The sequence below is a fragment of the Allomuricauda sp. F6463D genome (assembly GCF_023015965.1).
GTDB lineage: Bacteria > Bacteroidota > Bacteroidia > Flavobacteriales > Flavobacteriaceae > Flagellimonas.
Genome location: NZ_JALKAN010000001.1, coordinates 1,808,572 through 1,864,469, shown reverse-complemented (window position 1 = coordinate 1,864,469; position 55,898 = coordinate 1,808,572). Strand labels below are relative to the sequence as shown.

At 39.1% G+C, this 55,898-nt stretch carries 65 protein-coding genes (2 of these 65 only partly in view); 49 read left to right on the top strand and 16 right to left on the bottom strand.

Annotated elements, in window-relative coordinates; all coding sequences use genetic code 11:
* A protein-coding gene (locus tag MWU56_RS08300; protein ID WP_247043597.1) for a DUF1569 domain-containing protein crosses the window boundary here: on the bottom strand, positions 1–339 show its 5' portion. 114 nt of this gene lie to the left of the window's left edge; only the first 339 of its 453 coding nucleotides appear in the window; the start codon lies at positions 337–339; the stop codon falls past the left edge of the window.
* A gap of 53 nt (positions 340–392) precedes the next feature.
* On the opposite strand from MWU56_RS08300, the gene radC reads away from it, so the two are divergent.
* From radC to MWU56_RS08270, 6 genes are read left to right on the top strand one after another with little or no spacing between them, the layout of a single operon-like run.
* Positions 393–1,091, top strand: a complete 699-nt coding sequence (radC, locus tag MWU56_RS08295) for a RadC family protein (RefSeq protein WP_247043596.1) — start codon at positions 393–395, stop codon at positions 1,089–1,091.
* A 3-nt stretch (positions 1,092–1,094) separates the two neighbouring features.
* Positions 1,095–2,390: a polysaccharide deacetylase family protein gene (locus tag MWU56_RS08290; RefSeq protein WP_247043595.1), complete on the top strand. Its 1,296-nt coding sequence runs from the start codon at positions 1,095–1,097 to the stop codon at positions 2,388–2,390.
* Positions 2,383–3,072 carry a YjjG family noncanonical pyrimidine nucleotidase gene (locus MWU56_RS08285; protein WP_247043594.1) on the top strand — a complete coding sequence of 230 codons (690 nt, stop codon included), beginning with the start codon at positions 2,383–2,385 and terminating at the stop codon, positions 3,070–3,072. The genes MWU56_RS08290 and MWU56_RS08285 overlap by 8 nt, the downstream gene beginning before the upstream one ends.
* Before the next feature lie 54 nt (positions 3,073–3,126).
* Entirely contained in the window at positions 3,127–3,678 is a 552-nt protein-coding gene (locus tag MWU56_RS08280) for a hypothetical protein (protein WP_247043593.1), read from the top strand.
* Entirely contained in the window at positions 3,675–5,132 is a 1,458-nt protein-coding gene (locus tag MWU56_RS08275) for a DUF5723 family protein (RefSeq protein ID WP_247043592.1), read from the top strand. Before MWU56_RS08280 ends, MWU56_RS08275 begins: the two co-directional genes overlap by 4 nt.
* Positions 5,133–5,145: 13 nt before the next feature.
* Positions 5,146–5,994 (top strand): hypothetical protein, encoded by an 849-nt coding sequence (locus MWU56_RS08270; RefSeq protein WP_247043591.1) that lies wholly within the window; start codon positions 5,146–5,148, stop codon positions 5,992–5,994.
* Here MWU56_RS08270 and MWU56_RS08265 read toward each other — a convergent pair.
* Positions 5,991–7,268 carry a replication-associated recombination protein A gene (locus tag MWU56_RS08265; RefSeq protein ID WP_247043589.1) on the bottom strand — a complete coding sequence of 426 codons (1,278 nt, stop codon included), beginning with the start codon at positions 7,266–7,268 and terminating at the stop codon, positions 5,991–5,993. The genes MWU56_RS08270 and MWU56_RS08265 overlap by 4 nt on opposite strands.
* Positions 7,269–7,387: 119 nt before the next feature.
* Between MWU56_RS08265 and MWU56_RS08260 the strand changes: the two genes are divergently transcribed.
* Positions 7,388–8,113 carry a rhomboid family intramembrane serine protease gene (locus tag MWU56_RS08260; protein ID WP_247043587.1) on the top strand — a complete coding sequence of 242 codons (726 nt, stop codon included), beginning with the start codon at positions 7,388–7,390 and terminating at the stop codon, positions 8,111–8,113.
* 3 nt (positions 8,114–8,116) lie between these two features.
* Here MWU56_RS08260 and rlmB read toward each other — a convergent pair whose 3' ends face one another.
* From rlmB to MWU56_RS08230, 6 genes are all read right to left on the bottom strand, one after another.
* Positions 8,117–8,848, bottom strand: coding sequence for a 23S rRNA (guanosine(2251)-2'-O)-methyltransferase RlmB (gene rlmB / locus MWU56_RS08255; protein WP_247043586.1), 732 nt, complete (start codon positions 8,846–8,848; stop codon positions 8,117–8,119).
* A gap of 75 nt (positions 8,849–8,923) precedes the next feature.
* Positions 8,924–10,249: an aryl-sulfate sulfotransferase gene (locus tag MWU56_RS08250; RefSeq protein WP_247043585.1), complete on the bottom strand. Its 1,326-nt coding sequence runs from the start codon at positions 10,247–10,249 to the stop codon at positions 8,924–8,926.
* Positions 10,250–10,280: 31 nt separating this feature from the next.
* Positions 10,281–11,033 (bottom strand): hypothetical protein, encoded by a 753-nt coding sequence (locus MWU56_RS08245; RefSeq protein WP_247043584.1) that lies wholly within the window; start codon positions 11,031–11,033, stop codon positions 10,281–10,283.
* Between the two features lie 135 nt (positions 11,034–11,168).
* Complete coding sequence (locus MWU56_RS08240; protein WP_247043583.1) at positions 11,169–12,053, bottom strand: hypothetical protein; 885 nt, start codon at positions 12,051–12,053, stop codon at positions 11,169–11,171.
* A 19-nt stretch (positions 12,054–12,072) separates the two neighbouring features.
* Positions 12,073–13,797 (bottom strand): SusD/RagB family nutrient-binding outer membrane lipoprotein, encoded by a 1,725-nt coding sequence (locus tag MWU56_RS08235; protein ID WP_247043582.1) that lies wholly within the window; start codon positions 13,795–13,797, stop codon positions 12,073–12,075.
* A 22-nt stretch (positions 13,798–13,819) separates the two neighbouring features.
* Complete coding sequence (locus MWU56_RS08230; protein WP_247043581.1) at positions 13,820–17,044, bottom strand: SusC/RagA family TonB-linked outer membrane protein; 3,225 nt, start codon at positions 17,042–17,044, stop codon at positions 13,820–13,822.
* Positions 17,045–17,563: 519 nt separating this feature from the next.
* Here MWU56_RS08230 and rpsL point away from each other — a divergent pair.
* From rpsL to MWU56_RS08050, 36 genes are all read left to right on the top strand, one after another.
* Complete coding sequence (gene rpsL / locus MWU56_RS08225; RefSeq protein WP_247043579.1) at positions 17,564–17,938, top strand: 30S ribosomal protein S12; 375 nt, start codon at positions 17,564–17,566, stop codon at positions 17,936–17,938.
* Between the two features lie 19 nt (positions 17,939–17,957).
* Positions 17,958–18,434, top strand: coding sequence for a 30S ribosomal protein S7 (rpsG, locus tag MWU56_RS08220; RefSeq protein ID WP_247043578.1), 477 nt, complete (start codon positions 17,958–17,960; stop codon positions 18,432–18,434).
* An 8-nt stretch (positions 18,435–18,442) separates the two neighbouring features.
* Positions 18,443–20,569 carry an elongation factor G gene (gene fusA / locus MWU56_RS08215; protein ID WP_247043577.1) on the top strand — a complete coding sequence of 709 codons (2,127 nt, stop codon included), beginning with the start codon at positions 18,443–18,445 and terminating at the stop codon, positions 20,567–20,569.
* 11 nt (positions 20,570–20,580) lie between these two features.
* Positions 20,581–20,886 carry a 30S ribosomal protein S10 gene (gene rpsJ, locus MWU56_RS08210; protein ID WP_014032013.1) on the top strand — a complete coding sequence of 102 codons (306 nt, stop codon included), beginning with the start codon at positions 20,581–20,583 and terminating at the stop codon, positions 20,884–20,886.
* Between the two features lie 164 nt (positions 20,887–21,050).
* Positions 21,051–21,668 carry a 50S ribosomal protein L3 gene (gene rplC, locus MWU56_RS08205; RefSeq protein ID WP_247043576.1) on the top strand — a complete coding sequence of 206 codons (618 nt, stop codon included), beginning with the start codon at positions 21,051–21,053 and terminating at the stop codon, positions 21,666–21,668.
* Positions 21,668–22,297 (top strand): 50S ribosomal protein L4, encoded by a 630-nt coding sequence (rplD, locus tag MWU56_RS08200; protein ID WP_247043575.1) that lies wholly within the window; start codon positions 21,668–21,670, stop codon positions 22,295–22,297. The genes rplC and rplD overlap by 1 nt, the downstream gene beginning before the upstream one ends.
* 7 nt (positions 22,298–22,304) lie before the next feature.
* Positions 22,305–22,595: a 50S ribosomal protein L23 gene (rplW, locus tag MWU56_RS08195; RefSeq protein ID WP_247043574.1), complete on the top strand. Its 291-nt coding sequence runs from the start codon at positions 22,305–22,307 to the stop codon at positions 22,593–22,595.
* A gap of 9 nt (positions 22,596–22,604) precedes the next feature.
* On the top strand, positions 22,605–23,429 hold the full coding sequence (gene rplB, locus MWU56_RS08190; protein ID WP_247043573.1) for a 50S ribosomal protein L2: 825 nt from the start codon (positions 22,605–22,607) through the stop codon (positions 23,427–23,429).
* A gap of 11 nt (positions 23,430–23,440) precedes the next feature.
* Positions 23,441–23,719 (top strand): 30S ribosomal protein S19, encoded by a 279-nt coding sequence (rpsS, locus tag MWU56_RS08185; protein WP_247043571.1) that lies wholly within the window; start codon positions 23,441–23,443, stop codon positions 23,717–23,719.
* Positions 23,720–23,726: 7 nt separating this feature from the next.
* The gene (gene rplV, locus MWU56_RS08180; RefSeq protein WP_247043570.1) at positions 23,727–24,134 is read left to right on the top strand and encodes a 50S ribosomal protein L22; all 408 of its coding nucleotides are present in this window, start codon (positions 23,727–23,729) and stop codon (positions 24,132–24,134) included.
* Positions 24,135–24,143: 9 nt separating this feature from the next.
* The gene (gene rpsC, locus MWU56_RS08175; RefSeq protein WP_247043568.1) at positions 24,144–24,854 is read left to right on the top strand and encodes a 30S ribosomal protein S3; all 711 of its coding nucleotides are present in this window, start codon (positions 24,144–24,146) and stop codon (positions 24,852–24,854) included.
* Between the two features lie 19 nt (positions 24,855–24,873).
* Positions 24,874–25,293 (top strand): 50S ribosomal protein L16, encoded by a 420-nt coding sequence (rplP, locus tag MWU56_RS08170; protein WP_247043566.1) that lies wholly within the window; start codon positions 24,874–24,876, stop codon positions 25,291–25,293.
* A 19-nt stretch (positions 25,294–25,312) separates the two neighbouring features.
* Entirely contained in the window at positions 25,313–25,504 is a 192-nt protein-coding gene (rpmC, locus tag MWU56_RS08165; protein ID WP_014032004.1) for a 50S ribosomal protein L29, read from the top strand.
* Positions 25,505–25,517: 13 nt separating this feature from the next.
* On the top strand, positions 25,518–25,775 hold the full coding sequence (gene rpsQ / locus MWU56_RS08160) for a 30S ribosomal protein S17 (RefSeq protein ID WP_014032003.1): 258 nt from the start codon (positions 25,518–25,520) through the stop codon (positions 25,773–25,775).
* Between the two features lie 2 nt (positions 25,776–25,777).
* The gene (gene rplN, locus MWU56_RS08155) at positions 25,778–26,146 is read left to right on the top strand and encodes a 50S ribosomal protein L14 (protein WP_036379836.1); all 369 of its coding nucleotides are present in this window, start codon (positions 25,778–25,780) and stop codon (positions 26,144–26,146) included.
* Between the two features lie 16 nt (positions 26,147–26,162).
* Positions 26,163–26,474, top strand: a complete 312-nt coding sequence (gene rplX / locus MWU56_RS08150) for a 50S ribosomal protein L24 (RefSeq protein WP_247043564.1) — start codon at positions 26,163–26,165, stop codon at positions 26,472–26,474.
* A 2-nt stretch (positions 26,475–26,476) separates the two neighbouring features.
* Positions 26,477–27,028, top strand: a complete 552-nt coding sequence (gene rplE, locus MWU56_RS08145; protein ID WP_247043561.1) for a 50S ribosomal protein L5 — start codon at positions 26,477–26,479, stop codon at positions 27,026–27,028.
* A gap of 1 nt (position 27,029) precedes the next feature.
* Positions 27,030–27,299: a 30S ribosomal protein S14 gene (gene rpsN, locus MWU56_RS08140; protein ID WP_207096771.1), complete on the top strand. Its 270-nt coding sequence runs from the start codon at positions 27,030–27,032 to the stop codon at positions 27,297–27,299.
* Between the two features lie 18 nt (positions 27,300–27,317).
* A complete protein-coding gene (gene rpsH / locus MWU56_RS08135) occupies positions 27,318–27,716 on the top strand; it encodes a 30S ribosomal protein S8 (protein WP_247043559.1) in 399 nt (132 codons plus the stop codon).
* A 19-nt stretch (positions 27,717–27,735) separates the two neighbouring features.
* Positions 27,736–28,278 carry a 50S ribosomal protein L6 gene (rplF, locus tag MWU56_RS08130; RefSeq protein WP_247043557.1) on the top strand — a complete coding sequence of 181 codons (543 nt, stop codon included), beginning with the start codon at positions 27,736–27,738 and terminating at the stop codon, positions 28,276–28,278.
* An 11-nt stretch (positions 28,279–28,289) separates the two neighbouring features.
* A complete protein-coding gene (gene rplR / locus MWU56_RS08125) occupies positions 28,290–28,646 on the top strand; it encodes a 50S ribosomal protein L18 (protein ID WP_247043556.1) in 357 nt (118 codons plus the stop codon).
* Between the two features lie 7 nt (positions 28,647–28,653).
* Positions 28,654–29,178 carry a 30S ribosomal protein S5 gene (gene rpsE / locus MWU56_RS08120; RefSeq protein WP_119606789.1) on the top strand — a complete coding sequence of 175 codons (525 nt, stop codon included), beginning with the start codon at positions 28,654–28,656 and terminating at the stop codon, positions 29,176–29,178.
* Between the two features lie 12 nt (positions 29,179–29,190).
* Entirely contained in the window at positions 29,191–29,370 is a 180-nt protein-coding gene (rpmD, locus tag MWU56_RS08115) for a 50S ribosomal protein L30 (RefSeq protein ID WP_163626136.1), read from the top strand.
* A gap of 13 nt (positions 29,371–29,383) precedes the next feature.
* Positions 29,384–29,836 carry a 50S ribosomal protein L15 gene (gene rplO, locus MWU56_RS08110; RefSeq protein WP_247043555.1) on the top strand — a complete coding sequence of 151 codons (453 nt, stop codon included), beginning with the start codon at positions 29,384–29,386 and terminating at the stop codon, positions 29,834–29,836.
* 10 nt (positions 29,837–29,846) lie between these two features.
* Entirely contained in the window at positions 29,847–31,190 is a 1,344-nt protein-coding gene (gene secY / locus MWU56_RS08105) for a preprotein translocase subunit SecY (protein ID WP_247043554.1), read from the top strand.
* A gap of 77 nt (positions 31,191–31,267) precedes the next feature.
* Positions 31,268–31,483, top strand: coding sequence for a translation initiation factor IF-1 (gene infA / locus MWU56_RS08100; RefSeq protein WP_014031991.1), 216 nt, complete (start codon positions 31,268–31,270; stop codon positions 31,481–31,483).
* Between the two features lie 4 nt (positions 31,484–31,487).
* A complete protein-coding gene (gene ykgO, locus MWU56_RS08095) occupies positions 31,488–31,604 on the top strand; it encodes a type B 50S ribosomal protein L36 (protein WP_010519235.1) in 117 nt (38 codons plus the stop codon).
* 2 nt (positions 31,605–31,606) lie between these two features.
* Positions 31,607–31,981 (top strand): 30S ribosomal protein S13, encoded by a 375-nt coding sequence (rpsM, locus tag MWU56_RS08090; protein WP_247043553.1) that lies wholly within the window; start codon positions 31,607–31,609, stop codon positions 31,979–31,981.
* A 98-nt stretch (positions 31,982–32,079) separates the two neighbouring features.
* Positions 32,080–32,472, top strand: a complete 393-nt coding sequence (gene rpsK, locus MWU56_RS08085) for a 30S ribosomal protein S11 (RefSeq protein ID WP_247043552.1) — start codon at positions 32,080–32,082, stop codon at positions 32,470–32,472.
* A 107-nt stretch (positions 32,473–32,579) separates the two neighbouring features.
* Positions 32,580–33,185 (top strand): 30S ribosomal protein S4, encoded by a 606-nt coding sequence (gene rpsD, locus MWU56_RS08080; RefSeq protein ID WP_247043551.1) that lies wholly within the window; start codon positions 32,580–32,582, stop codon positions 33,183–33,185.
* Positions 33,186–33,206: 21 nt separating this feature from the next.
* Positions 33,207–34,199 (top strand): DNA-directed RNA polymerase subunit alpha, encoded by a 993-nt coding sequence (locus MWU56_RS08075; protein ID WP_247043550.1) that lies wholly within the window; start codon positions 33,207–33,209, stop codon positions 34,197–34,199.
* A 61-nt stretch (positions 34,200–34,260) separates the two neighbouring features.
* A complete protein-coding gene (gene rplQ / locus MWU56_RS08070; protein ID WP_247043549.1) occupies positions 34,261–34,764 on the top strand; it encodes a 50S ribosomal protein L17 in 504 nt (167 codons plus the stop codon).
* 97 nt (positions 34,765–34,861) lie between these two features.
* The gene (gene carA / locus MWU56_RS08065) at positions 34,862–35,974 is read left to right on the top strand and encodes a glutamine-hydrolyzing carbamoyl-phosphate synthase small subunit (protein WP_247043547.1); all 1,113 of its coding nucleotides are present in this window, start codon (positions 34,862–34,864) and stop codon (positions 35,972–35,974) included.
* A gap of 116 nt (positions 35,975–36,090) precedes the next feature.
* The gene (eno, locus tag MWU56_RS08060) at positions 36,091–37,383 is read left to right on the top strand and encodes a phosphopyruvate hydratase (protein ID WP_247043545.1); all 1,293 of its coding nucleotides are present in this window, start codon (positions 36,091–36,093) and stop codon (positions 37,381–37,383) included.
* Positions 37,384–37,502: 119 nt separating this feature from the next.
* Entirely contained in the window at positions 37,503–39,041 is a 1,539-nt protein-coding gene (locus tag MWU56_RS08055; RefSeq protein ID WP_247043542.1) for a glycogen synthase, read from the top strand.
* A 121-nt stretch (positions 39,042–39,162) separates the two neighbouring features.
* Positions 39,163–40,446, top strand: coding sequence for a citrate synthase (locus MWU56_RS08050; protein WP_247043540.1), 1,284 nt, complete (start codon positions 39,163–39,165; stop codon positions 40,444–40,446).
* Between the two features lie 75 nt (positions 40,447–40,521).
* Here MWU56_RS08050 and MWU56_RS08045 read toward each other — a convergent pair whose 3' ends face one another.
* Positions 40,522–40,983 (bottom strand): hypothetical protein, encoded by a 462-nt coding sequence (locus MWU56_RS08045; RefSeq protein ID WP_247043538.1) that lies wholly within the window; start codon positions 40,981–40,983, stop codon positions 40,522–40,524.
* A 284-nt stretch (positions 40,984–41,267) separates the two neighbouring features.
* On the opposite strand from MWU56_RS08045, the gene MWU56_RS08040 reads away from it, so the two are divergent.
* The 3 genes from MWU56_RS08040 to MWU56_RS08030 all read left to right on the top strand — a co-directional run bounded on the left by MWU56_RS08040 (position 41,268) and on the right by MWU56_RS08030 (position 43,845).
* Complete coding sequence (locus MWU56_RS08040) at positions 41,268–42,182, top strand: dimethylarginine dimethylaminohydrolase family protein (RefSeq protein WP_247043537.1); 915 nt, start codon at positions 41,268–41,270, stop codon at positions 42,180–42,182.
* 79 nt (positions 42,183–42,261) lie between these two features.
* On the top strand, positions 42,262–43,167 hold the full coding sequence (gene ctlX, locus MWU56_RS08035; protein WP_410548930.1) for a citrulline utilization hydrolase CtlX: 906 nt from the start codon (positions 42,262–42,264) through the stop codon (positions 43,165–43,167).
* A gap of 60 nt (positions 43,168–43,227) precedes the next feature.
* The gene (locus MWU56_RS08030; RefSeq protein ID WP_247043536.1) at positions 43,228–43,845 is read left to right on the top strand and encodes a Pr6Pr family membrane protein; all 618 of its coding nucleotides are present in this window, start codon (positions 43,228–43,230) and stop codon (positions 43,843–43,845) included.
* 240 nt (positions 43,846–44,085) lie between these two features.
* Here MWU56_RS08030 and MWU56_RS08025 read toward each other — a convergent pair whose 3' ends face one another.
* The 4 genes from MWU56_RS08025 to MWU56_RS08010 form a co-directional block, all read right to left on the bottom strand.
* Positions 44,086–44,271: a hypothetical protein gene (locus MWU56_RS08025; RefSeq protein WP_247043535.1), complete on the bottom strand. Its 186-nt coding sequence runs from the start codon at positions 44,269–44,271 to the stop codon at positions 44,086–44,088.
* A 134-nt stretch (positions 44,272–44,405) separates the two neighbouring features.
* The gene (locus tag MWU56_RS08020) at positions 44,406–45,920 is read right to left on the bottom strand and encodes a carboxypeptidase-like regulatory domain-containing protein (protein WP_247043533.1); all 1,515 of its coding nucleotides are present in this window, start codon (positions 45,918–45,920) and stop codon (positions 44,406–44,408) included.
* A gap of 188 nt (positions 45,921–46,108) precedes the next feature.
* Complete coding sequence (locus tag MWU56_RS08015; protein WP_247043531.1) at positions 46,109–47,530, bottom strand: SDR family oxidoreductase; 1,422 nt, start codon at positions 47,528–47,530, stop codon at positions 46,109–46,111.
* Positions 47,527–47,952, bottom strand: a complete 426-nt coding sequence (locus MWU56_RS08010) for a hypothetical protein (RefSeq protein ID WP_247043529.1) — start codon at positions 47,950–47,952, stop codon at positions 47,527–47,529. Before MWU56_RS08010 ends, MWU56_RS08015 begins: the two co-directional genes overlap by 4 nt.
* A gap of 93 nt (positions 47,953–48,045) precedes the next feature.
* On the opposite strand from MWU56_RS08010, the gene argS reads away from it, so the two are divergent.
* Entirely contained in the window at positions 48,046–49,824 is a 1,779-nt protein-coding gene (gene argS, locus MWU56_RS08005) for an arginine--tRNA ligase (protein ID WP_247043528.1), read from the top strand.
* On the opposite strand, the gene MWU56_RS08000 is transcribed toward argS, so the two are convergent.
* The 3 genes from MWU56_RS08000 to MWU56_RS07990 form a co-directional block, all read right to left on the bottom strand.
* Positions 49,825–52,392 carry a carboxypeptidase-like regulatory domain-containing protein gene (locus tag MWU56_RS08000; protein WP_247043527.1) on the bottom strand — a complete coding sequence of 856 codons (2,568 nt, stop codon included), beginning with the start codon at positions 52,390–52,392 and terminating at the stop codon, positions 49,825–49,827.
* Positions 52,370–53,284: a FecR family protein gene (locus MWU56_RS07995; RefSeq protein WP_247043526.1), complete on the bottom strand. Its 915-nt coding sequence runs from the start codon at positions 53,282–53,284 to the stop codon at positions 52,370–52,372. The genes MWU56_RS08000 and MWU56_RS07995 overlap by 23 nt, the downstream gene beginning before the upstream one ends.
* A 73-nt stretch (positions 53,285–53,357) precedes the next feature.
* Positions 53,358–53,858 (bottom strand): RNA polymerase sigma factor, encoded by a 501-nt coding sequence (locus tag MWU56_RS07990; RefSeq protein ID WP_247043525.1) that lies wholly within the window; start codon positions 53,856–53,858, stop codon positions 53,358–53,360.
* Positions 53,859–53,971: 113 nt separating this feature from the next.
* On the opposite strand from MWU56_RS07990, the gene MWU56_RS07985 reads away from it, so the two are divergent.
* Together MWU56_RS07985 and ffh are read left to right on the top strand one after the other, a co-directional pair.
* Positions 53,972–55,738: a hypothetical protein gene (locus MWU56_RS07985; RefSeq protein ID WP_247043524.1), complete on the top strand. Its 1,767-nt coding sequence runs from the start codon at positions 53,972–53,974 to the stop codon at positions 55,736–55,738.
* 106 nt (positions 55,739–55,844) lie between these two features.
* Positions 55,845–55,898, top strand: the 5' portion of a protein-coding gene (gene ffh / locus MWU56_RS07980; RefSeq protein ID WP_247043522.1) for a signal recognition particle protein. Its footprint extends 1,275 nt past the window's final position; 54 of the gene's 1,329 nt are visible here — the first part of the coding sequence; the start codon lies at positions 55,845–55,847; the stop codon falls past the right edge of the window.

Below are 55,898 nucleotides of genomic sequence, written 5' to 3'. Positions count from 1 at the left end.
TTCCAAATGAAAATCATTGGTCAAGTCAATCAAAACCTCTTTCTCTTCAGTAAATATTTTTTCATCCACAACTATTAAACCCTTGGCAGTTGGGAGGCCATGCCGCCATGGTTTATCGTTGTAAAGACTCTTCTTAAAAAATATACCCGCTAGTTTAAGCATTGGGTTTGGTTTGTTGTCGGGATTATACCTTCCCAACGAAATTTTCAAAGGATACTGGCAATGGTGAAGCATTTGTGCGACTTTCATTTTGCCCCACTGTCCTTCGGATGCATCTGAAAGTTTGTTGATCCTGGATATAATTTCTTCGTGGGCCTCGTTGTTGAAAAGGGATTTCATTTTGAATGAATTATCATGGAAATTACATAAAATTATTCTTCTATCTTTAGACCATGCAAGAAAAAGCAGCTTCCTTTTCCATTAAAAATTGGGCCGACGATGATAGGCCAAGGGAAAAATTGGTGCAAAAAGGCAGTTATGTACTGTCCGATGCCGAATTGATTGCTATTTTAATCGGGTCTGGAAGCAGGGAGGAGAGTGCTGTGGAACTTTCTAAAAGAATATTGGCCTCAGTTAACCATAATTTAAATGAACTTGGCAACCTGTCCGTAAATCAGTTGATGCGATTCAAGGGCATTGGAGAGGCAAAAGCGGTTACCATTGCTGCCGCTTTGGAAATGGGCAGGCGCAGAAGAATGGAGGATACCTCAAAAATCACCAAAATAAAGAGTAGCCACGATGTGTTCGAATTGCTTTATCCATTGATAGGTGAGTTGCAGCATGAAGAGTTCTGGATTGTTTACCTGAACAACTCCAACAAAGTTGTGCATAAGGCGCAATTAAGTAAAGGCGGGATTACGGGAACTTTGGTTGATGTCAGATTGGTGTTGAAGCAAGCATTGGAATTGGGTGCCGTGGGGATTATCCTAGCCCATAACCATCCATCCGGAACATTGAAACCAAGCACGGCAGATAGACAGATAACCAATAAATTGAAAATTGCTGCGGAAGCTTTGGATATAAAAATTCTGGACCATTTGATTTTGGCCCGACACCAATATATTAGTTTTGCAGATAAAGGAATACTGTAGGGCATGTTATTAATATTTACCCATAAAGTAACCAACCGGTTGAGCTATACTGCCAAGCAGATTTTTGTTAAGATCTTGGGAGTGGAAATCGGTTTTACCACCAAGGTGGAGGATTTCATAAAGCATAATGGACCAAAAATGACCTATTCCAAACAGCCGTTGCAGAACGAATTTTTTATTCGGAGCAACGACTTATTGTTTGAGCAGGGCATCAATGACTTGGAGGTCAAGGTTTCGGATTGGGAAGGTATTCCCTGTTTTTTTTCATCGGGAGAAAAAAGTACGGTTCCCTTTGATATATTCTCTGCAAGTTTTTTCCTTTTGAGCAGGTACGAAGAGTATTTGCCACATGTTAAGGACGCGGTTGGTAGGTTTCCGGTAAAGGAAAGTATTGCCTATCAAAACAATTTTTTGGAGCTGCCGATGGTAGATCTTTGGGCACAAAAATTATTAGAAGCACTCAAAGAACGCTTTCCCGATTTAGAGGCGAAGGAGCGCAACTATCGCTTTACTTCAATAATTAATGTTACCACCTCACATTCTTATGCAATGAGAGGGTTCTCTAGGACGATTGGTGGTTTCTTATTGGACTTGACCAACTTTAAATTCCGAAATGTTTGGGAACGCTTATCTGTTTTGTTGAGACTGAAAAAAGACCCGTATGATAATTTTTTGGAATTGGTGGAGATCCATAAAAAGTTTCCGATCCAAACGATGTTCTTTTTTCAATTTGCGAAACATTCCGCCCATGATAAAAATGTGTCCACCAATAATAACAAGTTCAGGTATTTAATAAAGTCCGTAGCGGATTACAGCATTGTTTCACTCAGTACATCATTTGTTTCGTCCTTGGATAAAAAGGTGCTACTTGAAGAGAAAAAGCAGTTAGGGAACTTAATCAACAGGCCTATTAACTATGCTAGGCTCAGATACAATAAAGTAAATGTTCCCGCCACCTATAGAAATTTGGTCGAAACCGAGTTTACAGATGATTTTTCCATGGGCTACACCCACGAAATAGGTTTTAGAGCAGGAACATGCACACCATTTTATTTTTACGACATTAATACCGAAGTAAGGCAGCCTATAAAAATACATCCCTTCGCCATGCACGATTATGCCCTGCTAAAGTATAGCTCCAAAGATGAGGTTTTCGATAAAATGGATCGGGTATATCGAATGGTAAAGCAGGTAAAAGGAGATTTTAATTTGGTTTTTTCCAATGAATTATTGGGAGGGAAAGAGCAATTGGACTGGATGGAACTTTATCAAACCATATTAAAACGTTATTATGTTTGATTATAAGGTAACCGATATCTTTTTTGATTTGGACCATACCCTTTGGGACTTCGAAAAAAACTCTTCACTTACTTTTGCCAAAATTTTGGAGCACCATAAAGTGCCAGTGGATTTAGATGGATTTTTGGAAGTATATTCCCCTATAAACTTTCAAATGTGGGCGTTGTACCGCAAAAATGGAATTAGTAAATCAGAATTGCGATATCAACGATTAAAACAAACTTTCGATGCCCTTCGTGCCCCTATCTCAGATGACGTAATCAATATGTTAGCTCATGATTATATAGCACAACTGTCCTCATTTAACCATTTATTGCCCAATACCGTTCCAACGTTGGAATACCTTTTTCCAAAATATAAATTGCATATCATAACCAATGGTTTTCAAGAAATACAGACAAAAAAGCTTAAAGGAAGTGGTATAGATCATTATTTTCAAAAGGTTATAGATTCTGAAATGGCCGGGGTAAAAAAGCCTGATCCATATATTTTTGAAATGGCTTTAGACTTAGCTCAGGTACGCCCACAAAACGCATTAATGATTGGAGATAATCTCGAGGCTGATATTCTGGGGGCCAAGACCATGGGAATGCAGGTACTGCACTATAATTTCCATAATGATTCTGAACATGGTATATGCAAAATGATTAACAATCTTATTGAAATAAAAAACATTTTGTAGAGTTATCATAAGAGTGGCATACCCCATTTTTGAACACTTGGAAATGTTTTGGCAATGAAAAAATTACGCTATCTCGGTCTCTTGGCCATGGGTCTACTGTTCTTTGTGACATCATGTTCCGATGAGCAGGATTTTTCTCAAATAGATGATTTGAATATTACTCCGACTATTAGTTCTGGTCTTTTTTATTTTGAATCGGATGAGGAGACCATAAATACTGCCGGTGCACTTAGCACATTTTATTCTCGGGAAGCAACCTTTAATGCTTTTAGTGAAAGATTCGTGGCCGAACATGTATTGGAAGGTTCCATTGGCTATGTAATAGAGAACACCACTAGCAAGGAAATTCAAATTGCCATTCAGTTTTTAAATGATGACGGCCGTGTATTGGACACCGAAATCTTTGATATAGAAGCAGACCCTTCCGGAATTTTGACCAGAGAAGTTTTTTATGGGACAGGAGGCAAAAGCCTGGATATACTTGTAAACACCACAGGTTTTAGGATTTTAGCAAGAAACCTTGGAGATGGCACCAGTGAATCTTCAACACAAGATTCAAAAATAATATTGCAATCTGGAGGCGAATTTCTATTCGAACTACAATGAAAGCCATACTTAAAATTAGCTTCATAGCCCTTTTTTTTGGTGTAAATGGTTTTGCCCAAAACAAGGAGCTGTTGTACGATTTTTACGAAATCCCACAGTCGTTATTGGTAAACCCTGGGGTGAAAACATCGCAAAAATGGCATGCTGGAATACCTGTAATATCAGGAGTTTCGGTTCAGGGAGCTACTAGTGGGGTTACTGTGAACAATCTTTTTGCCAACGATGGCATCGACTTTACCACAAAAGTTCAGGAACGACTTCTTGATGTGATGAAGGATAAGGATGACTTTAGTTCTACTAGTCAGATAGAGGGCTTCACAGTTGGATTTAGAGGAAAAAACAGGCCAGATGATTATTATTCCTTTGGAATGTACGGAGAAATGGACATTATCTCTTATTGGCCCAAGGATTTGGCTATTTTGGCTTTTGAAGGTAACGGTGGTAATAATATAGGCAGGACTTTTGACCTTGGCGATTTAAACCTTCGTGGCGAAATGGTCAATGTGTTTCACTTTGGCATCAATAGAAAGGTTAATTCAGTACTTACTTTAGGTGCGAGGGCCAAGATTTATTCCAGTATTTTTCAGTTTCAATCCATAAATAATTCCGGGTCATTTGCTACCACCCAAGGTGCGAACAATATGTACGAAAGTTCCATTAGTGCCGACATGCAATTGCAGACCGCTGGAATTAGAAGGTTTTACGATATTGTTGAGGAAGATACCGGTACAACACGTAAGGATGTAACAAATTTGTTCACAGAGCGCGTCTTGTTAGGGGGAAATCTTGGCCTTGGTCTGGACTTTGGGTTTAGCTATCAACTAAATCCACAAACCACCATTACAGGTAGTCTTTTGGACCTTGGGTTTATCAGTAATTCCAAAGATGTTTGGAACTATACCTTTAGTGGAAGTACTACAACCGATGGGATTTCTGTATTTCTTCCGGAGGATATAAATAATGTGGACAACGATCTATGGCAGGAACTGATCGACGAAATTGATCAAGCATTGCCCCATGGTGAAAACGAATCAAGCTATATTTCATGGAGGCCTGTAAAAGTTTATGGTTCCGTTAGATATGATTTTGGAGAAGGAGGAAGCTCGTTGTTTGAGAATTGTGGGTGCGCAATCAATGCGGAAAGTGGGAGTAACAGGGATTATTACAGAAACGGTGTGGGAGGACAATTGTTTATGATGAAAAGACCAAGAGGGGTACAGGCCGCATTGACCGCTTTTTATCAACGAAGATTTGGAAAGGCCTTTTCCTTGAAAACTACTTACACCATTGACAAGTATTCATATACAAATATTGGATTGGGAGCAAATTTTCAAATGGGTCCGGTAAATTTTTATGTGTTGGCCGATAACCTTTTAAGTTACAGCAATATTGCTGACAGTCACTATGCTTCTTTACAGTTCGGATTTAATATTATATCTTGGAACAATAATTGAATACTCTTACTATATGAAATCTAAAGTATTGTACATATTATTTTTTGCAATGATAATGAGCGGCGCGGTCAATGCACAACTGAACAATTATAAATATATTATTGTTCCGAAGAAATTTGATGCGTTCAACGCAGAGAATAAATATCAATCCAGCACTTTGTTGAAATATTATTTTGCTGAAAATGGGTTCGATGTTGTTTACGATGATGCCTTTCCGGTAGATTTAGCTGGCGATAGGTGCTTAGGTCTTGTAGCGGACATTATAGATGATTCATCCATGTTTACCACAAAAGTAAATATTGCCCTGAGGGATTGCAACAATGTTGAGGTTTTTAGGTCCGTAGAGGGTAGGAGCAAGATTAAAGAATATAATGAATCCTATAAACAAGCCCTTAAAAATGCATTTGTTTCCTATACAGGTATGAACCATGAGTATGAGCCTAGAAAGGAAGATGTCGCAAAGGAAACAGCTCCCGTCACCATTAGTTTTAAAGATGATGTGAAATCGGTTGAAAAAGAGTCCAAAGAACATGTAATAGAGCAAAAGGCCACTATGGAGGAACAAGTATATAAGGCGGTCGAACCAAAACGAACAACTATTGCGAAAACAGTTGGTGAAGACAAAATAGATGCTTCGAATCTTACGGGGGTTTTATATGCCCAGCCTATAGAGAACGGTTATCAACTTGTGGATAGCACTCCAAAAGTGGTGCTAAAATTGGAGGAAACCTCCATGGAAAATATTTATATTACCGATTTTCAAGGTAATAACGCCGTGGTTTTTCAGCAAAAAGGTACATGGATGTTGGAGTATTCCGAGAACGGTAACAAAGTACAGAAAGAATTGAACATCAAGTTCTAAAAATCATACTTGTTCTTCCATCGTTTCGTTAAAAAGTCTTTCATGGAATTTTCCCTTGGGTTGTTTCCTGGTTTATAGAATGTAGTTCCTTTAATTTCATCTGGAAGGAATTCAAAGTCCACAAAATTATTGTCGTGGTTATGGGCGTAATCGTATCCTTTGCCATATCCCAAATCATTCATCAATTTGGTTGGGGCATTTCTAAGGCCCATTGGAACGGATAGGTCTCCTGTTTGACGTACTTTTTGTTGTGCTTCGTTGATGGCCATATAGCTGGCATTACTTTTTGGCGAGCTAGCTAGATACGTAGCACATTGACTCAAAATAATCCGTGCTTCAGGGTACCCAATAATAGTGACCGATTGAAAAGTGGTATTGGCCAATACTAGTGCGGTTGGATTGGCATTTCCAATATCCTCAGAAGCCAATATGATCATTCTACGGGCAATAAACTTAACATCTTCGCCACCTTCGATCATACGGGCCAACCAATACACTGCGGCGTTGGGATCACTGCCGCGAATACTTTTAATAAAGGCCGAGATAATGTCGTAATGTTGTTCCCCAGTTTTGTCATACAAAACGGTGTTTTTTTGAACCTTACTTAGCACGAGGTCATTTGTGATTACAATGCTATTGTCTTCCTCTGAGCTGATGATCAGTTCAAAAATATTGAGCAATTTTCTTCCATCTCCTCCGGATAAACGTAATAGTGCTTCGGTTTCTTTTAACGCTATTTGTTTTTTGGACAGACTTGTATCTGTTTTTATGGCTCGCTCCAATAGCGCAATCAGATCATCTTTACCAAATGGGTTCAGGGTATATACCTGACATCTGGATAAAAGTGCCGGTATTACTTCAAAACTCGGGTTTTCGGTAGTTGCACCAATAAGGGTAACCCAACCTTTTTCTACGGCACCAAGAAGTGAATCTTGTTGTGATTTGCTAAAACGATGAATTTCATCAATAAAAAGAATGGGGTTTTTGGATGTGAACAATCCTCCACTTTGTTTGGCTTTATCAATAACTTCCCTTACATCCTTGACTCCGCTACTAATTGCGCTCAAAGTATAAAAAGGCCTTTGACTTTCTGATGCAATAATGTTGGCCAAGGTTGTTTTTCCTGTTCCTGGCGGCCCCCAAAAAATCAAAGAGGGAATAATACCATTTTTAATCTGGTTGGTCAAAGCACCTTGTTTTCCTACAAGATGTTGTTGACTTATATAATCCTCTAAAGTTTTCGGGCGTATCCGTTCTGCCAAAGGTTCGTTCATGGGGTAAAAATAAAATAAATTTGACGGTCTTGGGTTCTTACTTTAAGAAGGATTTGGTTTGTCGCCTGACAATTTGGTCATAATTGGATTTATGGCGGGATGTTTGATTTTATGAAAATATGGGTTCAGATACATTAAAATTTTCAAATACAGTACTGTTGGCGCCATTATTGGCTGTATTGTCCATTTGGACCGTGTTTTGGATAGAAATACAATTCAGTGTCAACCTGAACGATTATGGTATTTACCCTAGAAGACTGTCTGGGTTAAAAGGCGTATTGTTCAGTCCATTTATACATGGTTCCTTATCGCATTTGTACAATAATACCATTCCTTTGGCAGTTCTGATGGCGTTCTTGGTTTATTTTTATCGAAGTGCAGCACTCAAGGTATTGCTGTTAGGTACCCTGGTTTCAGGTTTACTCACATGGGCCATTGCGCGACCATCATACCATATTGGGGCGAGCGGGGTAATTTATTTATTGGCCAGTTTTATTTTCTTTAAAGGAGTGCTGGCAAAAAATTATCGGTTGGTGGCGCTTTCATTGGTGGTTGTATTTATTTATGGGAGCATGATCTGGTATATATTCCCGGTAAAGGATGGTATTTCTTGGGAGGGGCACCTCGCCGGATTCTTAACGGGTCTTGTGCTGGCATTTGTAACTAGGGTCCGAGTCCCTGAGGTTCGTAAATACGATTGGGAACTAGAGGATTATAATGAGGACAATGACCCTTTCCTAAAACACTTTGACGAAAATGGGAATTTTATAGAAATTTCCAGTGAGGAAAAAACTGAGGAACAAATCGAAATTAAATACCATTACAAAACATCCAAAAAAGACTAATGTCTATTTTTTTCGTTGCCGAACCACTTCGTATAGGAACACGCCACAGGCTACGGAAACATTCAAAGAACCAATTTTGCCCAATAGTGGCACCTTTGCCTGGTGATCAAGTGTGTTTAAGGTAGAAGGGGAGATGCCCTTATCCTCTGAGCCCATGATTATGGCAGTAGGTTGGTTAAAATCCACCCCATAAATATCATCATCCGCTTTTTCGGTAGCTCCAGTCACCGTTATACCAGAGGATTGTAGATAAAAAATAGCATCCTTTAAATGATCCACTTTGGTGATTGGGACATTGAATGCAGCTCCTGCAGAAGTTTTTACTGTGTCGTCGGTTATGGGAGCTGCGCCACTTTTTGGAATGATGATGGCATGAACCCCACAGCATTCTGCCGTACGGATAATAGCACCAAAATTTCGTACATCCGATACTCCGTCAAGCATTAAGAAAAGTGGTTTTTTTTCGTTGTTGAGGACTTGTTCCACCAATTCCTCAAAATTGTGAAACTGCACAGGTGATATTTGCGCTACTACTCCTTGGTGATTGTTCCTTGTAAGGCGATTTAGCTTTTCAATGGGTACATAGGATAGGCTAATACCATTTTTTCGAACAGAGGATTCCAATTCTTTGAAAAGTTCTCCTTTTAGCCCTTTTTGTACAAAGATCTTATTTATGGGCTGATTCGCGTTTATTGCTTCCATAACGGCCCTGATTCCATAGATTTGACTACTCATTGTTTCTACAATTGATTTGCAAAGATGCAACAAAGTGACAAACTCTCATTTTATTGGTCGAAGTATTTTTAGTAGTTATAATCCCAAAGCTTTGACACCGGGATGGTTTTTGGAATAATAGTAAGATCTCCAGAAAAAGCCTGTCCCGGAGAATTTCCAAACCACCTCTCCATCTTCAGTAACTTCCCAGATACCATAATCTCCCTCTGTGATTAATGTATTTCCATTGGGAAGACGAACTGCTCCAGAAACCCGATCACTATAAAGTTCTGTATCGGTGAAGCTCCAAAGTATTTCGGGAGCTGTATTGGGTGGAACGCTTTGTTGGTCTAATGCATGGGGTAATTGCATTTCATATACAGTGGATTGCTCCAAATCTCCACCATTGGAAAAAATCAGTAATTTTCCGGGTTCAAAAAGATTTGGGTGATGATTATTACGAAATATTCTTTCAGTTTCCTGGTCGTTGTAAGCCGAAGGATTTCCGAATCGATATACCAAATCCCCACCTCTATCAAAGTTTCCTCCTATATGCGATGCCGCTGATGTGGTTGTGGTGCTATGGTCTATTACCCAAACTTCACTATAATAATTGACACTGAGATAGATTAGATCATTTGACGCGTCATAATCAATTCCATTGATATGCATAAGGTTGCCTGTGTCATTACTGTTGAAATTAATATTAATTAATTGTGGGTTTTCTAAGATGGAACCAAAATTTAATTTGGTATCATCAACATCTTGGACAATGTGATCTATGGAGTGCCATTCCCATATAATATCATCGGTATTTGGATCTATCTCGATAATGGATTCCAAATAAAGATCCATATTGTGCGTAGATCCTTTTTCTGTTGCTTCAGTTTGAGGGATTTTTTCCCATACTATTGCCAAGACATTGCCATTGGGCAAACGCTCAAGATCATGATGGGTTCTATGTTCACTGGTGGCATAGGTGAAATCCCATAGTGCCGTACCTTCTTTGTCCATGATTTGAATTTGTCCTCCATAACCTCCAAAAAGTATATCTTCACTTGTATTGTATCGTAACGAAGCTAAAAGTGAACCATCATCTTGAAGTACGACATCGTTGCCAATTTTCCTATCCCCAAGATCCCACTCGAAAATTACATCGGCATTTTTATCCATAAGGTAAACCGCCACATTTTGAGGGTCGTTAACCAGTATGTAGCCATCCTGTACCAGATCTTTGTTGTAGTAGGTTACAGAGCCCTTATCGCCTTTAATGACTTCCTGTTCGGTATTATTTTCTTCAGGTTCTTCTACGTACTCCTCAGGGTCTTGCATTGAACCAGTGTTATCATCGTTAGAACAGGACAATAATAATGGTATGTAAACAAAGAAGATAAAGAATTTTCCGAATAAATGTTTTAACATTTGTATTTATGATAGTACTTGGGTGTTATTTTTAACCCTGCTTTTTCTCATTTAAAAATTCAAAGGTTTTTATGAGATCTGCTTCGTTTTTAAGGTCTAAATTATTGTCTTTTATGTAAGTTTTGATTGTTGACTTTAAGGGTTCTTTGAATAATTTGATCATTTTATTGGTTTTCAAAGGAACCTCATCGATTCTATTAACCCCTTTTTCCTGATAATAATATTCTATAAAATGTGTAAACCTGTTAGGCACGGCTTTAACAAAAGAGTTTTGGGCTTTTTGTCCTTCGGTAAATTTAACATTGACCCTTTTAAAGAGGTCATAATTTTCACCGTCGAAAACGGTGGTTAAGTAACCATTTAAGGTATTTCCTTTGCTATCTATAAAAGTGGCAAACCCCATAGGTTTACCTTGGGCCATCACTTTAATGGCCTTATCTTTTGTTAGCGCACTTACTTTTTCTTCAGGTAAAGCGGTCTTTTTAAGTTCAATTTCTTCGTTGTAAGCATTATATCTGTAATAGAAGTTGCCCATGCTTTCATCATTGTAAAAAACTGGAGCTTGTTTAAAACCGTCGTTGGTATAAGGAGATCCTGAGAACTGATCTATCCCGGTTTGCTTGGACAACCGATCATATTGATTGTCCATATCTCCAATTACGCTTGAGACCATAGCGGAGGATGCAGCGTTGTATGAACTGCCAGATGCAACTTGCCCAGCGTATTGTGCTGATAATGTATGTGCTGTAAAAAGAATTAGTAAGGGTGCAAAATTTTTTTTCATGTGATTGATGTTAAAGAGTAAACTAAAATAATAGGGTATAATATAAGAAAAAAGATAGGGTTTTGCCTAACTAAAAGTGAAAAAAAAAGCCTGGATTTTTCCAGGCTTTTTAATGTTATAATCTTCACTTGTCCATTATAAGTTGTCCAAGCAGTAGTTGAGTAATTCAACTTCAGCAGTTGGACTTGGACCTAGGTCCAATATGGTATCGCCATTAGCGGATGTAACTTGAAATGTCACTTCTGAATCCCAATCTCCTGATACAAATTTAATGGAAATTACCTCAGTTCCATCAGGAACGTCGAAAGTTGCTGAAACAGAAGCCCCATCGTCGATGGTATAGCTGGTTTCTTCACCATCAATGGTAATAGCTACTGAAGCTCCATTCCAACCATCTCCATAGGCATCTTGCATATCAATTGTCCATTCCCCAGCTGTTGGAGTAGTCGGTGGACAAACAACTGCTGCATTGTACTGAAACGGAGATGCAAAGAATGATCCTGTAGAGGTATCCGTATTTTGGCCATTTGAGAATGTTCTTCCATCAGTCATATTAGCTGCAAAACGGATAGAAAAATTATCGCCCCCATCTACATTGGTCTCTGATAAAGAAAGTGCACTCAACATTTCTGGTAACGTAATGGAATAGGTGGTTCTTGGAAACCCATATTGTCCAGTTGTAAATTCAGAACTTGAAATGGTAGCTACCTGAACTTCTGATGCGCTATAATCAGTTTCTCCTTCTTCAACTGTACGGTCACTGAAGGAAACAAACACATCTAAACTTTCTACCAAGGCGCCATCCTCTTCGTCCTGCATTTCCAATTCAACAGCAAAGTAGGAGTCAGATTGACCTATAGGCAATTCGTCTGATTCCACATTCACTGTTCTTAGCACAATACCACTGGTGGTATTTGCAAATACTTCATCAATCACAGTATCGCCATCATCACAGGAGTTGAATGTGAGTCCTAATAGCGCTAATGCTGCAACTGAAAGTGATTTATTTATTATTTTCATAATTTTCAATTTTTTAATGTTATTGAGCTGCTGGGAATGCTGGTGATGCTGGATTGGTATCCCAGAAAACCTGTCCTGTCATATCCGTTTTTTGTGTTAAATTCGGATTTGTGATCACCTCAGTTTGAGGGTAAAGGAAGGTTCTTGGGAACGGTCCTGGATTAGCTTCCCAGTTAGGAGCCAAGTTTGTTGGATATCCTGTTTTTCTGTAATAGTTGTACGCTTCAATAGAACCACCGTACAATGTCACAAAATACTGATCTGCAAAAATGTTCATTTGATCATCTCCAGTAGCTGCCAAGAAATCAGTTATAATCTCGTCAATCCAAGTGGTCACTTGTGCATCTGTTGGCGCAAAGCTCAAGTCAGCAGTTGGGTCCAAGGAAGCGTATGGACGTACTTTAGCCATGGATTTGATTAAAGCAGACTCGAATAAATCAGCCACTACAGCATCAGGTTCCCCTTTGGCTATGGCGTTGTCAGCTCTCCAAAAATCTACATACGAAGAAAGGATGATTGGTTGGAGTCCGGCTCCACCACCACCTTTGCCCAAACCAACTGTAGGATCATAGGCAGGATCTTCGTCATCCACAGCAAAATCACTATCGTCAAATTTACCACCTGCTGGGTAAACCCCAATTGCAGTTTTATTGAATCCATCTGGTGGGTTACCTTCGTTGTTACCGTGTTGTCTACCCCAATAACCGTTCGGTAGGCTGCAGTATGCCCAGTCACCTGTTTGATAGTGTAATGGTGGTACGGCCAATGAACAGGCCAAGGTTTCCTCATTCGGATCAACCCCAGGTGCTCCGGGAGTTTCACCAACCTGACGATAAAAATAGTAACGGATCCTAGGATCATCGACATTTTGCATATACTCCATCAACCAAAGGGAGCGGTAAAGGTCGGCACCACTTGGGGTATAATCATCGGCGTAATCAGGGTGACGTGTATCGGGTTGCAAATCACGGCTTCCGTAATTAAATTGGAAATCTTCCTCAGCTTCATCAATATAATTGTTCTCTGCAATTACAGCATCAAAAGCAGCTGTGTTGCCTGTAGTAATATACGCTTTCAGCCTAATGGAGTTTACTGCTTTAATCCATAAAGAAGTATCTCCATCGTAAAAGAAATCCGTAGCTCCAACCGTACCAGGGTTTGTAGCTAACAAACTTTCCGCTTCGTCCAATAAAGCCAATGCACTTGCATATACAGAAGCGCCATCGTCCATTAAAGGAGCAGGGAATTGGTCTGGGTCACCGGCTTCGGAATACACGGCCTCACCAATATAATCGGTAAGCAGCATAAGCATATGTGCCTGAATGGTTTTACCTACCGCAATATGGAATGAATAATCCACATCACTGGTAGCATTTACGTCCTCCAAACGTTGAACATTGGTGAAAATACCCAAATCATAATCCGAAGAATACACTTCATCAGCTCCCCAGCCACTACTGTATGTTCTTTCCCAGACATCGTCCAGGACGTTACCAGGGTAGTTGTTAAAGTAGTTTCTTCCGCTCATGTATTCAATCCTGGTTAATTCACCTCCCAAGATACTTAAATCGTACATGTTGCCGGCATATGCAAGCTGAATCGAGTTCAGTAGCAATGCAGGGTCTGCCTGGTCGGCAGCAAGGTCGTTGGGACTCACTAGGAGATCCAAATCGGTTGTCTCACAAGAATTTAATAATCCTGCTAGTAGAAAGACAACGGTTATATATTTACCTATTTTTTTCATAATATTTTAGCTATTTTTTTATTTAAAACGATGCTTTGACGCTCAAACCGTATTTCCTAGCACTTGGTCCGTTGATAAAATCGAACCCTTGAGCATTACCGATTCCTGCACCTTGAACGTTAGGGTCAAAGTTAGCTCCAGCGGGCATGTTATAAGCATCATACCAAAGGTTGAATCCTTGCGCAGTGATGGTCAAAGTTCCAAATGGAGTTTTGTCCAAGAACTTTTTTGGGAAGGAATAACCCAAAGAGACCTCTTGCAATCTAAGTACAGACGCATCATAAACCTTAAGCTCGGCAGGACCGAACAAAACGTTGTCGAAATAGTAAGACGCATTGTTTGTCTGCTTGTTGTTCACTTCACCTGTACTTTGCAATACACCTGGCAATATGTATGTGTTCTCCCTGTTCAAAGTCTCGGTAATCAAACCACGACCAAGAAGGGTTGCAACTGTACTTGACATAATGTCCCCACCTTTAGTGTGGCTCAATTGGAAACCAAAGTTCCAGTTTTTATAAGACATCGTGTTGATGATGTTCATTACATAATCTGGGTTTGGATCACCTATTACTGGAACGTTACCATCTAAATCTTGTTCAACAATTACGTAATCACCTGCATCGTTAACCAATAGATTGCCGTCTGCATCTCTACCAACAGCTGTACCTACCATAGATCCAAGAGGTTTGCCTTCGATAGCGGCGTTACCACCTACAAACAAAGTAGAACTACCTGCATAGATAATGATGTCTTGCTCTTGCTCAGTAACTACTGGCTTATACGTAGAGAAATTTGCTCTAGTGTTCCAGTTAAATCCATCTGGAGAATCACTTCTGAACCAATCCACGGAGGCATCAACTTCGATACCGTCACCTTCAATCTTACCAACATTACTCTGAGTGAATGTGAATCCTGTTGATGGCGATAGAGGCTCACGTACGATCAAGTCTGTTGTTGTACGGTCAAAATAGGTGAAATCCAAAGAAACTCTGCTATTGAAAAATCTTGATTCAAAACCTAATTCGAATTCAGATAATAGCTCAGGCTTCAAGTCTGGATTTGCCTTAAAGTTAGCAACTTGGTTTGTGGTAATTTCACCACCTTCACCAAAGACTTGTGTGTTCTGCTCAACAATACCTACTGTTGGGTAAGCTGTTGGGAATGTTGCGGAAGATCCAATACCAGCTCTTAACTTTAAAAAGTTTAGACCTCCTTGTGACTGCAATTCTGGAAAAGCGGCCGTTGGCAAGAAAGATATACTTCCACTGGGATATGTTTTACTGTTGTTCTCTGTGATCAAGTTAGAAACCCAGTCAGTCCTTGTAGAACCTGTTAAGAACAACATGTTGTCGTAATCTAAAGTTACCTGTCCTAAAACACCCGCGATATTTCTTCTTTCCGAGTATTGGATAGGTAATTGGTTGGAATAGTTAAAGTGACGTACCACTCCATAAACCAATTGTCCCGTACTGGCAACACCTTGCTGATCGAATGTGGTAGACCTTGTTGTTGCACCTGCAGTAAAGGTCATGCCTAATTTTTCAGAAAGGTCGTAGTTTCCATTAAGTGCCACATAATGATCCCAAATCGTATTATTGTTATCATAAGTGTTCAAGAAACCAAAAATTGCATCGTTGAAAGTAACACCACCTTTATTTGAATATTGAGTGTTTCTTTCAGTATAGAAATCCATACCGGCTCTATAGGTTAGATCCAAGTTGTCGTTTAATGCATAAGTAGCGGCAGCATTCCAGAAGAACCTATTGGTCAACTGGGAGTTTTGCGCATTCGCTACAGTCCATCTCGGGTTCAAAATATCATTACCATTTCTATAGTACACACTAGATCCATCTATGGGGTTTTCGAAAGGTAGCCCCATCAAATCCACGTTTCTAGGTGTAAAGAAAACGGCAGCAAATGTAGAAAAGCCTAGCGTTCCATTACCTCTACTCGCCGCAATGGGAGGTGTACGATAGTCGGTTCTTGAATAGTTCATAGCAGCGCTAATGGTAAATTTATTGGTAAGCTGCGTTCTACCTCCAACAGAGATGTTAAAACGCTGTAAATCGTTACCGGGAACAAAACTTTCATCGTTCAAGTAACCTAGGTTAACATTGAATGATGTTGTGCCATCCTGGGTTCCACCGTTAATGTTGATGGATGTGTTGCTTACACCGCCAGGGCTAAAGAAGTCTTCAACACTGTCATATGGCTTCCAGTCATATCTTGCACTTTGAAGTTCTGGAAAAGCATCCCTAGTTGCTGCAATTGCAGTAGTTGAATAAGGGTGTGCAAGGGTGCCGTTATCGTCGATAGCAGGCTGATTTCCCCAACCGGCAACTCCTTCTTTATTAAAGGAGGGTCCCCAGTTACTGTAGAACCATCCAAAAGACTGGTCAAAACCACCACCATACTCATCTTGGAAATCTGGTAAGGAGGCCATTTCATTAACAAAGTACGATTGGTTTACCGTAATCTCTGTTTTTTTGGCACCACCTCCACCGGAACCGGCTTTGGTAGTAATCAAGATTACACCATTCTTACCTTGTGTACCATATAGTGTGGCAGCTGCCAAACCTTTCAGTACTTCCACGCTGGCAATGTTGTTCGGATCCAAATCCAAGAATCTGGAAGAACCTGTATTACCATCCAAGAAGTTACCTTGGGCGTTGGTGTCGCTACTAAAAGGAACACCATCCACTACAAAAAGTGCTTGGTTACTTCCACTAAAGGAGCTTAAACCTCTAATTACGACGTTTGTACCAGAACCTGACATACCACCTGCAGCAGTAATGTTTACCCCTGAGGCTTTACCGGAAAGTACCCGGGCAACATCGCCATCGGCGCGCTGTTCCAAGTCCTCTTCACCAACAGATGAAACTGCGTATCCCAAGGCTTTCTTTTCACGTTTGATACCTTGTGCGGTAACAATCACCTCTTCAAGGGCTTGGGTGTCCGCCTCCATTTGAACATTAATTACGCTGGCAGCACCGACAATCCTTGTAGAAGGTTTTTGTCCAATATAAGTGAATAGCAATGTTTGCCCTTCACTTGCACTGATGGCATAATTTCCATCGAAATCTGTTTGGGTACCGGTCATGGTCCCTTCAACGACAATGTTGACTCCAGGTAACGGAAGCCCATCAGCATCCGAAACAGTACCTGTAATCGTCTTGTCTTGTGCATAGGATATATGCACAACAAACGCCAATAATAGCGTTAACAATCCATTAAGTTTTGTTCTCATTGTTAAATTATTTGAATTAGCTAGTTGCTAAAATCACAATTTCATGTTAATAATCCAAACTAATTTTATAAAATCTTTAAGAAATGTTACGAAAATGTTGGATTTGTAACATTGTGAAAATGCATTATCATATATGTAATTTTATGGGGGCGGAATTGTTTTTTATGCAACTTCCTATACGCTATCACTATTCACGGCGAGTTAATGGGTTTTATTTTTCCTTTTTATTTTGATTCAGATTCCAACTTTATCTAGATATTGTGGTGACTGCGGAAAAAAGATATTGTGGGGTCATTTTTGAGTTTGTATATATATTAAGGTATAATTTTGATGTTTTGTTCTGTTGTAATTAAATAAGGTGTGAATGATTTCTTGGTTGAGAAGGTTGTTTTATGGTGCGTGTTCAAACTTTTTTTGTTCTTCCTTTAAATTAAATTAATTAGGGTTTGAATTATTGGGAAATATCATTACATTTGCAGCCCTCAAAAAGAGGGTTATTTAGTTTTTAAAAGAAATTTAATGCCAACAATTTCACAATTAGTACGAAAAGGAAGGGCCACGATGACCAAGAAGAGTAAATCGGCTGCTTTGGATTCGTGTCCTCAAAGACGAGGGGTTTGTACACGTGTTTACACTACTACACCTAAAAAGCCAAACTCTGCAATGCGTAAAGTAGCAAGGGTAAGGTTGACCAATGGTAAAGAGGTGAATGCATACATCCCTGGTGAAGGACACAACCTCCAAGAACACTCGATAGTATTGGTTAGGGGCGGAAGAGTAAAGGATTTGCCTGGTGTGCGATATCACATCGTTCGTGGTGCATTGGATACCGCAGGTGTTGCGGGAAGAACGCAACGACGATCTAAGTATGGTGCAAAGCGTCCTAAAAATTAATCATTTTTAAGAAGAAGCGATGAGAAAAAAGCAGGCAAAAAAGAGACCTTTATTACCGGATCCAAAGTTTAACGATCAACTTGTTACACGTTTTGTAAACATGATGATGTGGGACGGTAAAAAATCAGTTGCGTTTAAGATTTTCTATGATGCAATTGAAATCGTTGATGAAAAAAACACCGACGAAGAAAAAACAGGATTGGAGTTATGGAAAGATGCTCTTTCCAATGTTATGCCACACGTGGAGGTTCGTAGTAGAAGAGTGGGTGGTGCAACATTTCAGATTCCAATGCAGATTCGTCCAGACAGGAAAATTTCCACTGCCATGAAATGGTTGATCAGCTTTTCAAGAAAGCGTAATGAGAAATCAATGGCGCAGAAATTGGCTGCGGAAGTCTTGGCGGCAGCAAAAGAAGAAGGTGCTGCAGTTAAGAAAAGAGTTGATACACATAAAATGGCTGAGGCCAATAAAGCATTCTCGCACTTTAGATTCTAATCAAGACAATGGGAAGAGATTTAAAATATACAAGGAATATAGGTATTGCAGCTCACATTGATGCTGGAAAGACAACTACTACAGAGCGTATTCTTTTCTATACTGGTGTGAGTCACAAATTAGGAGAGGTCCACGATGGGGCTGCTACTATGGATTGGATGGAGCAAGAGCAGGAGCGTGGTATTACAATTACCTCTGCGGCAACTACATGTACATGGAAGTTTCCGATGGAGAATGCGCAAACTTTGCCAGATACTAAAGATTACCATTTTAATATTATTGACACCCCCGGGCACGTTGACTTTACGGTTGAGGTAAACCGTTCCCTACGTGTATTGGATGGATTGGTGTTTTTGTTCAGTGCCGTTGATGGTGTTGAGCCACAGTCCGAAACCAACTGGAGGTTAGCTGATAATTACAAAGTACCGAGAATTGGATTCGTTAACAAAATGGATCGTCAAGGTTCTAATTTCTTGAACGTGTGTAAGCAGGTTCGTGAAATGTTGGGTTCCAATGCGGTGCCAATTGTATTGCCAATTGGTGATGAAGCTGATTTTAGGGGAATTGTTGACTTGGCCAAGAACAGAGCTGTTGTATGGCATGAAGATAATTTCGGTTCAACTTTCGATGTTGTGGATATTCCTGACGACATGAAAGATGAGGTTAGAGAGTATAGAGCTGCTTTGATTGAAGCAGTTGCCGAGTATGATGAGGAGTTGATGGAGAAATTCTTCGAAGATGAAGAGTCTATTACAGAGGATGAAGTACACGCTGCTTTGCGTGCGGCTGTAATGGATAGGGCTATTATACCGATGGTTTGCGGTTCTTCCTTTAAAAATAAAGGAGTTCAGTTTTTGTTGGATGCTGTTTGCCGTTACTTGCCATCTCCAATGGATAAGGATGACATTGTGGGTACTGATCCTAATACGGGAGAGTCCATTACAAGAAAACCTGACCCTAAGGAGCCATTTGCAGCGCTTGCTTTTAAAATTGCAACCGATCCTTTTGTAGGTCGTTTAGCATTTTTCAGAGTGTACTCTGGTCGTTTGGATGCTGGTTCATACATTTTGAATAATCGTTCCGGTAAAAAAGAACGTATCTCACGTATATATCAAATGCATTCCAATAAGCAAAATGCAATTGACTTCATAGAAGCTGGTGATATTGGTGCTGCGGTTGGGTTTAAGGATATCAAGACAGGTGATACCATGTCTGATGAAAAGGCTCCGATTGTATTGGAGAGTATGGACTTCCCTGATCCCGTTATAGGTATTGCGGTAGAGCCAAAAACAAAAGCTGATATTGATAAATTGGGTATGGCTTTGGCTAAGTTGGCTGAAGAAGATCCAACCTTTCAAGTGAAAACTGATGAAGCATCAGGTCAAACCATTATTTCTGGTATGGGAGAGCTTCATTTGGATATTATTTGTGATCGTCTTAAACGTGAGTTTAAGGTGGATGTTAACCAAGGACAGCCTCAGGTAGAGTATAAAGAGGCGATTACTGGAACAGCTGATCATAGAGAGACCTATAAGAAACAAACTGGTGGTCGTGGTAAATTTGCGGATATCGTATTTACTATGGAGCCGGCGGAAGAAGGTAAGTCTGGACTTGAATTTGTCAATTCGATAAAAGGTGGTAACATTCCTAAAGAATTTATTCCATCTGTAGAAAAAGGATTCAAAGAGGCTATGAAAAATGGTCCTTTAGCTGGGTTTGAAATGGATTCCATGAAAATCACGCTTAAAGATGGATCTTTCCATCCAGTGGATTCTGATCAATTGTCTTTTGAGCTTGCTGCAAAACTTGGTTACAGGGATGCTGCTAAAAAAGCGAAAGCTGTCGTGATGGAGCCAATTATGAAATTAGAAGTTCTTACCCCAGAAGAAAATATGGGGGATATTGTTGGAGATTTGAACCGTAGAAGAGGTCAGGTAAGCAGTATGTCTGATAGAGCTGGAGCTAAAGTCGTTAAGGCTGAAGTGCCATTATCAGAAATGTTTGGTTATGTAACTTCCTTGAGAACATTATCTTCAGGTAGAGCAACATCCACGATGGAATTTTCACACTATGCAGATACACCCTCTAATATTGCGGAGGAAGTAATTAAAGCAGCAAAAGGAGTAACCGCTTAATTTTCAGCAAGATGAGTCAAAAAATTAGAATAAAATTGAAATCTTACGATCACAATTTAGTGGACAAATCTGCTGAGAAGATCGTGAAGACAGTAAAAACAACAGGTGCTGTGGTGACTGGACCAATTCCATTGCCAACACGCAAAAAAATATTTACGGTTTTGCGTTCACCTCACGTGAACAAAAAATCTAGAGAGCAGTTCCAATTGAGTTCTTATAAGAGGTTGTTGGATATTTACAGTTCTTCATCAAAAACTATCGACGCCCTTATGAAGCTTGAGCTTCCTAGTGGAGTTGAGGTAGAGATAAAGGTCTGATGATGTTTCTGCCCTAGGTGGGAGCAACATGTCTCGAACGATGGTTCGGGAAAAACGGAGAAAGAAAAAAATCTGGGTCAGAACAGAATATTTTCTAGACCCACTTTTTTTGCCAAAAAATTGGCAGGAGTTTTAAAGAGTAACTAATAGTTAATTAATTAAATATGTCTGGGTTAATAGGTAAGAAAATCGGTATGACCAGCATTTTCGACGAGAATGGAAAGAATATTCCATGTACCGTGTTGGAAGCTGGGCCATGCGTGGTTACCCAAGTCAGAACCGAAGAGGTCGACGGGTACAGTGCCCTTCAGCTAGGTTTCGATGACAAGGCAGAAAAACGTGCTAATAAGGCCGAATCAGGTCATTACAAAAAAGCAGGTGCTTCTCCGAAGAAAAAAGTCATCGAGTTCCAAGGGTTTGAAGGAGATTTCAAATTAGGTGACACCGTAGGTGTTGACCTTTTTGTAGAAGGAGAATTTGTTGATGTCATTGGGACATCAAAAGGAAAGGGATTCCAGGGTGTTGTAAAGCGTCATGGATTCGCTGGAGTCGGACAAGCGACCCATGGTCAGCACAATAGATTGAGAGCCCCTGGTTCCATTGGTGCAGCATCTTACCCTTCAAAAGTTGTGAAAGGTATGCGTATGGCCGGTAGAATGGGCGGTGAAAGAGTGACAGTTCAAAACTTGAGAGTATTGAAAGTGGTTCCTGAGAAAAACCTTTTAGTAGTTAAAGGATGTGTTCCAGGTCATAAGAATGCTTACGTAACAATTGAGAAGTAATGAAGGTTGCAGTTTTAGATATCAAAGGAAAAGAAACGGGTAGAAAGGTAGACCTTTCTAGCGATGTTTTCGCCATAGAGCCTAATGAGCACGCTATTTATTTGGATGTTAAGCAGTACTTGGCCCATCAAAGACAGGGAACGCACAAAGCCAAAGAAAGAGCTGAGATAACTGGTAGTACCAGAAAAATTAAAAAACAAAAAGGTACAGGTACTGCAAGAGCAGGTAGTATAAAATCACCTGTATTTAGAGGAGGTGGTAGAATTTTTGGTCCTAGGCCAAAGGATTATACCCAGAAATTGAACAAGAATATGAAGCGATTGGCAAGAAAATCTGCCTTGAGCTTAAAGTCCAAAGAAAAAGCTTTGGTTGTTGTGGAAGACTTTAGTTTTGAAGCACCAAAGACAAAGGACTTTGTTAATTTCTTGTCTTCCTTGGGAATAGAAAATAAAAAGTCCCTTATTGTGTTGGGCGATTCAAATAATAACGTATATTTGTCGTCGCGTAATTTGGAACGCTCCGAAGTCATAACAGGCTCAGAATTAAACACTTACAAAATCGTTAATGCAACGAGTTTAGTCTTGACCGAAAGTGCTTTGGAAGGAATTGAATCGAACCTAAAGAAATAACAATATCATGAGTGTGTTGATAAAACCGATAATTACGGAAAAGATGACCGCTGACAGCGAGCTTTTCAATCGCTATGGTTTCTTTGTTGACCCTAGGGCTAACAAGTTGGAAATCAAAGAGGCGGTAGAGGCAACTTATGGTGTTTCTGTTGAAAAGGTAAGAACCATGAATTATGGTCCAACGCGTAAGAGTCGTTATACAAAAACCGGAATTCAGCATGGTAAGACAAATGTTACCAAAAAAGCAATTGTTGATGTGGCTGAAGGTGATATTATTGATTTTTACAGTAATCTATAAAGACAAGAGATGTCAGTTAGAAAATTAAAACCGATAACCCCTGGGCAGCGTTTTAGAGTAGTAAACGGATTTGACGCGATTACTACTGATAAGCCGGAGAAAAGCTTGCTTGCTCCGATAAAAAGAACAGGTGGTAGGAACAGTCAAGGAAAAATGACGATGCGTCACAGAGGTGGCGGTCATAAACGAAGATATCGAATAATCGATTTCAAAAGGGACAAGCAAGGTGTCGAGGCTACTGTGGTGTCGATTCAGTATGATCCCAATAGAACTGCGTTTATCGCCTTGGTAGAATACAAGGATGGAGAAAAAAGATATGTGGTTGCCCAAAACGGATTGCAGGTAGGTCAGACAATCAAGTCTGGTTCTGGTTCAGCTCCCGAGATTGGAAATGCACTTCCATTGAGTGAAATTCCATTGGGTACTATTGTATCTTGTATAGAATTGAGACCTGGTCAAGGTGCAATTATGGCGCGAAGTGCTGGAACTTTTGCTCAGTTAATGGCAAAGGACGGTAAGTTTGTGACAATGAAGTTGCCTTCAGGGGAAACTAGAATGGTTTTAGCTACTTGTTTGGCTACGATTGGGGCAGTTTCCAACTCTGATCATCAATTATTGGTATCCGGTAAAGCGGGTAGAAGTAGATGGTTAGGTAGAAGACCAAGAACTAGACCAGTAGCTATGAACCCTGTTGATCACCCAATGGGAGGTGGTGAAGGTAGAGCTTCAGGAGGTCATCCAAGATCTAAGAACGGTATTCCTGCAAAAGGATTTAGAACCCGTTCCAAGACTAAGGACACCAACAGATATATCATAGAACGTAGAAAGAAATAAAAGAAAAGTAAATGGCACGTTCGTTAAAAAAAGGACCATACGTTCATTTTAGTTTGGAGAAAAAAGTCCAGACCAATATAGAATCAGGTAAGAAATCAGTTATCAAAACGTGGTCTAGGGCCTCAATGATAACGCCAGACTTTGTTGGGCAAACCATCGCAGTACACAACGGTAGACAATTTGTTCCCGTATTTGTTACTGAGAATATGGTGGGTCACAAACTAGGGGAATTTTCACCTACAAGATCTTTTAGAGGTCATGCAGGAGCTAAAAACAAAGGTAAAAGGTAAGTAAGCTATGGGAGTTCGTAAAAGACAAATGGCCGAAAGGTTAAAGGAAGAAAGAAAGCAACTTGCTATTGCAAAGCTTAACAATTGTCCAACCTCTCCAAGAAAAATGCGTTTGGTCGCTGACTTGATAAGAGGGAAGCAAATTGAGATGGCATTGGCTACCCTAAGGTTCAATCCTAAAGAAGCATCCAGAAAACTAGAAAAGCTTTTGCTGTCTGCAATAGCTAACTGGGAAGCTAAAAATGAGGGTGCAGATATTGAGGCAGCTGATCTTTATATCAAGGAAATTCGTGTGGACGGGGGAACTATGTTGAAGAGATTGAGACCAGCTCCACAAGGTAGAGCACATAGAATTAGAAAGCGTTCCAATCATGTTACTATGATTTTGGAGGCCAATAACAACGTTGAAAGCTAGAAGAATAATATGGGACAGAAGACCAATCCAATAGGAAATCGCTTAGGAATTATCAGAGGATGGGAATCCAACTGGTATGGAGGAAATGATTACGGCGATAAACTGGCTGAAGACGATAAGATCAGAAAATACCTTTTTGCACGTTTGGCCAAAGCTAGCGTATCTAGGGTAATTATAGAAAGAACCTTAAAATTGATCACAATTACCATTACTACGGCAAGGCCTGGTATTATTATTGGTAAAGGTGGGCAAGAAGTTGATAAACTTAAGGAAGAGCTTAAGAAAATTACCAACAAGGAGGTTCAGATCAATATTCACGAAATCAAGAGACCTGAGGTTGATGCCAACTTGGTTGCAGCGAGTGTTGCAAGACAGATAGAAAGCAGGATTTCATACAGACGTGCCATTAAAATGGCGATTGCTGCGGCAATACGTATGAATGCAGAAGGTATCAAGATTCAGATTTCCGGACGTTTGAACGGTGCTGAAATGGCACGGTCCGAATCTTACAAAGAAGGAAGGATTCCATTATCCACTTTCCGTGCAGATGTTGACTATGCCTTGCATGAGGCCCATACTACTTACGGTAGATTAGGGATTAAGGTATGGATTATGAAAGGGGAAGTGTATGGAAAAAGAGATCTTTCTCCGTTGGTAGGATTGAGTAAGAGTCAAGGAAAAGGTGGTAAGGATAATAAGAAATCTCGCCGCAGAAAGTAATAAGATAAAGTAAGGTAAAATGTTACAGCCAAAAAGAACAAAATTTCGTAAGGCCCAGAAAGGGCGTATGAAGGGGAACTCGCAGAGAGGGCACCAGCTTTCCAATGGGATGTTTGGTATCAAATCTATGGATTCGCACTTTATTACATCCCGTCAAATAGAGGCTGCGCGTATCGCTGCGACAAGATACATGAAAAGACAAGGTCAATTGTGGATTAAAATATTTCCGGACAAACCTATAACCAAAAAACCTCTTGAAGTTCGTATGGGTAAAGGTAAAGGTGCTCCAGAATATTGGGTAGCCGTGGTAAAACCTGGTAGAATCATGTTCGAAGTCGGTGGTGTACCAATGGATGTTGCTAAGGAAGCCTTGAGGCTAGCAGCGCAAAAACTGCCGGTTAAAACCAAGTTTGTTGTAGCTAGGGATTATTCCGCCTAATTTTTAATTGAGAAGAAAGATGAGACAATCAGAAATAAAAGAACTTTCAATTGAAGAGCTAAAGGAGAGATTGGCCGAGTTCAAAAAACAACACGCTGATCTTAAAATGGCGCACGCTGTTACTCCTTTGGAAAATCCTTTACAGATCAGAAAGACAAGAAGGACGGTAGCAAGACTTGCAACTGAATTAACTAAAAGGGAATTACAATAATCGGTTCTGCCTTATGGAAAACAGAAATTTAAGAAAAGAAAGAATAGGCGTTGTTACCAGCAACAAAATGGAGAAATCGATAGTGGTTTCTGAGGTAAAAAGAGTGAAGCACCCCATGTATGGGAAGTTCGTTCTGAAGACCAAAAAATATGTTGCCCACGACGAGAAGAACGATTGCAACGAAGGTGATACCGTTAAAATAATGGAAACACGACCATTGAGCAAAACAAAATGCTGGAGGTTGGTAGAAATCCTAGAAAGAGCTAAATAATTATGGTACAGCAAGAATCAAGATTAAAAGTTGCGGATAATACAGGTGCAAAAGAGGTTTTGACCATCCGTGTACTGGGAGGAACAAAAAGGAGATACGCTTCCTTGGGTGACAAAATCGTTGTTACCGTTAAAGAAGCGACTCCAAATGGTACTGTAAAAAAAGGATCTGTTTCTACAGCGGTTGTTGTTAGAACTAAGAAGGAAGTAAGAAGGCCAGATGGTTCTTATATCCGATTCGATGACAATGCATGTGTGTTGTTGAACCCGACCGGGGAGATGAGGGGAACGCGTGTATTTGGTCCTGTTGCAAGGGAGTTGAGGGACAGACAATTCATGAAGATTGTTTCATTGGCGCCTGAAGTGCTATAAAAGAAATATCAGAGAGATGAAGTTGAAAATAAAAACAGGGGATACGGTAAGAGTCATTGCGGGAGACCACAAAGGCAGCGAAGGTAAAGTACTTCGTGTAGACCGTGAAAAGAACAAAGCTATCGTGGAGGGTATCAATGAGGTGTCCAAACACGAAAAGCCGAGCGCAAACAACCCTCAAGGAGGCATAACAAAAAAGGAGGCTCCAATGCATATTTCCAATCTTTCCTTGATCGATTCAAAATCGGGTGAAACTACTCGAGTTGGATACGAAGTAAGGGATGGAAATAAAGTAAGAGTTTCCAAAAAATCCAATGAAGTAATTTAGTCATGAGTTACATTCCAAGATTAAAGCAAGAATATAAGGAGCGCGTGATCAAGGCGCTAACAGAAGAATTTGGTTACAAAAATGTAATGCAAGTTCCTAAGTTGGAAAAAATAGTGGTCAGCCGAGGAGTCGGTGCTGCTGTTTCAGATAAAAAGCTAATTGATCATGCTCTAGATGAATTGACCAATATTACTGGTCAGAAAGCTGTCGCTACCCTTTCCAAAAAAGACGTTGCTACGTTCAAATTGAGAAAAGGAATGCCGATTGGTGCAAAAGTTACTCTTAGAGGAGAACGTATGTACGAGTTTTTAGATAGATTGATTACCAGTGCCCTTCCTAGGGTTCGTGATTTCTCTGGAGTTAGAGCTACAGGTTTTGACGGTAGAGGGAACTACAACTTAGGAGTTGCAGAACAAATCATCTTTCCAGAAATCAATATAGATAGAATAAACAGGATCAACGGTATGGACATTACGTTTGTGACATCTGCTGATACTGATAAAGAAGCAAAATCATTGTTAACCGAACTGGGAGTACCCTTTAAAAAGAACTAGTATGGCCAAGGAATCAATGAAAGCCCGTGAAAGAAAAAGGGCTAAAATGGTAGAAAAATACGCCGAAAAAAGAAAGGCTCTTAAAGAGGCGGGAGATTATGAGGCTTTGCAGAAATTGCCAAAGAACGCTTCTCCTGTTCGCATGAGGAACCGTTGTAAATTAACTGGTAGACCTCGTGGATACATGAGAACATTTGGTGTATCCAGGGTTATGTTCAGGGAAATGGCCAATAAGGGTTTGATTCCGGGAGTTAAAAAGGCAAGTTGGTAATTTAGATAAAGAAAAGAAATGCTTACAGATCCAATTTCAGATTATTTGACCAGATTGAGAAATGCCAGTAAGGCAGGTCATAGGGTTGTAGATATCCCCGGTTCCAATCTAAAGAGACAAATTACCAAAATATTGTTCGATCAAGGATATATTTTGAGCTATAAGTTCGAGGAAAATGAAGTACAGGGTAACATAAAAATAGCCCTTAAGTATGATAAATTTACCAAGGAACCTATTATTAAAAAATTGCAGAGGGTAAGTAAGCCCGGTCTGCGCAAGTATTCAGGCTCTAATGATTTGCCTAGGGTTTTGAATGGATTGGGAATTGCTATCGTTTCTACTTCTCACGGGGTAATGACAAGTAAGCAAGCCCAACAAGAGAACGTAGGTGGCGAGGTATTGTGCTACGTATATTAATTGAGAAAAGAGAATAGAAATGTCAAGAATAGGTAACAGTCCAGTTAAAATTCCTGATGGAGTCACTTTAGAGGTGAAAGACTCTGTTGTTACTGTAAAAGGTAAATTAGGAGAACTTACACAAGAGTTTTCAGGAATTGACATAAAGGTGGAAGATGGAAACGTTGTTTTGGAACGATCTTCGGATAACAAGGATATCAAAGCAAAGCATGGTTTGTACCGCGCTCTTATCAATAATATGGTAGAAGGAGTAACCAACGGATGGACCAAAGAATTGGAACTTGTAGGAGTTGGTTATAGAGCTAGCAACCAAGGACAAAAATTAGATTTGGCCCTTGGGTTTTCTCATAATATTGTTTTGGATATTGCTCCTGAAGTAAAGATTGAGACTATCTCGGAAAAAGGAAAGAATCCTATCATTAAATTAACATCGTACGACAAACAATTGGTAGGTCAGGTCGCTGCTAAAATCAGAGGCTTCCGTAAGCCAGAGCCTTACAAAGGAAAAGGTGTTAAGTTTGTCGGTGAACAATTAAGAAGAAAAGCAGGTAAATCAGCTTAATAATTAAGACTATGGGGTTATCTAAGACTGAAAGAAAATTACGTATCCGAAGAAGAATTCGAAAAGTATCCTTCGGAACTGAAGCAAGACCAAGGTTGTCTGTGTTCAGAAGCAATAAAGAAATATACGCACAGTTGATTGACGACGATAAAGGTGTAACTTTGGCGGCAGCTTCATCCAGAGACAAGGATGTTGAGGCAACTAAAGGGACCAAGTCCGAAATTGCAAGCAACGTGGGAAAGGCCATAGCTGAAAAGGCTCTTAAATTAGGAGTAGAAGCCGTAGCTTTTGATAGGGGAGGAAACCTATATCACGGGAGAATAAAATCATTGGCAGAAGGAGCTAGGGAAGCAGGACTAAAATTCTAATAAAACTATGTACCAGAAATACAAAAACGTAGAAACAGTAAAGCCAGGTGGACTTGAGTTGAAAGACCGATTGGTTGGAGTACAACGGGTTACCAAAGTAACAAAAGGTGGTAGAGCCTTTGGTTTTTCGGCTATAGTGGTTGTTGGTGATGAAAACGGAGTTGTTGGACATGGTTTGGGAAAATCCAAAGAAGTTGCCACAGCAATCGCCAAAGCTATTGAGGATGCCAAGAAAAACTTGGTACGTATTCCATTGAACAAAGGAACACTTCCTCATGAACAAAAAGGTAAATATGGTGGAGCAAGAGTTTATATCAAACCTGCATCACATGGTACCGGGGTAATTGCCGGTGGGGCCGTAAGAGCCGTATTGGAAGCTGTAGGTGTTCAGGATGTATTGTCTAAATCACAAGGATCTTCCAATCCGCATAATGTGGTAAAAGCTACTTTTGATGCATTATTGCAATTGAGAAGTGCTGACACCGTTGCTAAGCAAAGAGGAGTTTCTTTGGAAAAAGTCTTTAAAGGATAAATAGAGGGTATTATGTCAAAGATTAAAGTTAAACAAGTAAAGAGCGGTATTAAAAAACCACAGAACCAAAAAAGAACTTTGGAGGCTCTTGGATTGCATAAGATCGGACAGGTAGTTGAACATGAAGCAACTCCGAGTATCCTTGGAATGGTAAATAAGGTAAAACACTTGGTTTCCACAGAGGAAGCTTAAAATATAAAGGCACATGGATTTAAATAATCTAAAACCAGCGGATGGCGCTGTGCACAAAGAAGGAAAACGTGTAGGAAGAGGAGAAGGCTCAGGTAAAGGAGGAACTTCTACCCGTGGACACAAAGGAGCCAAGTCTAGATCTGGATATTCCAAAAAGATTGGTTTTGAAGGTGGACAGATGCCATTGCAAAGACGTGTACCCAAGTTCGGTTTCACTAACATAAACAGAAAAGAGTATACCGGCATCAATTTGGGCAAACTCCAAGAATTGGTGGATAAAGGAACAATCAAAAAAGAGGTCACCTTGGAACTGCTAATTGAAAATGGTGTGGTTCACAAAAACGATTTGGTAAAAATATTGGGAGATGGCGAATTGAAAGCTGCTCTAAAAATATCGGTACATAAATTTACTGCTTCCGCTAAAGCTGCCATAGAATCAGCAGGAGGTGAAGCAATAAGTTTATAAGAATTATAGCATGAAGAAATTTATTGAGACCATATCAAATATCTGGAAGATTGAGGAATTGAGACAACGGATCATCCTTACATTGGGACTGTTATTGGTTTACCGATTTGGAGCCCAAATAGTTCTTCCCGGTATTGATACCGCCCAATTGGCCCAATTATCATCGAATACCGAAAATGGTATCTTGGGTATTCTTAATGCTTTTACGGGTGGTGCCTTTGCGAATGCTTCGGTATTTGCTTTGGGTATTATGCCCTACATCTCCGCATCCATTGTGGTACAGTTGATGGGAATTGCTATTCCCTATCTTCAAAAACTACAAAAGGAAGGAGAAAGTGGCAGAAAGACCATTAACCAGATAACACGTTGGTTAACAATAGGTATCTGTATAGTTCAAGCTCCTGCATATTTGTACGGTTTAAGTGCCTTAGGTGTACCGGATAGTGCATTTGTTTTGGGTAAAGGATTGGATTTTATAGCTCCAGCTGTTATTATATTGGTAACAGGATGTGTATTTGCAATGTGGTTAGGTGAGAAAATCACCGATAAGGGAATCGGAAACGGAATCTCTTTATTGATCATGGTGGGTATTATCGCAACATTACCCCAAGCATTTGCCCAGGAATTTGTTTCCAGAACCACCAATAATACAGGTGGTATCATGTTCATGCTGATTGAGGTTATAGTTTGGTTCTTGGTTATCTTGGCATGTGTTTACTTAACAATGGCTATCAGACAAATCCCAGTTCAGTACGCAAGAAGAACTGCTTCTGGTGGATATGAGAAGAACGTTATGGGAGCACGTCAGTATATCCCCTTAAAGTTGAACGCATCTGGTGTAATGCCCATTATTTTTGCACAAGCGATTATGTTTGCACCAAGTTTGATTGGTAGAACATTTAACGATACGGCTGCAGGCCAATGGATGGAAGTTCAGTTTGCAGATATTTTTGGTTTAGCATACAATATACTATTTGCAGTATTGATCATAATATTTACTTATTTCTATACGGCGATTACCGTGCCTACCAATAAGATGGCGGATGACCTTAAGAGAAGTGGTGGTTTCATCCCGGGTATACGTCCAGGTAAGGAAACAGGGAATTATTTAGATAAAATAATGTCTTTGATCACATTTCCTGGTTCTGTCTTTTTGGCGCTATTAGCTGTATTACCAGCGGTAGTTGTAAAATTGATGGATGTACAGGCTGGATGGGCATTGTTTTATGGTGGTACATCACTGTTAATTATGGTTGGTGTGGCAATTGATACTGTACAACAAGTAAATTCTTATTTGTTGAACAGGCATTACGATGGCTTAATGAAGACAGGTAAAAATAGAAAAGTAGCATAAATAATAAAGGTTGGAAGCTAGCGGAATTTTTGCTAGACTAACCTACTACTTTAAAAACGTAAAACGAATAACTGAATATGGCAAAGCAGCCAGCAATAGAACAAGACGGGACTATTATTGAAGCATTGTCCAATGCAATGTTCAGGGTAGAATTGGAAAATGGACATGTGGTAACAGCTCATATTTCGGGGAAAATGCGCATGCACTACATTAAGTTACTTCCTGGAGATAAAGTAAAGTTGGAAATGAGTCCATACGATTTAACAAAAGCAAGAATTACTTATAGATACTAGTTACATGAAAGTAAGAGCATCAATAAAAAAGAGAAGTGCCGACTGCAAAATTGTTCGCAGAAAGGGCAGATTGTACGTAATCAACAAAAAGAATCCTAGATTTAAACAAAGACAAGGGTAATTATGGCAAGAATTGCAGGGGTAGATATACCTAAACAAAAGCGTGGCGTTATCGCGCTTACCTACATCTTCGGAATAGGTAATAGCAGAGCGCAAAAAATTTTGGAAGCAGCCCAAGTAAGTGAAGATACAAAGGTTTCTGATTGGACCGATGATGAAATCGGAAAGATTAGGGAAGCAGTATCCGCTTATACAATAGAAGGTGAGCTTCGCTCAGAAACCTCAATGAACATCAAGCGATTGATGGATATTGGGTGTTACCGTGGAATTCGTCATAGATCTGGATTGCCATTAAGAGGTCAACGTACAAAGAACAACTCTAGGACCAGAAAAGGAAAAAGAAAAACAGTTGCCAACAAGAAAAAAGCAACTAAATAATCAGTAGTCATTAGTATTTAGACGTTAGAAGAATCTGTTTGAAATGTAAAAGTCTAGGATTCCAATAACTAAGAGCTAACAACTAGAAACTAAAAAATATGGCAAAGGCAAGTACCAAAACAGCTAAAAAGCGTAAAGTAGTAGTAGAATCTACTGGAGAGGCACATATTGTTGCTTCTTTCAACAACATCATTATTTCCCTTACCAATAAGAAAGGTGATGTTATATCATGGTCTTCCGCTGGGAAAATGGGATTCCGTGGCTCAAAAAAGAATACTCCTTACGCAGCACAGATTGCAGCTGAGGATTGTGCCAAGGTAGCTAACGAAGCAGGGCTAAGAAAAGTAAAAGTTTACGTAAAAGGACCAGGTAACGGTAGAGAATCTGCTATCCGTTCAATTCACAATTCAGGAATTGAGGTGACAGAAATCATAGACGTTACTCCACTACCTCACAACGGTTGTAGACCACCAAAGAGAAGAAGAGTTTAATAATCATTAATAGATAAATGGCCCCAAAAGGGTCTTCACTAGAAGGTGCAGTTAGATTATCGAAGGATAAGCCTTAATTCATAATCGCACTTTCAAACTAAAAGAAGATGGCAAGATATACAGGACCAAAATCAAAAATCGCTAGAAAGTTTGGAGAAGCGATTTTCGGAGACGACAAAGCTTTCGAAAAGAAAAATTATCCTCCAGGACAACACGGTAACAACAGACGTCGTGGTAAAAAGTCTGAATATGCAATCCAGTTGATGGAGAAGCAAAAAGCAAAATATACCTATGGTATATTAGAAAAGCAATTCCGTAATCTTTTTGCTCAAGCCAAAAGAAAAGAAGGTGTTGCTGGTGAAATCTTACTTCAATTGTGTGAATCCCGCTTGGACAATGTCGTTTATAGAATGGGAATTTCCCCTTCAAGAAGAGGAGCGCGCCAATTGGTTTCGCACCGTCACATTACCGTAAACGGAGAAGTAGTTAATATTCCATCCTATTCACTAAAAGCAGGTGATGTAGTTGGTGTTAGGGAAAAATCTAAATCCGTACAATCCATTGAGGACTCTTTAGCTAACAATAGCAGTGTTTACGAATGGATTACATGGAACTCTGAAAAGAAAGAAGGTACATTTGTTGCCGTTCCAGAAAGACTTCAGATCCCTGAGAATATCAAGGAGCAACTGATTGTCGAATTATACTCTAAATAAGAATTCAACATTAATCCAATTATGGCATTACTTAATTTTCAGAAGCCCGATAAAGTTATAATGATCGATTCAACAGATTTCGAAGGGAAATTCGAATTTCGTCCTTTGGAACCTGGTTATGGATTAACAGTTGGGAATGCGCTGAGAAGGGTATTACTTTCCTCTTTGGAAGGTTTTGCCATCACTTCTGTGCGCATAGATGGAGTTGAACATGAATTTTCTGTTATTCCTGGCGTTGTTGAAGACGTTACAGAAATAATCCTGAACCTTAAACAGGTTAGGTTTAAAAGACAGATTGATGATGTTGAGAGTGAAACTGTATCTATTTCCGTAAGTGGAAAAGAGCAAATGACTGCTGGTGACTTCCAAAAGTTTATTTCAGGATATCAAGTACTGAATCCAGACTTGGTAATCTGCAATATGGATCCTAAGGTAAGTATTAACCTTGAGGTTGTTATCGAAAAAGGTCGTGGATATGTTCCCGCTGAGGAAAACAAAAAGGCCAATGCACCTTTGGGCAGCATAGCGGTAGACTCTGTTTATACTCCTGTAAAGAACGTAAAATACAGTATCGAAAACTTTAGGGTAGAACAAAAGACCGATTACGAAAAATTGGTTTTTGAAATCATCACAGATGGTTCTATCCATCCAAAAGATGCCTTGACCGAGGCAGCCAAGGTTTTGATTCACCACTTTATGTTGTTCTCCGATGAGCGCATTACGTTGGAAGCCGACGAAATTGCACAAACAGAGACCTACGATGAGGAATCATTGCACATGCGTCAGTTATTAAAGACCAAATTAGTAGATATGGACTTGTCCGTAAGGGCATTGAACTGTCTCAAAGCTGCTGAAGTTGATTCTTTGGGAGATTTGGTTTCCTTTAATAAAAATGATTTGATGAAGTTCAGAAACTTCGGTAAAAAATCATTGACCGAGTTGGAAGAATTGGTCATCAACAAAGGCCTACAGTTTGGTATGGACCTTTCCAAATACAAATTAGATAAAGATTAATAATCATATTTTGCTCTCTCAATTAATTTGGGATTTGGTAGCAAGATGATAATATAGAACAATGAGACACGGAAAAAAGTTTAATCACTTAGGTAGAACAGCTGCCCACAGAAAGGCCATGTTGGCCAATATGGGAAGTTCCCTTATAGAACACAAAAGAATCAACACTACGGTTGCTAAAGCCAAGGCGTTGAAGAAGTTCATTGAGCCTTTGATTACTAAAGCAAAAACAGAGAACAACCAAACTACCGAAAAAGGTACACATAATAGAAGGGTTGTTTTTAGTAACTTGAGAAGTAAGGAGGCAGTAACTGAATTGTTCAGCACAGTTGCCGAGAAAGTAGGTGACAGACCAGGAGGTTATACAAGAATTATTAAATTGGGTAACCGTTTGGGAGATAACGCCGATATGGCGATGATCGAGTTGGTGGATTTTAATGAGCTATACAATGCTGGTAAGCCCAAAAAGAAATCAACAAGAAGAAGTAGAAGAGGAGGAAGCACCAAAAAAGCTGAAACTCCGGCTCCAGCGGCCGAAACCAAAACTGACGATTCTGAAGAATAAGAAGAATGTTATTAATTATTATATTTTAGGAAAAAGGATAAGTGAAAACTTATCCTTTTTTTATGTTTTTTTGTCTTAACTGAAACTAGAACACGAAATGAAGTATCACACAAAGAAGAAAGCGTTGATTTTGTTAGCGGACGGAACCATATTTTATGGAAAGGCCGTAGGAGGTAAAGAAGGTACCGCGGTTGGAGAAGTTTGTTTCAATACTGGGATGACCGGATATCAGGAAATATTCACCGACCCATCATATTACGGACAGTTAATGGTAACCACCAATGCACATATTGGGAATTATGGTACCCACAAGGAAGAAGTTGAATCAGATTCAATTAAAATTTCGGGGCTTATCTGTAAAAATTTCAGTTATGAATACTCAAGACCCAGTGCAGAGATGAGCCTATTGGAATTCTTGGACAAGAACAATCTATTAGCTATTTCCGATGTGGATACACGTGCTTTGGTGAGCTATATTAGGGATAATGGTGCAATGAATGCGTTGATCTCCACCAAAGTGGATGATATAAATGCCTTAAAAGAAGAATTGAAACAAGTGCCAAGTATGGAAGGGTTGGAGCTTTCGTCCAAAGTTTCCACGAAAGAACCCTATTACTACGGAGATGAAAATGCCGAAATTAAAATATCTGCATTAGATATCGGAATCAAGAAGAATATTCTAAGAAACTTGGCTAAGAGAGGAGCGCATATCAAAGTATTCCCTTATAATTCATCTTATGATGAAATGAAGGCCTGGAACCCGGATGGATATTTCATTTCCAATGGACCCGGAGATCCAGAACCATTAACGGATGCTATTGCAGCTACCAAAGAAATCATCGACTCAAATAAGCCCTTGTTTGGAATTTGTTTGGGACACCAAGTATTGGCACTTGCCAACGGAGTTTCTACCTATAAAATGCACAATGGACATAGGGGAATCAATCATCCTATCTTAAATTTAATGACGGGAAAAGGGGAGATTACTTCCCAAAACCACGGGTTCGCTGTTAACAGGGAAGAAACCGAAGCAAATGCTGAGCTTGAGATTACCCATACACATTTGAACGATCAAACGGTGGCCGGTATTAAAATGAAGAATAAAGACGTTTTCTCGGTGCAATATCACCCAGAAGCAAGTCCAGGCCCACACGATGCAGATTATCTGTTCGACCAGTTCTTTGATTTGATCAAGGCAAGTAAAAACTAAAACGTTATAGTTTTGTTTTTAAGGAATTATGTATGTTTTGTGGGCAATATCATGAAGTTAACAACGTCACCTTTTGTATCTTAGCCCAATAATCACAACTAAAATATTGAATTAAAATGAGCATCATTATCAACATTCATGCAAGACAGATATTGGATTCTAGAGGAAATCCAACAGTAGAAGTAGATGTAGTAACGGAAAATGGAATAATGGGAAGGGCAGCAGTGCCCTCTGGAGCCTCTACTGGAGAACATGAAGCAGTTGAGTTACGAGATGGTGGTGATACCTTTATGGGTAAAGGCGTTGGGAAAGCCGTGAATAATGTAAACACCATTATCGCTGAAGAATTGCTCGGTACTTCTGTTTTTGAACAGAATCACATCGATAATACCATGATTGAGTTGGATGGCACCCCAAACAAATCAAAATTGGGGGCAAATGCCATTTTGGGAGTATCCTTGGCAGTAGCCAAGGCAGCAGCCAACGAACTGGGGATTCCATTGTACCGTTATGTAGGTGGAGTTAGCGCTAATACGCTTCCAGTACCAATGATGAACATTATCAACGGAGGTTCACATTCCGATGCGCCTATAGCATTTCAAGAGTTTATGGTAATGCCCGTAAAGGCAAAAGACTTTAGCCATGCCATGCAAATGGGAACTGAAATCTTCCATAATCTAAAAAAAGTATTGCATGACCGTAATTTGAGCACGGCGGTAGGTGATGAAGGTGGTTTTGCACCAACTTTGGAAGGTGGTACTGAAGATGCCTTGGATACCATTGCAAAAGCTGTTGAAAAAGCAGGTTACAAATTGGGTGATGATGTTATGATAGCATTGGATTGTGCCGCTGCAGAATTTTTTGTGAACGGCGCTTACGATTATACCAAATTTGAAGGTAGTAAGGGTGTAGTTCGGACTTCTGAAGAACAAGCTCAATACCTTGCCGACCTTTGTGATAAATACCCAATTATTTCAATTGAAGATGGTATGGACGAAAACGATTGGGACGGATGGAAAATGCTGACTGAAAAAATTGGAGACAAAGTTCAGTTAGTAGGAGATGATTTGTTCGTAACCAATGTGGAACGTTTGTCCCGTGGTATTGAAAATGGTATTGCCAATTCAATTTTGATCAAGGTAAACCAAATTGGAACATTAACAGAGACCATAGCTGCTGTGAATATGGCGAAGAACGCAGGATATACTTCTGTAATGTCGCACAGATCAGGTGAAACAGAGGATAATACCATTGCCGATTTGGCCGTTGCATTGAACACAGGTCAGATTAAAACAGGTTCTGCTTCAAGGAGTGATCGTATGGCCAAGTACAATCAATTGTTAAGAATTGAAGAAGCCTTGGGAGATATTGCATACTACCCTCAAGAAAAAGCATTTAAGATAAAATAAGCATAATAATTATTTAGCATATTAAAAGCCTTTTCCAATTGGAAAAGGCTTTTTTTTGTTTCAATAACAAAGTTTGGTTAACTTAAGGGGTCACTAAACTACCTTTTAAATTCTCCCGCATGAATAACTTTCTTTTTGTTGCCGCCGAAAATGATGCTATAGAAAATTGTAAAGCAGGTGGTATGGGAGATGTGGTTAGAGACGTGCCCAGGCAGATTTCGGAAAGGGGTGATAAGGTTCATGTTGTGGTTCCTTCCTATTCTAGATTACACCAAGGAGGATTGCCCCGGGCCACCTTAAATTTTTCGTTACGTGGTATTGGTTACACGGCTGAATTATACGAGGTAAAGCCAAAAAAAGAGTTTTCGAATATATTTCACTATGTATTGCATCACCCTGAGATAGAAGCTGGGGATATTGCACATATTTACCACAACGATCCTGAAGAACCCTTCTTTACCGATGCCATTAAATACTTCATATTTTGTACGGCTGTGGCCGAGGCAATCAAACAGGGAGCGTTTGGCGATTTAAATATTATCCATTTACATGATTGGCATTCAAGTTTGCTATTGTTCCTAAGGGAATATCATCAAGATTATACCAATCTAAAGGATATTCGAATTATATATAGCATCCATAATTTAGCTATTCAAGGCATACGTCCGTTCGATGGAAACTACTCGTCCGTTAAACACTGGTTCCCTAATGTATCTTTAGATTATCAAAAATTGATGGATTATAGATACCAAGATTGTATCAACTTAATGGCCGTGGGTATTCGTTTTGCCGACGCTGTGCACACTGTTTCACCATCGTATAAAGAAGATGTGCTCAAACCAAGTTCGCCACCAGAATTCATTGGAGGAGAAAGTTTGGAAAAGGATTTACAAATCGCCGATCAAGAAGGACGGTTGTTTGGTATTTTGAATGGGTGCAACTACAAGAATATCAACAATGAGAAAAAAGGAAATATCTACCGGAACACGGTAAAAGCTCTTTTTAGGTGGCTGCAAGAAGAATCAAAAAAGTACAAAGCTGATTTTTTGGCCCACACGGGTGAAAAAATCATGACTTATGTAGATCAAAGACCCAAGTTTATAGCGTCCAGTGTCGCACGGCTAACCGAACAAAAATTTTATTTTTTTATGCGTTCACCAGAAGCATTTGTGGAAATATTGCACAAACTGGAGAAGATTGACGGCATTTTTATGCTGTTGGGAACAGGCGCTCCTGAGTACGAAGAACTATTTAGAAAATTAAGCTACGAACACAAGAATTTTATCTTTACCAATGGTCAATCCGAAAAATTGATAGACTCCATATACCTAGAGTCCGATCTCTATGTAATGCCAAGTCTATTTGAACCCTGTGGAATCAGTCAAATGTTGGCCATGAGAAATGGGAACCCTTGTTTGGTTCATTATACAGGGGGATTAAAGGATACGGTAGAACACAGGAAAACAGGTTTTACGTTTGACGGAGACAGTTATGATGAAAAAATAAAAAACATGTTAGAAGCGTTTGATATGGCTTTGGATGTGTTCGAAAACGATAAGCCCAACTGGAAAAAAATACAAGTGGCTGCAAGGAAAAAACGCTTTACCTGGAAGAAATCTGTAGACCAATATTATAAGTTGCTTTACAAACAGGACTAAAGGACTGTTTCCCCCTATATTTTATCGTAAATAGCGGCAGAAATAGCGATTGGGAATTGTTAATGGCTGTGCTTTTTCGTATTTTTCGCTTTCTATTTTTACTAATCTATTAAAATATAAGATGTCGGATAAAGCTATACTCGAATATGGGGGTGAAAGATTTGAATTCCCCGTTATCAAAGGTACTGAAGATGAATTGGCCATAGATATTAAAACCTTAAGGGCCGCAACTGGAATGGTAACTTTAGATCCCGGTTATAAGAACACTGGATCTTGCGAAAGTGAAATTACCTTTCTAGATGGCGAAAAAGGGATTTTGAGATATCGCGGATATTCGATTGAGGATTTAGCGGAGAAGGCCGACTTTTTGGAAGTGGCCTATCTTTTGATTTTTGGTGAATTACCAAATAAAGAAGAACTGGAAAAATTCCATAATGATATTAAGGAAGAGTCCCAAGTAGATGAGGAAATGAAGAAAATCTTGGATGGTTTCCCTAAATCAGCACACCCAATGGGCGTGTTATCTTCTTTAACGAGTGCTTTAGTGGCTTTTAACCCATCTTGTGTGGATGTGTCATCCGAATCTGCAATGTACGGTTCCATAGTACGTATTTTGGCCAAATTCCCTGTTTTGGTGGCGTGGGCTATGCGTAAGAAGAAAGGGCTACCCTTGGATTATGGAGATGATAGTCTTGGTTATGTAGAGAACATTCATAAAATGATGTTTAAAAGACCTAATCAAGAATATAAGAGAGACCCGATTGCCATAGATGCTCTGGATAAACTATTAATTTTACACGCAGATCACGAGCAAAACTGTTCAACTTCTACTGTACGTATCGTTGGATCTTCCCATGCAGGGTTGTTTGCTTCTCTATCAGCCGGAATCTCTGCGTTATGGGGTCCCATGCACGGAGGGGCTAACCAAGCTGTTTTGGAAATGCTGGAAGCAATAGAAGCAGATGGTGGCGACACCAAAAAGTATATGGCCAAAGCAAAGGACAAAAGTGATCCTTTCCGTTTAATGGGCTTTGGACACAGGGTATACAAAAACTTTGACCCTAGAGCAAAAATCATTAAAAAATCGGCAGACGAAGTACTTGGCAACCTTGGTATTCAAGATCCTATTTTAGATATAGCCAAAGGATTGGAAAAAGAAGCCTTGGAGGACAAGTATTTTGTAGATAGAAAACTTTATCCCAATGTAGATTTCTATTCAGGAATCATTTATCGTTCATTGGGTATACCAACCGAGATGTTCACTGTAATGTTTGCTTTGGGCAGATTGCCAGGATGGATTGCACAATGGAGAGAAATGAGATTGAGAAAAGAGCCGATAGGAAGGCCTAGACAAGTTTATATAGGAGAAAACCTTAGGAACTTTGTTTCATTGGAAAAAAGGTAGAAGGTAAGATTTGGGACGAAAAGGAAAAAAAGGGAGCGGTATAGCTCCTTTTTTTTATTGCTATCTTTCTTTGAGCTAAAGTCTTCCTACGGCATTTTGATTCAAATACTTGTCACTATCATAGCAAATTTGCATAATTCCAAAGTAGTAATGTTTTTGAATGTCAGAGATATTTTTGTTGGCAATGGCTATTCGGGTCTTTTTAAAAGTTTGATGGATAAAATCATGGGCATCCACAACGCTCAAGTTTTTTATAGTTGAATCCAATGATTTTTTATATTTTTTTAAGGACGCGTCCACCTTTACAAAACTCTCCGCAACATCGGCACTGGTTTCATTGGAGAATAAAGCATCGTTATCTGGAAACCCACTTTTATGAATACAGTCCTCATATTTAACAGTGTAAATCGATTTCTTTAATTCTGAATTCGATGTAGAAACGATTTTTATTTCTTCTATTTTTTGGAAAGCATCTATGTCTTTTAAAACGATAAATACGGTCGCCAATAAAATCGATGTAAATACTATTTTTTTCATTGTAAGAAAAATCTGATTGCAAATGTAATCATTAAATTCTATTGGTAACTTTACATCTGTCAATTTTTTAAGTTTTAACGTTAATTTTATCTATTTGACATACAAGTTTTTGACTAATTATTAAATGTTTTATTTTAAAAGTTCTTTCCCGATACTTTGTAGGTGATTTTATCATTTTCATTGACAGATAAAATGAACTAAAACACTAGATTTGCCACAGAATTTTCAGGGTTTTCCCGTATTGATTCCTGTGATATATATTTTTGGTACCTAATAAACCTTTTATGATGGAATTGAACATTATTGATGAGACCAGTAGATTAAAAGCTGTTATATTGGGAACTGCCCAAAATAGCGGTCCGGTTCCTACAATTGACGAAGCTTACGATCCTAAGTCCATAGAACACATAAAAGCTGGAACCTATCCCAAAGAAACAGATATGGTCAAAGAAATTGAAGCCTTTGCCGCAGTCTTTGAAAAATATGGAGTTGATGTGTACCGACCAGAAGTGTTGGAGGGTTGTAATCAAATATTTACGCGCGATATAGCTTTTGTTATTGAAGATAAACTGTTTCATGCCAATATTTTGCCCAACCGAGAACGTGAATTTGTTGCAATACATGAAGTTCTCGATAAAATTGATCCCATAAAGATTGTTCGTCCGCCTGAAGAAGTACATATAGAAGGAGGGGATGTAATGCCCTGGAACGATCATATTTTCATTGGAACCTATTCAGGGGTAGATTATGCTGATTATATTACAGCTCGAACCAACTTGGAAGCAGTGGAATATATTCGTGCAATGTTCCCTCATAAAACCGTAAAATCTTTCGAGTTGAGAAAATCGAACACCAATCCAAAAGAAAATGCACTGCATTTGGATTGTTGTTTCCAACCTATTGGAAAGGACAAAGCAATTTTACATAAAAATGGATTTTTGGTCGAGGAGGAATACCAGTACTTAGTGGATTTCTTCGGTGCGGAAAATATTTTTGAGATTGATAAAGAGGAAATGTATCAAATGTTCAGTAATGTATTTTCCATATCACCTGAGGTAGTGGTGTCGGAAAGGAGTTTTACCCGATTGAACAATTGGCTTCGGGACCAGGGATTTACCGTTGAGGAAATTCCGTATTCCGAAATTGCAAAACAAGAAGGCCTGTTACGTTGTAGTACGATGCCTTTGATCAGAGTTTAATTTTAACCCAACTTCCTGCTGCCACAGGTATATTAAAATAATCAAAGTATTGAGAAAACAGATTACCAACACCATTCTTATGGTACGTCCTGTAAACTTTAGGATGAACGAGCAAACTGCTGTAAACAATTATTTTCAAGAAGACCCGGATATTAAAAATGCGGAGATCAATAAAAAAGCACAGCAAGAGTTCGATCAATTTGTAAAGATGCTAAGGGAGCACGGTGTTAATGTGATAACCATTAGCGATAATATGGAGCAAGACACACCGGATTCCATATTCCCGAACAATTGGGTCTCTTTTCATACCAGCGGTACCGTTTCCGTATATCCTATGTTCGCCGAAAACCGTAGAAAAGAACGTAGGGAAGATATTTTGGAGCTATTGGAGGAAAATGGTTTTGTAATTAACAACATCATGGACTATACAGTAGCCGAAGATGATGGCGTTTTTTTGGAAGGTACCGGCAGTATCCTAAAGGATAGAGTAAACCAAAAAGCATACTGCGCTCTTTCCGAACGAGCGGACGAAGAGCTTTTTATTGAATTCTGCGAGGATTTCGATTGCTTTCCAGTAATTTTTCATGCCAACCAAACTGTAGAGGGTAAACGACTGCCAATTTATCACACGAACGTGATGATGGCTATGGCAGAAACCTTTGTCGTAATCTGTTTGGATTCCATAGATGATAAAAAGGAAAGAAAAAATGTGGTAGAACACATAAAAATGGATGGTAGGGAAGTTATCCGAATTACCGAAGAACAGATGTATCACTTTGCAGGTAATATGCTTCAGGTAATTGGAGCGGATGATCAGCGTTATATGGTAATGAGTACTCAAGCCTATGATAGTTTGACGCAAGCTCAGATCAAAGCAATAGAAAAACATTGTGCCATTATTCATAGTTCGTTGGACACCATAGAAACTTGTGGGGGCGGAAGTGCCCGTTGTATGATGGCCGAAGTATTTTTGCCAAAGGCATAACACATGATCGATTAGACATATAATTGACCATTATAAACCGTGAATTAATTAAATTCGGCCATGCGCAGAAATTTTGAAATCTTGGGACTTTGTATGGCATGGTTTGCCGTCCTGGCCCAACTTTACCTTATGTTACAAAACCGCGAAGCTGGTATTGTAGAGAGTTTGGTTCGATTTGTAAGTTACTTTACCATACTCACCAATACGTTGGTGGCGTTTTTCTTTACAACCCGGGTATTTGGAGCTGACCAAAAACGATTGGCACTTTTTCATAAAAAAACAACTGCTATTGCATTAACAACATTTAGTGTAGTGGTTGGTCTTGTGTATCAATTTGTACTACGTGAAATTTGGAATCCAACTGGTTTGCAAATGGTAGTCGACGAACTGTTGCATACCATTATACCTGTGTTTATGTACGTGTATTGGCTTATGTTTTGTGCCAAGACGGCTATTGCTTGGAAACAACTCTCCAAGTGGTTGTTATTTCCTATAGTGTATCTGGTTTTTATAATCGTGCGCGGGCATTTTTCAGGGTTTTATCCTTATGCGTTTTTAAATAAGGACGAACTTGGGTTTGGGCCAACAATGTTGAATGTCAGTTTTGTGTGTCTATTGATGTTTTTGATTATGGCAGGACTTTATTTTTTGGGCAAATTACTGCAGCCGAGAAAATAGGTGTTAATTCGTAAACTCTACTTAATTCAATATAGATAGCCATTACTGCATTTCGAACGAAAGTGAGAAAGATGAGAATTGCGAGATTTTTTCAATCGTTACATCGCGACTCATTTTGAAATTATTTAATTCGCCATGCAGGACTTGTTTCAGCATAATACCTGGGATGATGAGATTTCGTCAGGTATCTAATGGATTTGACACATAAAATCGGATGCTTAAATACCAAGTAAAATCATATTATTCCCTCAACCCAACCACAATCCCTCTAAGCGCAATCACTACCTGTTGTACTGCTTTTTGGTCAAACGTATCTTCCTCCAAATAAAATAGCATTTCTACTGCCAAATCTAAAACCTTGGCAAGTTCTTCAGGAGAGCCGTACCAGTCTTCAATCCATTGTGGTAAATATTCTTCTATGTTCATTCTTACCTTTAAGTAAGCAAGAAACAATTTTTAGGTAAACGATTTAATGCCATAAATGACAAGTTGCCACCAAACCTTGGAAGTCCCCTTATCTCAAATTTGCGACTTGGAAATATAAAACTTTTAACTCATAACTAGTCCACCTCTTCAGCCGTAAACCCACGAATAGCCTGGTTGGGTTCCATAATGGTGTATCCTTTCCAAAATTCTGGATTGTAGCGGGGCATATAGGTGGCACGGACAGTTTTATCTTCTGTATAGGTTTTGAACTCTTCTTCGGCAATTTCGTTTTGGTTGAACACCACGAGTTCATATTTGGTGGTCATGTTCATACGAAAATCAATGTTCAACTTTAATTCGTTTTGCTTACGACGGCCTTTTACATGTTTGTTCTTTTCCACCACTTTTAGCGGTCGGTCGACACCAAAATATCTGCCATCTGAAAAATCCATAAACTGGAGATCGTATTTGCCATTAGGCAATTTGGCAAAATGCATGGTGCCTTTGTGCACTGTTTTGCGGTATGTAATGCCCAATAGTCTAAAATTTCGGAGGCGTTTAGTGTTCTCAAAATCCAATCGCAATACAGCATAATCTTCGATATTTATATAAAGGCGTCCTTTAAAATCTGCACTGCTTCTTTTTGGCCAAAAATCCACAACATAAACACCCGTATCACCAATATCTGCATAGCCTGACAGTTTAAATTCATATCGTCCGGTTTTATCTACAAAGTCTAATTTGGCATCGTCTTTATAATACAACTGACCGAGTATTTCCTTAAACTGTCGATGTTGACTATCCACCAACCCAGAAACACTATCTTTTTTAACTTGGGCTTTAATTTTTTTTACTTGGTCCATGCGTTCGTCGTCCATAGTGTCCAAAATAGAATCCACCTGTATTTTTTCACTAAAAATACCAGACTTGATCTTAAGGTATGAGCCAGGTTTTACGTTCTGTTTAAAAATTTTCTCCATGTGCTCTGCCAAATCTTCAAAAGAGGTTACATCTCTTTTGTCATAAAGATCGGCTGCTTTTATGATATCGAGTTTGTAATCTGTATCGTTTTTATAGAAGTCACCAAAACTTTCGATGTAGTGGGATGCATTTTTAGGAATTGATTTGGAAATACTGTCCATGAGTTCCTTGTTCAGTTCTTTGATTGAAGATTTTTCGAAACCAAAATCTACCTTTTGCATGTTTGCCAATTCCGCTTTACGAAAGAAGAAACGTTGCTTTACAGGACCCTTATTTATATTTTTTGGAATATTTTCTATCATTTTTTCGATAATGTCATCCACTTCCAGTTCCTTGTCGAACACATAAACCCCACTAAGTTCAATGGCTTTGGACTGCAAGGTTACCATACTGTCCTGCATCTGTTCCAGAGTGAAGCCTTTTTTCTGGTATCCCATTGAGGTGACATAAATAGAATCCATAAGCGTTGTTCCCTCATTCAAAACAAAACTGAATTGGCCTTCTTGGTTGGTTATCACTCCTTGGCTCTCTCCATACTGAATTGTAGCGTAGGGAATTCCTTTCTGGGTCTTGGCATCCACTAAACGAGACGTAATGGTCTGGGCAATAAGCGGAAATCCCATCAAAATGGCAAGACAGGTAAGTAACAAACTCTTTTTAGAGAACATAGTTGAATTTATGGTTGTAATAGTAAGACGCTTTTTTTAGGGTAAAGGTTGTCTATGTTTTAGACGAACGCTAGGGGAATTTGTAACAATGTGCAAAGAAAAATATAATTGCCAGTAGGGCTTAATATTATTTTAACAGGAGCGTTGTGTGTTGGAATGCAATTGAGTAATAAAAGTCAACCAATGGTTTACGTTTTTGCAATGTTTTTGATCATATTCCCAAAAATAAAAAGATGAAAGGGGAGCACGGAATACCAGTACAATCGACCCAATAACCCTTTTGGCCGAAATGTGGCGGTTTGGTACAGTACCCCATCCTCAATTTTGAACTCTAACCAAGCTTCGCCGGGAGTACGCATCTCAGCATAGAGGAGCAGACGTTTTCCCTTTTTGTCCGCCAAGAGTACTCTCCAAAAATCCAGTGCATCACCCGGAAAAATTTTATCAGGATGGGTGCGTCCGCGACGCAATCCGGGTCCACCTACCAACTTATCCAATAATCCACGGATTTTCCACAACCAATTGCCATAGTACCAGCCTGTTTCTCCACCAATGCGCCAAATGTTCTCTAAAACATCATCTTCATCTTCAATGCGAATGGATTTTTTGTCCTGGAGCACTCCATATTTTGGCACCTGGATATAATTCTCAAGGTCTTCTTTGATTTGTCCGCTGGCAATACTGTCTTTCCAACTACTGATTACTAAGTTTTGTTCTATTTTTTTGAATGCTAAATCAATAGCCTCTTCATAGGTGTGTGTTTCAATTCCCAACATTGTCTGTAAGCGATTGTCCTCAGCAACCACTTCCATCTTCATGCTGTCAACTAAGTTCATTGCCAATTTATAAGAAGTCGAGGTTACAAAATACAACCAATAGGAGGATAGTTTGGGAGTCATTATGGGAACGGTAAAAATCCAGTTTTTAAACCCGCGGACCTTTGCATAACGCTGTAGCATGTCTTTATAAGTGAGAATGTCGGGTCCACCAATGTCGAACGATTGATCGTAGGTGTCATGGTTGCCCAAAACTTTGGTAAGAAATTGTATCACGTCTCGAATAGCTATGGGCTGTGTTTTGGTAAGCACCCATTTTGGGGTGATCATAATGGGGAGTTTTTCGCAGAGGTCACGGATGATTTCAAAAGAAGAACTACCAGACCCTACAATTATTCCAGCACGGAGCACGGTAAGGTCAAAAGGACCTTTATAGAGGATTTCTTCCACATTTTTTCTGGAACTGAGATGTTTTGACAGTTCTTTATCGTTCACAATACCACTGAGGTAAATTACCTGTTTGCATTCGGTATGTTGTAAAATGCTGTTGAAGTTTTTTGCTGCTTGCGCCTCCTTCTCATCAAAATCTGTAATCGAAGAAGTCATGGAATGTATCAAGTAGTAGGCGGCATCAATATCAGTGGGAACTTTTTGATTTTCTGGATTCTCCAAAAAATCAATTTCCACCACCTCAATTTTTGAACGAAGCTTATCATCGACCGATAATCGTTTTTCATCACGAACGGAGCAAACTACATGGTGCCCCATATCCAAAAGTTTGGGCAACAATCGCATCCCAATATAACCATTGGCCCCTGTAAGTAATATTTTCATAAGTCTTCAAGATTAGTGGGGAGGTTATCAGCACGGTAATCCAGTAATTTCCTGAAGAATTTTTGAATGGCTTTGGTATCCGAACGTATTTTAATAAAGTAATGGTCCATGTAAATTGAATAAATGCCAATGTTCCCTTTGTAAATATTCAGTTTATAGTATGGGATGATAAGACCAAAGGTTTCCAAGCGAGACCGGAACCTGACAATAACGCCATTGGGGCGGATTTCAACATTACAAGTGTTGGTGCTGTTGTCCAATACCAGAAGATTGTAAATATCCAAGCTAGCCTCTGTAATGTGCAATTTTGGTGAGCCAATGCCTCCAATTGCAAAGCGCTCTTTTATGGACATTGGTTTACCAACGGCTTCGTCAATTTTTTTTGTGATTTTTTTATCGTTGTAGGAGACGTTCAATAGCATTTATAAATTTAATCAAATTACAGCGGACCATTTGGTCATGGTGTGGGAAAAGCCTAAAAAATGCGTAGTTTTGCGCCCTGAAAAGCCTTTTAGATGAGTTTGCAAAACGATTTGACCCAAAAAGTTATCGAAGCGGTAAAACAACTGTACCAAGTTGAATTGCCAACGGTGGAATTTCAACCTACCCGAAAGGATTTTGAGGGCGACATTACTGTAGTTGTGTTTCCAATGTTGCGCCATGTAAAAGAGAATCCGGTGCAGATTGGAACCAAAATTGGTGATTATTTGGTTGAAAATGTAGATGAGGTGTCCAAATGCAATGTGGTTCAGGGTTTTTTAAATATTGTTATTGAAGATGGGTACTACATTAATTTCTTCAATAATATTTTTGAGGCAAAGAATTTCGGTTATGTAAAATCCCAATCGGACGATGCCGTGATGGTGGAATACTCATCACCCAATACCAATAAACCTTTGCACTTGGGACATATCCGAAACAATCTTTTGGGATATTCCGTATCAGAAATTTTGAAGGCTTCGGGCAAAAAAGTGTACAAAACACAGATTATCAATGACCGAGGCATTCATATTTGCAAAAGCATGTTGGCTTGGCGGAAGTTTGGTGAGGGTGAAACTCCAGAATCTTCTGGCTTTAAAGGCGATCACTTAGTTGGGAAATATTATGTGGCTTTTGATAAGGCGTACAAAGGACAAATTGCTGAATTGATAGAAGCGGGCACACAAAAAGAAAAAGCAGAAAAAGAGGCGCCAATCTTATTGGAGGCCCAAGAAATGCTTCGTAAATGGGAGGCTGGTGATGAAGAGGTTGTGGCACTGTGGAAAAAAATGAACGGTTGGGTGTACGATGGTTTTGACATTACCTACAAGAACCTTGGTGTTGATTTTGATACCTTATATTATGAAAGCGACACCTATTTGTTGGGCCGTGATGTGGTGAAGGATGGTCTGGAACGCGGGGTTTTCTTTAAAAAAGAGGACGGTAGTGTGTGGATAGACCTTACCGAGGAGGGATTGGATGAAAAAATAGTGCTACGTTCCGATGGTACCGCTGTATATATGACACAAGATATTGGAACAGCGATTCAACGGGTAACCGATTATCCCGATATTAATGGTATGGTGTACACGGTAGGGAACGAGCAGGATTATCATTTTAAAGTGCTGTTTCTTATTCTGAAAAAATTGGGATACTCATGGGCGGACCAATTGTATCATTTAAGTTATGGTATGGTAGATTTGCCCAGTGGTAAAATGAAGAGTAGGGAAGGTACCGTAGTGGATGCGGATGACCTTATCAAAAATATGGAAGGTACTGCTGCAGCCATTTCACAAGAATTGGGCAAGTTGGACGGCTATTCCGAAGAAGAGAAAAACCAATTATACCGCACCATAGGTTTGGGTGCTCTTAAATATTACATTCTTAAGGTAGATCCAAAAAAACGCATCCTTTTCAATCCTGAAGAGTCGGTGGATTTCCAAGGAAATACAGGGCCATTTATTCAGTACACATACGCACGGATTCAATCTATATTGCGAAAAGCAGATTTAAATGTATCGACTGGGCTCGATTTGACAATGGAACTTCATGAAAAAGAAAAAGAGCTGCTGAAACAAATCCAATTGTTTCCTGAAACCATTCAGCTGGCGGCAGAAAACTATAGCCCAGCCTTGATTGCCAATTATACCTATGATTTGGTGAAAGAATTTAACTCCTTCTACCAACAAGTATCCATTTTAGGCGAAACAGATGCTCAAAAGATGAATTTTAGGGTGCAGTTGTCAAAAAAAGTGGGAGAGGTGATTCAATCTTCGTTCCGTTTGTTGGGAATTGATGTGCCGGAAAGGATGTAATTAAAAATTCACTCTAAAACTTACATTGGGAGTAATGCCGAGTGAAAAATTTTCTACTGCCTCAATTTCATCGTTTGCATTTACACGGTAATATTTGTTGAGTGTATTTTTCCTATCCGTAAGGTTCAGAATAGAAATACCGGTATTGGCCCGAATTCTTCTGCTTAACTGAAAATTATAAATAGCGGAGGCATCGGCCCTAAAATATTCGGGCAATCGACTGTTGTTCGGTTGTTGAAAATTGATTCTTGGGGGATAATAATCTTGATCTAATCCCGCATCGCCTTCTATTGGTTTTGTAAACGGCTTGCCTGTTCTGTAATTCAGCCCAACACTTAATTTTAGGTTTTTGTACGTATACGTGCTTGCAAAAGTAACCGTGTGCCTAATATCCAAATTATTGGGAAAGGACTGTGGTACAATGGAATCAAACGTATAGTCGTTTTTATTGTAGGCATAACTGAGCCAAGTACTGTAATTATCTCCTTTTTTGTTGATGAGCAATTCTACTCCCTTAACATCATAACTACCGATTTCTCCCGAGAATTGATATGGGTTTTGAAATCCTTGGGTTCTAGTACTGATACCATCCACGTTTTTGTAAAAACCTTCAATGCCTACATAAAAACTGTTTTTTTCGTAATTGATGCCAGTTGAAACTTGTTTGCTCGTTGTCACCGGTAACGAATTGTTGTTGGAAAGGGTCCATCTGCGTTTTTCTATACCTAAAAAATTTTGTTCTAAATCGATAACCTGATTGGTGGTCTGGCTTTTGGATTCGCCCAAAATTTCAGCTCTTACATAATTGGCAAGTTTAAAATTTAGGTTTATTCTGGGTTCAATAAGGACTTTGTTGAATGTGTTCAAGTTCTCGACGAAGTTGAAACGTGTCCCGATTTTTACATTGAATTTGTTTCCTGGTGCATTATAATTGAATTGAGTATATGGTGCGTGGGTTCGGATAACACCTTTGATCTCACTATTAAAATTAGGTTCGTTGATAATTGTGGCATTGGTAATCCCTGTCTCAATATATTGATAGCCATTACTCCAACTAAATGCTTCATTCCATATATAATTCGTATGGACTTTTAACGCGTTCTCGGTCACCTGATTGTTTTGAAATAGCTGTTGTACTTGGTTGTCAAAAACGTTTTGTGCATCCAAATTATAAGTCGAGTAATATAAGTTGAGGTGTGTGGAGAATCTATCCGTCCAATTGCTCTGTAGTTGTCCGCCAATAGAAATATTGTCCTGCTTTAATAAGCTAATGTTGGTCTCATCTGCGGATACGTTGGTCTCTTCAAATTTTAAATTGTTCTTAATATGGATGGCACTCAATCTAACCTTATGATCATTGTTGATGTCATACAGGATTTTTCCTGAAAAATCATAAAAGAAAAAATCTTCGTCTCGGATAAATTCATCATCAACAGTGCTGTTGTTCTGAAGTGTAATTTCACTATCCTGAAAAGCCCGATTGATAAATTGTTTGTAGGTTGGGGTGCTCAAAAAATCCGTGGCAGAGCGTCGAGCAGAAAATTGAATCCCTAGGTTATTGGTTATTGGAACTTCTGCATACACATCACCACTAATTAAATTAAAACCACCACCACCTTTAAAAACTTCTGGAATGGAATTACCTGTCTCCATTTGTATGACACTGCTCACACCATCCCCAAAGTTAGCTGGAGTACCATTTTTATATATGGTTACCTTATCGGTCTGGTATGGGTTAAATGCGGATATTAATCCAAAGAAATGACCAGATTGATACATTTTGATTCCATTCCAAAGCATAAGGTTCTGGTCGTTGGTTCCACCTCGAACATTAATGTCGGATACGGTTTCATCAATACTTTTAATACCGGGAAGAGCTTGTAGGGTTTGTAAAATATCCGGCTCAATCAATCCCGGTAAAATTCCAAATTCAGCAGTGTTGAGCGTTATACTGGCGTCCGTTTCCTTAATGATTCCGGAGGTGAGATATTCATAGACAAATACTTCATCCAATTGTTCATAATAAGGAACCAGTAGAATTTGGGAACATCCGCTGGATTGCAAGAAAGTTTCAACTTTTATGTATTTGGTGACATAGCCCAAATATCGAACTTGAAGGGATGCGTCACGCGGAATGTGCTCCAACGCAAAGGAGCCATTATTGTCGGTTATGATGGCAATGTCAGTGCCAAGAACCTCTACAGTAGCGCCCATTACCGTGTTTGCAGCAAAATTATCCAATACAGTACCGCAAATATTTACACGGTTATCTTTGGTGAGTGTGTAATATCTATCGTTGAGTTTTTCTATTTCAACACGAAATGTATTCTCAATATAATGCAGAATTACTTCTAATGAGTTGCTATTTTCTGGAATTGTAATGGTGAGTCCCTGCAAATCTTCATTGAGATAAGAGAACTTGACATCAAATTGGGTTTCCAGTGATTTTAAATAGGAAATAAGAGCAATGGGAGATTCTTGTTTTTCCTGTGCATTGCTATTGCAGAGTACGAAAAACAAAAAAACAAGGACAGGGCCTAGACGTTTATTTAGGTGTGTTCCCAGCATAAAAAAGCACATTGTCTCCTTCTACATTAAAATTTGTTTTGGAGGGGGTACTTATACTTTTTAACGCCATATTGAGGTCGGTGTTGTTGAAAGAACCTGTAAATAATAAGTTTGTATCGATATTTTTTGAAGATACCTTTATGTTGAATTGTCTTTCGAGTTCAGCAAAAACATATTTTAGGGGTATGCTCTCAAAACTACTTTCATTGTTCATCCAAGAAGGTATGGAGCCGTTGGGCATACCATTGTCCACAATCTCGCCATTGATCACCAAGAAAGAAGTTCCCGCTGGTAACTTGGATTCTTTGTTGTTATAGTTAACGCTTACCAAACCTTCGTAGCAAGTTACTTCAAAGAAGCCTTTTCTGTTCTCTACATTAAATTGTGTTCCCAACACGGCAACAGTTCCAAAATCGGTAGAGACAGTAAATTTTTTTCCTTTGGCCACTTTAAAGAAAGCCTCTCCTTTTAAATCAACATTTCTTTTGTTGTCCCAATTCTTTTTGTCGAAGGATATTTGGGAATCTGCATTCAAAAAGATTTTAGAATTATCAGGCAGCATAACTTCAGAATGTTCGGCATATGCTGTGCCGATCTTTTCGTTCAACGTGTTTACATAAAAATAAGAACCGGCTAATAATACGGCAATAACAGCAGCGATTCTCAGGAATTTCCTGAACGGATTTAGGGTAATTACCTTTGGCACATCGTTAATGTGCTCTTCTTTTAAGCGCTGCAAGGCTACGTCCGGATTGAACTCTGGAGCCATTAGGCTACTTGAAGCATCCTTGAGCTTTTTGTAAGAAGCATACGCTTGGGAATTCTCAAACTCCCTAAGCTCTTCTTCGGAAAGCTCTCCGCTAAGCCATTTTGCCAAATAATATTCTTGCATGGATTCTATGCTTTACATTATATAAACAACTATCTATCAAAATACCCTACCACATACTGTTGACTACAATTTTTTAAATTCCATCAATGTGTTCTCTAAGGCTTTTAAGTGCCAAATGCATTCGCTTTTCGATGGCTTTTATGCTAACCCCTTCCATTTCGGCAATTTCCGCATACTTTTTGCCATCGATACGGTTAAGCAAAAAGGTAGTTCTTTGGTTTTCGGGCAGCGCATTCAGAGCGTTGTCCAATTTTTGTTTATATTCTTTTTCCTCCATTAAAAATTCTGGGGATTCATTGGTACGGTCGTTGCTAAGGCTGCTCGCATGTTTTAATCTTACCTTTTCGGCCTTGATTACATTTAAATATAGATTATTAGCAACGGTGTAAACATATGACTTCGCTTTTTCTGGACTAACTTTGGCACAGTTCTGCCATAACTTCACAAAAGCCTCTTGCACTGCATCATGAGCCTTCTCTTCGTTTCCGAATTTGTAAAATATAAAGTTGAAGACCGTTTTGGAATGGGTTTTAAAAACTTCACTGAAAATATGGTCTTCGCATACGTTGCTCATAAATGTGCGTTTGTTTTTCGGTTCAAATATATTTGAAAAATTTAAGGAAAAGTAGGGTTTTTTTTTAGAGGATTGTTTTAAAGTTGAATTATAACCCCAAAATTCAAGACAATATGAAAAAGTTGATTAACAACATGTTGCGTGCAGCATTAGTTGTACTTACTTTAAGTTTCGCTTCTTGCCAAGAAGAATATGAAGAATTTGGAGGGGGTTCGGAAGATCAAACCATATCAGCGGATTCCTCAACAGCTACTTTAATCGAGAATACATCTTCCAAAGATGGCTCTTATGATAATATTGTAGACGGAGCTAGTTGTTTTGCTATTCAGTTTCCATACACGGTAAATGTTAATGGAGTATCATTAACCATCAATTCTGAAAGCGATTTGCAATCAGTAGAAGAAATTTTTGATGAACTTGACAATGATAATAATCTTCTTGATATTGTTTTCCCCATTGTTATTACGTTGTCAGATTATAGCGAAATCAACATAGATAATCAAAACGAACTGGAAACACTTGCCCGGGAATGTATTGAGAATGGAGATGATGACGATATAGAATGTATCGACTTTGTGTACCCTATAACGTTGTTCACATTTGATGTTCAAAATCAATTGAGCGGTGACTTTCAAGTTAAAAATGATAAGGACATGCGGAGGTTTTTTGCTGATTTGGACGATGATCAGTTGATAAGCATTCAGTTCCCAATTACACTTAAAAAGTATGATGGTACTGAAATCGTGGTAGAAACCAATTTCGAATTGGCTGCAGCTTTGGAAACGGCAAAAAATAATTGTGATGAGGACGATGATGATGACTATAACGATGATGATTTTACAGAAGAAGAGCTTAAGGAATTATTGTTAGACTGTCCTTTGCAGGTAAGACAAGTAATACGTAATGAAATTGACAGTACAGAACAATATATAGAACGTTTACTCATCTTTCATGAAGACGGAACTGTAACTTTTTCAACCTTTACCGCAGGAGAGATTATGGGTGCTTGGAGTACCGATTTCACAGATCAAGGGGTGGTGTTGAGTCTTAATTTTGAAAACTTCACCGACTTCTCTGCAGATTGGTACGTGTACCAACTGGAAGAAGGAGTTGTCAAATTGTACAAGGATGAAAGCAATAAAATTGTACTTAAGAAGCAATGTGATATAAATCCAGATGAGATTGACAGAGAAGCATTTTTAACTTTGCTCAAAGAATGTGAATGGATAATTAAAGAAGTTAAGAACCAGGGGCAAGAAATAGAAAGGCTTTTGGGTTATGAATTTCAATTTAAGACTGATGGGGTTGTGACCCTAGGCAACGGAGTAAATACAATGCAGGGTACATGGGAAATTGGTTTGAATGCACAATATCGGCTTTCCCTTATAATTTCCATAGATGATGAACCTAGAGTTAGTTTTGAATGGCCGATTAAAAAGATGTTAGACACCCGTTTGGAATTTGAGATTGAAGCCACGGATCACAGTATGAAACTTCTTCGTGTATGTGAGGATAGCATTGAAGACAACGATATTCCTGAAATACGGAATATTGTAATGGGTGGAACTTGGAATGTGACTCTATTTCAGGAAGGAGAAGTAGATAAGACTATTTCTTATGCAGGAATGGATTTTAAATTTTACGCCGATCATCAAGTAGAAGTTACCATAATAAATGATACAATACTAGCAAATGGTCTTTGGAGGGTGATTCGAGATTCTGATGAAGGTTTAATGTTCTATATCAATTTCGATTCAGGGAATGATCTTTTGGAGTTGACCGAAGATTGGAAGGTGGTTTCCGTAACCACTATTCAAATCGAACTTACTATGGAAAACGATGATGGCTCTAGTGATACCCTGGTATTAGAGAAAATATAAAAATTTTCCCCATTCTTTTTTCCAAAAGAAGGACGGCTCACCCCAAAGCCGTCCTTTTTCTTTTATATTATTCTTAAATTTGTCCCTTCTTTAAAACTAAGAACATATGTTCGATAATTTAAGTGAAAAATTAGATAAGGCACTTCACGTTCTCAAGGGA

What these genes read in the sequence shown, in the direction of transcription:
- radC (WP_247043596.1), top strand. Translation starts at nt 393, where the DNA reads ATGCAAGAAAAAGCAGCTTCCTTTTCCATTAAAAATTGGGCCGACGAT.
- MWU56_RS08290 (WP_247043595.1), top strand. Translation starts at nt 1,095, where the DNA reads ATGTTATTAATATTTACCCATAAAGTAACCAACCGGTTGAGCTATACT.
- MWU56_RS08285 (WP_247043594.1), top strand. Translation starts at nt 2,383, where the DNA reads ATGTTTGATTATAAGGTAACCGATATCTTTTTTGATTTGGACCATACC.
- MWU56_RS08280 (WP_247043593.1), top strand. Translation starts at nt 3,127, where the DNA reads ATGAAAAAATTACGCTATCTCGGTCTCTTGGCCATGGGTCTACTGTTC.
- MWU56_RS08275 (WP_247043592.1), top strand. Translation starts at nt 3,675, where the DNA reads ATGAAAGCCATACTTAAAATTAGCTTCATAGCCCTTTTTTTTGGTGTA.
- MWU56_RS08270 (WP_247043591.1), top strand. Translation starts at nt 5,146, where the DNA reads ATGAAATCTAAAGTATTGTACATATTATTTTTTGCAATGATAATGAGC.
- MWU56_RS08265 (WP_247043589.1), bottom strand. Translation starts at nt 7,268, where the DNA reads ATGAACGAACCTTTGGCAGAACGGATACGCCCGAAAACTTTAGAGGAT.
- MWU56_RS08260 (WP_247043587.1), top strand. Translation starts at nt 7,388, where the DNA reads ATGGGTTCAGATACATTAAAATTTTCAAATACAGTACTGTTGGCGCCA.
- rlmB (WP_247043586.1), bottom strand. Translation starts at nt 8,848, where the DNA reads ATGAGTAGTCAAATCTATGGAATCAGGGCCGTTATGGAAGCAATAAAC.
- MWU56_RS08250 (WP_247043585.1), bottom strand. Translation starts at nt 10,249, where the DNA reads ATGTTAAAACATTTATTCGGAAAATTCTTTATCTTCTTTGTTTACATA.
- MWU56_RS08245 (WP_247043584.1), bottom strand. Translation starts at nt 11,033, where the DNA reads ATGAAAAAAAATTTTGCACCCTTACTAATTCTTTTTACAGCACATACA.
- MWU56_RS08240 (WP_247043583.1), bottom strand. Translation starts at nt 12,053, where the DNA reads ATGAAAATAATAAATAAATCACTTTCAGTTGCAGCATTAGCGCTATTA.
- MWU56_RS08235 (WP_247043582.1), bottom strand. Translation starts at nt 13,797, where the DNA reads ATGAAAAAAATAGGTAAATATATAACCGTTGTCTTTCTACTAGCAGGA.
- MWU56_RS08230 (WP_247043581.1), bottom strand. Translation starts at nt 17,044, where the DNA reads ATGAGAACAAAACTTAATGGATTGTTAACGCTATTATTGGCGTTTGTT.
- rpsL (WP_247043579.1), top strand. Translation starts at nt 17,564, where the DNA reads ATGCCAACAATTTCACAATTAGTACGAAAAGGAAGGGCCACGATGACC.
- rpsG (WP_247043578.1), top strand. Translation starts at nt 17,958, where the DNA reads ATGAGAAAAAAGCAGGCAAAAAAGAGACCTTTATTACCGGATCCAAAG.
- fusA (WP_247043577.1), top strand. Translation starts at nt 18,443, where the DNA reads ATGGGAAGAGATTTAAAATATACAAGGAATATAGGTATTGCAGCTCAC.
- rpsJ (WP_014032013.1), top strand. Translation starts at nt 20,581, where the DNA reads ATGAGTCAAAAAATTAGAATAAAATTGAAATCTTACGATCACAATTTA.
- rplC (WP_247043576.1), top strand. Translation starts at nt 21,051, where the DNA reads ATGTCTGGGTTAATAGGTAAGAAAATCGGTATGACCAGCATTTTCGAC.
- rplD (WP_247043575.1), top strand. Translation starts at nt 21,668, where the DNA reads ATGAAGGTTGCAGTTTTAGATATCAAAGGAAAAGAAACGGGTAGAAAG.
- rplW (WP_247043574.1), top strand. Translation starts at nt 22,305, where the DNA reads ATGAGTGTGTTGATAAAACCGATAATTACGGAAAAGATGACCGCTGAC.
- rplB (WP_247043573.1), top strand. Translation starts at nt 22,605, where the DNA reads ATGTCAGTTAGAAAATTAAAACCGATAACCCCTGGGCAGCGTTTTAGA.
- rpsS (WP_247043571.1), top strand. Translation starts at nt 23,441, where the DNA reads ATGGCACGTTCGTTAAAAAAAGGACCATACGTTCATTTTAGTTTGGAG.
- rplV (WP_247043570.1), top strand. Translation starts at nt 23,727, where the DNA reads ATGGGAGTTCGTAAAAGACAAATGGCCGAAAGGTTAAAGGAAGAAAGA.
- rpsC (WP_247043568.1), top strand. Translation starts at nt 24,144, where the DNA reads ATGGGACAGAAGACCAATCCAATAGGAAATCGCTTAGGAATTATCAGA.
- rplP (WP_247043566.1), top strand. Translation starts at nt 24,874, where the DNA reads ATGTTACAGCCAAAAAGAACAAAATTTCGTAAGGCCCAGAAAGGGCGT.
- rpmC (WP_014032004.1), top strand. Translation starts at nt 25,313, where the DNA reads ATGAGACAATCAGAAATAAAAGAACTTTCAATTGAAGAGCTAAAGGAG.
- rpsQ (WP_014032003.1), top strand. Translation starts at nt 25,518, where the DNA reads ATGGAAAACAGAAATTTAAGAAAAGAAAGAATAGGCGTTGTTACCAGC.
- rplN (WP_036379836.1), top strand. Translation starts at nt 25,778, where the DNA reads ATGGTACAGCAAGAATCAAGATTAAAAGTTGCGGATAATACAGGTGCA.
- rplX (WP_247043564.1), top strand. Translation starts at nt 26,163, where the DNA reads ATGAAGTTGAAAATAAAAACAGGGGATACGGTAAGAGTCATTGCGGGA.
- rplE (WP_247043561.1), top strand. Translation starts at nt 26,477, where the DNA reads ATGAGTTACATTCCAAGATTAAAGCAAGAATATAAGGAGCGCGTGATC.
- rpsN (WP_207096771.1), top strand. Translation starts at nt 27,030, where the DNA reads ATGGCCAAGGAATCAATGAAAGCCCGTGAAAGAAAAAGGGCTAAAATG.
- rpsH (WP_247043559.1), top strand. Translation starts at nt 27,318, where the DNA reads ATGCTTACAGATCCAATTTCAGATTATTTGACCAGATTGAGAAATGCC.
- rplF (WP_247043557.1), top strand. Translation starts at nt 27,736, where the DNA reads ATGTCAAGAATAGGTAACAGTCCAGTTAAAATTCCTGATGGAGTCACT.
- rplR (WP_247043556.1), top strand. Translation starts at nt 28,290, where the DNA reads ATGGGGTTATCTAAGACTGAAAGAAAATTACGTATCCGAAGAAGAATT.
- rpsE (WP_119606789.1), top strand. Translation starts at nt 28,654, where the DNA reads ATGTACCAGAAATACAAAAACGTAGAAACAGTAAAGCCAGGTGGACTT.
- rpmD (WP_163626136.1), top strand. Translation starts at nt 29,191, where the DNA reads ATGTCAAAGATTAAAGTTAAACAAGTAAAGAGCGGTATTAAAAAACCA.
- rplO (WP_247043555.1), top strand. Translation starts at nt 29,384, where the DNA reads ATGGATTTAAATAATCTAAAACCAGCGGATGGCGCTGTGCACAAAGAA.
- secY (WP_247043554.1), top strand. Translation starts at nt 29,847, where the DNA reads ATGAAGAAATTTATTGAGACCATATCAAATATCTGGAAGATTGAGGAA.
- infA (WP_014031991.1), top strand. Translation starts at nt 31,268, where the DNA reads ATGGCAAAGCAGCCAGCAATAGAACAAGACGGGACTATTATTGAAGCA.
- ykgO (WP_010519235.1), top strand. Translation starts at nt 31,488, where the DNA reads ATGAAAGTAAGAGCATCAATAAAAAAGAGAAGTGCCGACTGCAAAATT.
- rpsM (WP_247043553.1), top strand. Translation starts at nt 31,607, where the DNA reads ATGGCAAGAATTGCAGGGGTAGATATACCTAAACAAAAGCGTGGCGTT.
- rpsK (WP_247043552.1), top strand. Translation starts at nt 32,080, where the DNA reads ATGGCAAAGGCAAGTACCAAAACAGCTAAAAAGCGTAAAGTAGTAGTA.
- rpsD (WP_247043551.1), top strand. Translation starts at nt 32,580, where the DNA reads ATGGCAAGATATACAGGACCAAAATCAAAAATCGCTAGAAAGTTTGGA.
- MWU56_RS08075 (WP_247043550.1), top strand. Translation starts at nt 33,207, where the DNA reads ATGGCATTACTTAATTTTCAGAAGCCCGATAAAGTTATAATGATCGAT.
- rplQ (WP_247043549.1), top strand. Translation starts at nt 34,261, where the DNA reads ATGAGACACGGAAAAAAGTTTAATCACTTAGGTAGAACAGCTGCCCAC.
- carA (WP_247043547.1), top strand. Translation starts at nt 34,862, where the DNA reads ATGAAGTATCACACAAAGAAGAAAGCGTTGATTTTGTTAGCGGACGGA.
- eno (WP_247043545.1), top strand. Translation starts at nt 36,091, where the DNA reads ATGAGCATCATTATCAACATTCATGCAAGACAGATATTGGATTCTAGA.
- MWU56_RS08055 (WP_247043542.1), top strand. Translation starts at nt 37,503, where the DNA reads ATGAATAACTTTCTTTTTGTTGCCGCCGAAAATGATGCTATAGAAAAT.
- MWU56_RS08050 (WP_247043540.1), top strand. Translation starts at nt 39,163, where the DNA reads ATGTCGGATAAAGCTATACTCGAATATGGGGGTGAAAGATTTGAATTC.
- MWU56_RS08045 (WP_247043538.1), bottom strand. Translation starts at nt 40,983, where the DNA reads ATGAAAAAAATAGTATTTACATCGATTTTATTGGCGACCGTATTTATC.
- MWU56_RS08040 (WP_247043537.1), top strand. Translation starts at nt 41,268, where the DNA reads ATGATGGAATTGAACATTATTGATGAGACCAGTAGATTAAAAGCTGTT.
- ctlX (WP_410548930.1), top strand. Translation starts at nt 42,262, where the DNA reads ATGGTACGTCCTGTAAACTTTAGGATGAACGAGCAAACTGCTGTAAAC.
- MWU56_RS08030 (WP_247043536.1), top strand. Translation starts at nt 43,228, where the DNA reads ATGCGCAGAAATTTTGAAATCTTGGGACTTTGTATGGCATGGTTTGCC.
- MWU56_RS08025 (WP_247043535.1), bottom strand. Translation starts at nt 44,271, where the DNA reads ATGAACATAGAAGAATATTTACCACAATGGATTGAAGACTGGTACGGC.
- MWU56_RS08020 (WP_247043533.1), bottom strand. Translation starts at nt 45,920, where the DNA reads ATGTTCTCTAAAAAGAGTTTGTTACTTACCTGTCTTGCCATTTTGATG.
- MWU56_RS08015 (WP_247043531.1), bottom strand. Translation starts at nt 47,530, where the DNA reads ATGAAAATATTACTTACAGGGGCCAATGGTTATATTGGGATGCGATTG.
- MWU56_RS08010 (WP_247043529.1), bottom strand. Translation starts at nt 47,952, where the DNA reads ATGCTATTGAACGTCTCCTACAACGATAAAAAAATCACAAAAAAAATT.
- argS (WP_247043528.1), top strand. Translation starts at nt 48,046, where the DNA reads ATGAGTTTGCAAAACGATTTGACCCAAAAAGTTATCGAAGCGGTAAAA.
- MWU56_RS08000 (WP_247043527.1), bottom strand. Translation starts at nt 52,392, where the DNA reads ATGCTGGGAACACACCTAAATAAACGTCTAGGCCCTGTCCTTGTTTTT.
- MWU56_RS07995 (WP_247043526.1), bottom strand. Translation starts at nt 53,284, where the DNA reads ATGCAAGAATATTATTTGGCAAAATGGCTTAGCGGAGAGCTTTCCGAA.
- MWU56_RS07990 (WP_247043525.1), bottom strand. Translation starts at nt 53,858, where the DNA reads ATGAGCAACGTATGCGAAGACCATATTTTCAGTGAAGTTTTTAAAACC.
- MWU56_RS07985 (WP_247043524.1), top strand. Translation starts at nt 53,972, where the DNA reads ATGAAAAAGTTGATTAACAACATGTTGCGTGCAGCATTAGTTGTACTT.